Raw genomic sequence first — 52,628 nt, 5'->3', positions numbered from 1 at the left:
GCCGTCGCTGATCACCCGCCAGCGGGGGGACGGTTCCCTCGCGGCGGTTGCGGTTTCCCTGTGTTTTCTTGCCTGATCGAGGTGTCCATGAAAGCCATACGTGCCTACCAATACGGCAGTCCCGATGTCCTGCGCCTGGAAGAAGTTGCCGACCCTGTGGCCGGCGAAGGTGAAGTGCTGATCGATGTCGCCGGTGCTGGAGTCAACCCTATCGACTGGAAGATCCTGTCCGGTGCCATGCAGGCATTCATCCCGCTGCCACTGCCTTTCACCCCGGGGGTCGAGGTGGCCGGGCGGGTGCTTGCCACCGGCCGGGGTGCCAGCCGGTTCGAGGTCGGTGACCGGGTGTTCGGTTTCATCAACATCACGGGCGGCTATGCCGGCAAGGCGGTTGCCCGGGAATCCACGCTGGCGTTGCTGCCCCGTTCCCTCACTGCGTTGCAGGCCGGCGCCGTGCCCGCCACGGCGCTGACCGCCTGGCAGGCCCTGACCGAGCATGCCGGCGTGCAGCCCGGGCAGAAGGTGTTGATCCATGCCGCGGCGGGAGGTGTGGGCAGCATGGCGGTGCAGATCGCCAAGTACCTGGGGGCCGAGGTCATCGCCAGCGCTTCGGCGGACAACCATGCCTACCTCAAAGGGCTAGGGGCCGATCAGGTCATCGACTATCGCCGCCAGGATTTCACTCAATGGCGGCCCGCGGTCGATGTGGTCCTGGACCTGGTGGGGGAGCAAACCCAGGCGCTGTCGTTCGCCCTGTTGAAACGGCACGGGGTGCTGGTTTCCCCGGTGAGCCAGCCCGACATCACCCTGGCCAACGACTATGGCGTGACCCCGGTGAATTTCGCCACCCGTGGTGATGGTGGCCAGTTGGCGAGGATTGCCGAGCTGTTCGACCAGGGCCGCTTGCAGGTCGCTGTCCAAGCCTTCCCCCTGAGTGACGCCCCGCAGGCGCTGGAAAAAAGCAGGGGCCGCCATGGCCATGGCAGGCTGGTCCTCGACATGGCCCGCTGATCGCTTGGCGGGCTCCCAGAACAGCCGGCACCACCGGCAAGCCAGGGCGGCGGTCCAGGGTACGGGCCTGCCGCTTGCGGCATTGGCGAGGGCTAACCGGCGGGCCTGATGCCGAAGGGGCCGTTGCAGTCAGCCCTGCACTGTCCAGAGCATGGTCTGCACCTGGATGTGGGGGTGGCTTTGCAGAGGCTCCCACTCATCAATGAACGCGAACCCCTGGCGCAGATAGAAACTCGCGGCCCTGGCATTGGCGGGGGAGACGTCGAGGAACACCCGCTCATGGCCTTGTTCCCGTGCGCGCGACTTCACCGCCTCCACCAGCCGGGCCGCCACGCCGGAGCCACGGGCCGCGGGTGCGACCCACATGCCGATCAGGTTGTAGCGGTTTGCCTCACTGACTGCGGCGCCGATCATTCCCAGGGGCTGGCCATCCTCGATGGCCAGCCAGAATGCGCTGGCCGCGCCCGAGGCACGTTCCTGCCACTGCTGGTCACTGTACCGGGCGGCACTCTGGTAGCTGACCCCGAACGCGGTCGGGGCGTCCTGCAGCGCGGCGAGACGAACTTGCTTCAACAGCCTCCAGTCCTTGGTTTGCGTCGGTCGAATATCCATGGTGGTCTTCAGGTCGAGTGAGGCAGCAACCTCTCACAAGGCTGGCGCAGGAACAAGCGCGCCTTGCCCGGTGCTGCGCTTGCCGGCGGCCTACGCTTGCCATTTGCCAGCATCTTGTCGCTGATGAAACGCTGGCTATATGATCGCGCGTCATGCCATTGGCCACTTGCGTGGCCGGCGTTTTCTCATCGGTTCTACAGGGATGTTCCAGGGATGAAAATCAAGAGCAATACAGGTCTGCACAAGGAAGGCCGGCTGGCTGCGCGACTGGCCGGCTGGTTGCTGGCGCCGTGCATGCTGGCGGCTTCGATGCTGGCCCAGGCCGGTGCGCCGATCCCTCCCGGGGCAGTGCTGGCGGTGATGCAGAACGTCGAGGTGCCGGACCAGGATGAAGAGGTGGAGCTGGAAGACGGCGTTACCGCCACCTTCTGGTACGGCCAGGAGCTGGACTTCGACGGCAAGCACTACTACGCCACCTTTGTCTGGCACACCCGGGACCGCGCCGCCCGCGAGGGCGAGGATTTTGCCGCGCCGGAGGTTCAGGTACGGCTGGCCGATGCCACCTTCGAACTCACCAACCCGGGCCAGAAGCAGGCCTATTCCATCCGCAGCATCGAACGCAAGATCGGCTTCTTCGGCGGCGGCGAGAAGCCCGAGGAAGTGGACACCAAGCGCAAGGCCGTTGAGCACCGTACCGCTGACGGCCGCCTGCTGCTGGCGGTGCCCACGGCAACTTTCGACAATGGGGTGATCACCAGGGGCTACACCATGCTGGTGTTCAATCCGAACAAGAAACCCGAAGACGATGGCTGGGTCTGGTCCTATGTGGGCCAGGTGCGCACCGGCGAGGACAACTCCGCGGCCTGCGACGACGGCGCGGTCATGCCCTGCATCGGCAGCGACGGGGAGCTGAGCTTCGTCGCCGGCCAGGAGCCGCTGCCGCAGGTGCAGGTCAAGGTCAGCGGCACTACCTTCGAGGGCCCGGGAAAGGTCCGTTCGCTGGCGGCCGCAGACAACCTCACCTATGTCTACGACAGCAAGACCGAGCAGTACGTCAGCCGCTAGTTGCGGCAGCGACGGCCAGGTAGCGCAGCCTTGCCAAACCCACGATCCTCCAGGGAGGATCGTGGAGCGCTTTCACCCCGGTCCGGCACAGCCATCATCCAAGGAAACGGCGAATGAGTACGCGTATCGACATGCTGATGAACCCGGGGCCGGAGGTGCGCGCTGCGATCCTCGAGCCCTTGCGGGCCCACAACCGGGCCCAGGCGGGCGATCCCAAGCCCGAGGCCATCGCCCTGGTGGTTCGCGACGAGCACAGCGGTGAGATTCTCGGTGGCCTGCAGGCGGAGATTTTCTATCGCTGGATGTTCATCGAGCTGCTGGCGGTCCCCGAGCAGACACGGGGCCAGGGCACGGGCTCGCAATTGCTGAACATGGCCGAGGAGCTGGCCCGGGAAAAGGGCTGTATCGGCATCTGGCTCGATACCTTCGACTTTCAGGCGCCGCAGTTCTATCAGCGGCATGGCTTCAGCGAATTCGGCCGGTTGGAGGATTTCCCGCCGCAGCACCGGCGTTTCTTCCTGCACAAACGCCTGGTCTGAACCCCCGGGCCCTGGCTGGCGAACCCGCATGCAGCGCGTTCCCGCAGCCTGGGCTGCGGCTACTCAGGCGTGGGCATCGACGCCGATCCGCGCCAGCAGCCAGTCCTGATAGAGCGCGGGGCTGTCGGTGGTCTGGCCGCCGTTTTTGGCAACGACCGTCTTGCCGTCCAGGCGCCCGATTTCCATCAGGTATTGCAGGCCCTTGAGCACATGGGTGGCGTCGTCCTTGCCCAGGGACTGCACATCGGGCAGTTGGACGGAGTTGCTCTTGTCGTCGAATGTCGCCCAGGTGGGGTTGGCTCTGTATTGGGCTATCAGTTTGGCGTCCGAGATTTGCGATTCATGAAAACTGGCGTCGATCTTCGCCTGCATTTGTGGCGTCGCATTCTCTACCTGGATTTTCATGGACTTCAGCGTGCCATTCTCCAGCGCCCTGGTGATTCCCTTGAGGCCCATGGCTACGAGGGATGTCGAGTTTGAGATGCTTCCTGTCATGAGACTGCTCCTGGGTGGGTTCTGGCCAAGCAGAGCAAAACCCGGGCCATGAGCCCTGAACATGATGCGGCGCGGCGTTGGCAGCGGCGCCAGAAGCTATGGCGGGCAGAAGTTGGCCGTAGTGGGCAAGGGATTGCCATTGGACCGCCTGCTTTTGCCAGCCACTACTGCCCCGAGGCGGATATCGACCTGTGTCCGCCGCCCTGGAGGCCGTGAAGAAAAACTCGATCTGCATGGCCAATCGGCGCACAGTGGCCGCCTGTACTGTTGCCACTTCCGATTGCCCGCACATGACCCAGCCCCGAACCCCCACCGCACTCGCGGCCCTGATTGCCCGGCACACCCCGCACTCCGGCGACTTTCCCAGCGCCGTGCCCAACCTGACCTTGCACCGCCGTTCCACGCCGACCTCGGCCATTCCCTGCATCTACAGCCTGGGCCTGGGGGTGATTGCCCAGGGCGGCAAGCAGGTGCTGCTGCAAGAGGCGGTGATCAATTACCGGGCCGGGCAGGGCATGCTGACCAGCATCGACCAGCCGGTGGTGGCCCGGGTGACCCAGGGCTCGGCGGCCGAACCCTTCCTGGGCATGATGCTGACCCTGGACATGCACCAGATCCTGCAAACCGCCGCGCAGATGCAGCCGCCACCGCCTTCGCGGGCCAGCGATTATCGGACGGTGGTGGTGGATGAACTGGAGCCGGGGCTGGCCAGCGCTCTGGAGCGGCTGGTGGGCTTGCTCGACGAGCCGGCGCTGATTCCCCAGCTGGCGCCATTGATCCAGCAGGAAATCATCGTCCGGCTGTTGGCCGGGCCCTACAGCCTGGCGTTGCAGCAGCTGCTGGCGGTGGGTTCGCCGACCCAGCAGATCTTCAAGACCGTGGCCTGGCTCAAACAGAACTTCACCCAGCCGTTGCGCATCGATGATCTGGCGCAGCGCGCCCATATGAGCCCGTCCACCTTCCGCCAGCATTTTCGCGCCATCATCGGCGTCAGCCCGCTGCAGTTCCACAAGCAGTTGCGCCTGCAGGAAGCCCGGCAGTTGATGCTCAGCCAGAACATCGATGCCGGGCGCGCCGCGGGGCTGGTGGGCTATGAAAGTGCTTCGCAGTTCAGCCGGGAATACAGCCGGGTGTTCGGCGCGCCGCCGCAGCGGGATATCCGCAGGATGCGCGAGGCCGGGTAAGGGCCAGGTTGCAGTGCAGGGTTCAGCGAAATAGGCAAACAGGCTGTGGCGCGGCTCTGGGCGCCTAACCATTCGATCCGCCACGGATAGGCGTGTTTCTAGCTGTTTGTGTTGCAGCGAAACAGCCTTCGGGGTGAGCCGGCAGAATCCGCAAAACAGGCAAACTTGCCGTCAGAATAGGCAAGGTTTCGCCGCGAGCCATTTCTATACTGGTGCCCGACGACGCAGCAGCCCCAAGGCCTGCCGTGTCCCGGGCGCTTTCGGTAACGCCCGACTCCGCACTCCCGCACACGGGAGCGAGCGGTCCGCCTATCGATCCAGACGAGCCTGCCCAGGGCGGCTCAAGGAGTACGGTCATGAGCAACAGCATCGAACACGTCAGCTTCCCCAACTTCGGCTGGGACAACGCCGCGGACATCTATCTGCCGGCGGATTTCGACCCGGGCAAGCGCTACCCGGCCATCGTCAGCACCCATCCCATCGGCAGTTGCAAGGAGCAGACCTCCGGCAACATCTACGCCGCCGGGCTGGCCCGGGCCGGGTTTGTGGTCATCGCCTTCGACGCCAGCTTCCAGGGCGCCAGCGGCGGCCAGCCACGCTTTATCGAAGACCCGGCCACTCGCGTGTCGGACATCCGTTTCGCCATCGACTACCTGGTGACCCTGCCTTATGTCGACCCCGAGCGCATCGGTGCCATCGGTGTCTGCGGTGGCGGTGGCTACACCATCCAGGCGGCAATGACCGACTACCGGATCAAGGCCCTGGCCTCCATTACCGGGGTCAACTTCGGCCGCCTGATCCGCGAAGGTTTCAGCAACTTCGATCCGGTCAGCGCCTTGCACGCCATGGCGAAGCAGCGCACCGCCGAGGCCCGGGGCGAGGCGCGTCATGTGATCGACTACCTGCCAGCATCGGTAGCCGAGGCGCAGCAGAACGGCATCAGCGACATCGACGTACTGGAAGCCACCGAGTACTACAAGACCGCCCGAGGCCAGCAGCCAAACGGCGCCACCAGCGGTCTGTTTTCCTTCAATAGCGCGGCCTTTGGCTGGGATGCCTTCCTGCAGGCCGAGGTGCTGCTGACCCAGCCACTGATGGTGGTGGTCGGCGACAAGCCCGGCGGCTTCGGTGCCTACCGCGACGGCCTGGAAATCCATGGCCGCGCGGCCTCCCGGGACAAGCATCTGGTGGTCGCTGAGGGCGGGTCCCACTACGACCTGTACGACCGCGCCGAAACGGTGGCGCTGGCCATGGCGCAATTGGTGCCGTTCTTCCAGCAGCACCTGTAAGGGGTGAGGCAGCCGCCGCTGTCGCCTGGCCGGCGACGGCGGCTTTGTCGTGCCTGGGCGCCAAACCGCTCCCCCGGCAGGCCGCCGGTGAGCAGCAGGCTGGCGAAGCTCAGGGGGTAGGCATTGATGACTCATTGCAGGGCCGTGATGCCGGCATCCCGGTCCCGGGCGATGGATTCTAGGGCGACATTGACGATCGAGGTGTCGAGGATCACCACCCCATAGCTCCGGCAGGGGGCGATCAGTACCTGGCGTCGCAGGCGGTGCTCGAGGTCCATGGGGGCGTATTTCCTTTGCCGCAGTGCGGTGCGACTATACGAACCTTTTTGCACACAATGCTTCGGGCTGGATCGAAGTGTGCGGCGAAACCTTCGCCGAGCCGGTGCGGGGGGCATGCTCATCATCCTGTCCGATGGCAGCTCGCTGTCCGCCAGTGCCCTGGCCGAAGCGGCGGGGATGTCACCGCAGACCGCCAGTTCGCATCTGGCCAAGCTGCTGGAGAGCTTTTGCAAGCTGGGCTGGGAGCAGTTGCAGCGCCAGCCGGGTGTCCAGCCGCTGGCCTGAAGCCCTTGTGGCCAGCCAGCGAAAGCCCCTTCAAGCCATCACCCCAAGGAATGACGAATGAGCCGCCTGCCCCTGCAACACATCGACCTGAGCCAGGTGACGAGCACCGCTGAACTGCACCTGGTGCTGCGCGATGCCCTGGGTTTTCCCCATTGGTACGGCTGTAACTGGGACGCCTTCTGGGACGCCATTACCGGGCTGGTGGAAATGCCCGAACAGTTGCATATCAGCGGCTTGCCAGCATTGTCCCGGCGCCTGCCCCGGGACGCGCAACTGCTGCTGCAATGCCTGGAGCGGATGAAGGTCCAATACCCGACGCTGGCTGCGGACCTGCTGTTGGAGCCAGCCAAGCCTTAGTCCTGCCTATCGCCGGACGCGCAATTGAGCCACGACGCTGCCAGGCAAGGGTTTATTCTTTCCCGAGGCAGTGAACAGCCACCCATGGAGACGCCTGTGAGCATCAAAGACCATCCCGCGGATTACCAGGACCTCAAGCGCGCCGTCGGCTTGCTGGAGTCGCCTTCACTGACGGCGCGCCTGTCCGGGCTGCTGGGTTCGCCCATCGAAAGTGCGGTCAAGGCGCTGCCGGTGGTGGTGGCGAAAAAGATCAACGGCGCGGTGGTGGCGGCCCTGCACAGCTCCGCCGATGCGGCGCTGTGGAGCCTGGACAACGCGCCCAAAAAGCCGGCATCGACCTTGCTGCACAAGATGTACGCGGCCACTTCCGGCGCTGTGGGCGGGGCCTTCGGTTTTGCCGCGCTGTTTGTCGAGTTGCCCATTTCCACCACCATCATGATGCGCTCGGTGGCCGATGTGGCCCGCAGCGAAGGCTTCGATCTGGCGGATTTTGCCACCAAGCAGGCCTGCATCGAAGTGTTCGCCATGGGCGGCAACAGCCAGGCCGACGACGCCACGGAAACCGGCTACTACATCACCCGCAGCTTCACCACCCAGGCCATGCAGCAACTGTCCAAGGAGCTGGCGGCCATTGCCGCCAAGCGCGGTGCCGGGGCGGTGGGCAGCTTGTCGCCGGGGCAGGTGGGCAAGTGGCTGGCACTGCTGATCGAGAAAGTCGCCAGCCGTTACGGCGTGACCATCTCCAGCAAGTTCGCGGCCCAGGCGGTGCCGGTGATCGGCGCCTTTACCGGCGCCACCATCAATGCGCTGTTCACCGACTTCTACCAGGACATGGCCCGTGGGCACTTCACCGTCAAGCGCCTGGAGCACAAGTACGGTTTTGAGCAGATCAAGGACGAGTATGCGCAGATCCTGCGCAAGCAGCTGGCAGGCTAGGGCGGTATCCCCATGAGCGACTTTCCCGTTATCCGCACCCCGCGCCTGATCCTCAGGGAACTGTGCCCGGCCGATGTCCCGGCATTGTTCGCGATCCACAGCGACGCCGATGCCATGCAGTGGTTCGGCACCGACCCCATCACCGACTACCCGCAGGCCGAGCAACTGCTGGCGCAGTTCTCCAGTTGGCGGACCTTGCCAAACCCAGGGGTTCGCTGGTGCATCGAGCGCCAGTCCGAACCCGGCCTGTTGGGCACCTGCGGCCTGTTCAAATGGAACCGGCAGTGGCGCAGCTGCGCCGTCGGTTTCGAGCTGGGGCGTGCGGCGCAAGGGCAGGGGCTGATGACCGAGGCGCTGGAGGCCGTGGTTGGCTGGGGCTTCGAGCATATGGCGCTCAACCGTATCGAGGCCCAGGTGCATCCGCGAAACCTGGCGTCCCTCAGATTGCTGGAGCGGGCGGGCTTTGTCCGCGAAGGGCTTTCACGGCAGGCGGGATACTGGCTGGGGACTCATCATGATCTGGTGCAGTACGGGTTGTTGAGGGCCGACTGGCTCAGTCTGGCGCCGCTCGCCGCAGGTTCTGCGTAGCCCATAGCGCGAATATCAAGCGGGCGCTGGCAGCTCAGCTGTTGCCCGGCGTCGGCGCATCGCTGTCGTCGACGGGCTCCAGGTCGTGGTAGGAGGGGAAGACCTTCCGGTTACTGATCTTCAAGCCTGTCGGTTGCTCGAGCCCGTGGGTTTTACTGGAGTCCCAGGTGCGCCGTTCGCCGCAGTAGGTATGCACCACCTCCGAGTTGTCCCAGAACAGGCGCTCCAGCAGGGCTTCGTACTCGGCCAGCCACGAATCATCGAAGATGTAACTGCCTTTGGGGTAGGTGGCGAAGTGCATCATATGCCCGTAGTAGCAGTGCCCCCGGCTGTTTGGCAGCACGCTGAAAAGCGCCCGGGTGATCTGCGCCCCCGTCACTGGCAGGCTTTGCAGTACCGCACGATTGTGCGCTTCGGCAGCCGGCGAAGGGTCAAAGCAATGGATGTATCCATACAGGTTGCCGCTCATGGGGTCAGATGCCTGCGTTATGGGTTGATTGGCGGCATCCGTTGTTGCGGGCGAGCCGATCGATCGCTTGCACACCCGCACGCATCTTTTCCACGGCGCTGGCATTGGCCGAGTGGATGTGAATACGCGGCGGATGATAACCATTGAGGGCCACGGCCTCTTCGATCCACAGGATCACGTCGTAACCGGTGCCGCGCTGATCATCTCCGAGGTCGTGGTCGAGGCTGATGTCCTCGACGCCACCGGCCTTCAGCAGCGCGATCACTTCGTCCGGCCAGTAGGCGCGAACCCAGCCTTGCGGGGTTTGGCGTTCGTCGTCGAGGTAGATTTTCATGGGCCTGTTTACTCTTGCAGATGCAGTTCAAGCATCGGCGTCGTTCGCGATGACATGCAGCACAAGGCTTAGCGAGTCGTCGGTGAGCAGCGGTGGGTGATCCTGATGCCGCTTGTCGATGAAAAAAAGCGCACCCGGCGCTGTTTCAGCGGGCATGGAGAGGCAAGGGTAGAGTCGGTTTTTACTGGCCTCGGCATACTGGATATGAACCTCGCTGTGCTCAATCCAGATCCTGCTCGATTGACCGGAGCAACTCAGGAACAAGGTGCTGAAACTGGATTGCTCTTGCTCCAGCGGCATTGATTGAGAGTCGCCGTGCCGGCCTTTGCGAATGGCTCGTGCCATGGCATTGAATGCTTTGGGTGTGCCAAAGAAATGCAATTCCTGCCCGTTCAGTCTTGCCAGCACGTCGAGTTTCCTTTCGTATCGCGTCGGTCAACGCTGGGTCATTGCAACCTGCGCCGGAGCGCTGACAGGACCGCGTCAGCGTGGCAGAGTGGCCTGTCCAGAGGAATGGCGCCGGCTGTTTCAGGTGCCAAGGTGATCGTGCTGGGCACGCCCTGGTCGCAGAGCTGCTGTTGAGCTTGCAACAGGACTCGGCGGCTGCCTGTAAGCCAATGCTTGTTCTGCTCTGACAGCAGTGCAGCGACTTGCGGTGGGTGGTCTTTTACGGTGGATGTCTGGATGAATTTTCGCCCAGTTGTATACCCCGATATTGAGCAATAAGCCATTGCCGGGCTCAAGGTTGCATTGTTTCTCCGGCACTGGATTAGTCCGCCGCACTTGTGTAGAAACGCTCCTTCCTTCAACCCGGCACCCGTTGCCACCCCAGGTAGAACCCCATGCGGCCCAACGCCGAACTGCGATTGTTTGCACTGCCCCTGTGCGCTGGCCTGGTCTACGCCGTGATCAAGGGCCTGATCAAGGGCTGGAATGGCACGGAGCTGTTTTCCGGGTTTCTGTTTGGCAGTGTGATCGCCATGGTCCTGGGCATTCCCCTGTTGCTGTGGACTGAGCGGCGCTGCCCGCAGGCCAGGGCGCGCTACCTGTGGATCAGCCTGATCCTGAGCCTGGTGGCCACGGTGCTGGTGCGTACTTCATGGATGCAGCTGTTGCTGCTGCCGCTGGCGGGCGGGCTGGCCTTGGCTGGCTTGTACAGCCTGCTGAGCCGTGGGATTGATCAGCTGTCGGTGCCGCCCCATGGGCGAGGGCAGGGCTTGCGGCGGCTGCTGGCGGTGCCGCTGTCGGGGGCGCTGACCCTGGGGGGCGTTGCGGTAACGCTCTATCCCAAGGGTGCGGAAAGCCTGCCGGTATTCTTGCTGGGGGCCATGATCGGTGCCTGGATCAGCATGCTGGTCAGTTGGCCGGTGCTGTGGCTGGTGGAGCGCTTTCTCGCCACTGGCTGGCGCTATGTGATCGGCGGTGGCCTCAGTGGCGTGCTGATCTGGCTGCTGTCCGGCGCCCCGGGGCTGTTCGCCGGGTCCCTGAAGGGGGCTTCGGGGCTGGACTACTGGATCCCCTTGCTCAACCGTGGGATCTTTCCGTTCCTGCTGCTGGGGCTGCTGGGCGGTGGGCTGTTCACGGTGCTCCACGGCATCGGCCCGCGCCGCCGTCCGGCCGCTTACGACTGAATTAGATTGCCCAAAGGTCCTGCCTGATGAACCTCAGCCCCATCACCCACGTCGCCTTCGAGGATGAAATGCTCTGCCTGAGTTGGGCCGACGGCTTGCGGCTGCGCCAGCCCCTGAGCCGTTACAGCCGGCTGCGGGAGGCTACGCCCGAGCAGCGGGCGGATTTTGCCATCGCACATCGGGGCTGGTCCGTGTCCTGGCCGCACCTGGGCGAGCCGGTGCTCAGTCTCAACGCCATCGACTGGATCTGGGAATGCCTGTGCGATGAGTCCATGGCTCGCCTGAAGGCCCTGGACTGGCAACTGCAGCAACTGCCGGCGGACGACCAGGCCATCGTCGCGCTGTGGCGGCTGGAGGCGGACGGCTACAACGGCGGCTTCCTGCAGTTCTTCTGCAACTGGGGGCAGCAGACCTGCGAGCTGGCGCTCAGCACCCTGGCCGCGATCGGCGCGCGCAACACTCGGGCCCTGGTCAGCCGCCAGCGCCAGCTGATCGCGCACCTGGAAGGCCACCCGCAACTGGAGCAACTGTGGGACATTCCCGGGCTGCTGAGCGACGAGGAACATGAGCTGATCAGTGGCAAACTGGACGAGCAACTGTGGTCGGCGATGGAGGAGGTCCCGGCCTTGGCGGTGAAGCATTTTTACGTTGGCTGAGGGGCCTGGCGCCGTGTTCTAATGCCGCGCCTCGTCTCGGCAAATGGACTTCACCCCATGTCTGAACCCCGCATCCGCGCGCTCGCGCTGTGCATCTTCCATCACCAGGGCAAGATCCTGGTCAATCAGTTCTTTGATGCCGACAAGCAACAGATGCTGTTCCGCCCCCTGGGTGGCGGCATCGACTTTGGCGAGCACAGTGCCCAGGCAATCGTTCGGGAAATACAGGAAGAGCTGGGGCTGTCGATCAACAGCCTGCGCCTGATCGGCACCCTGGAAAGCCTGTTCACCTATGCCGGCAAGCCCGGCCATGAGTTCGTCCAGGTCTACGACGCCCGCTTCGACGACCCGAGTGTCTACCAGCGTGCCCAGCTCGATGCCCGGGAAAGCGATGGCGCGCCCTTCGTGGCCCGCTGGCAGGGCAGCGCCAGCTTCACCGAGCAGACGCCGCTGGTTCCCGCGGGCTTGGCGGACCTGCTCAAGCAGGCGGGCCTGCTTGGCTGACGGGCACTGATGCTGCTTGGTGCCCTGCCGGGCGGGGTGGCCCGGCAGGGCCGCCGGCTCAGAAGTCCCAGCGGGTGCTGAGCATGAAGTTGCGGGGTTCGCCGTAGGCCGCCGAGTTATAGAAACCGACGTTGGTGTAGTAGGACTTGTCGAAGATGTTGTTGACGTTGAGGGTCGCCGACAGGTTCTGGGTGATCTGGTAGCGGGTCATCAGGTCCACCAGCCAGTAGGCCTCCTGGGAAATGTCTTCGTTGATCTTGCGCGGTGCGTTGTAGACCGAATACCAGCCCTCGCTCTGCCAGCGCAGGCCGCCACCGACGGTCAGCTTGTCCAGGTCGCCCTTGAGCTTGTAGCTGGTGTAGAGGTTGACCTGGTCCTGCGGCTCGAAGGTGGAGATCTTGTCGCCCTCGTCATCACGCACGATCTTGTGGGTGTAGCCGGCCTGCACTTGCCAGCCCGGGCTCAGTTCGCCGGAAATCTCCAGTTCGTACCCCTTGGTCACGGCCTTGGCGCCCTTGAACGCGTAGTTGTCGGGGGTGGGCGACTGGTTGTTGTAGGCATCGTCCGGCACCGAGCGGTTGGTCTCGTGCACTTCGAAGTAGGCCAGGCTGCTGTTGAGGCGGCCTTCGAAGAACTCGCCCTTGAGCCCCAGCTCGTAGTTCTGGCCTTCGTCCGGGTTGAGCAGTTTGCTGTCCTTATCCTTGTTCCAGCTTTCCTGGGGCATGAAGATATCGGTGTAGCTGGCGTAGATCGAGAAGTGGTCATCGAGGTCGTAGACCGCGCCGACGTAGGGCACGAAGCGTCCGCTTTCCTTGTAGGACGGGGTCAGGCCGGTGAGGTGATAGTTGACCACGCGCCCGCCCAGAAACAGGTTCAGGTCGTCCATCAGGTTGAGGCGGGTGGTCATGTAGGTGCCGGTCTGGCGCACGGTGTCGTCGGTGCGCTGGGCCGGCAGCCCCCAGATGGGCCGCTCGATCTTGCCGTGCCAGTTGTAGAAGTCCACCACGTTACCCTTGCCCCCGGGGAAGTCCGGGGACCAGTAGCCCTTGCCGGTCCAGCGCGAGTTGGCGATGGATCCGCCCAACACCAGTTCATGCTCGCGGCCGAACAGATTGAAGGGGCCGCTCAGGTACAGGTCGGCGGAATCGCTGGTGGTGTCGCCGGTGTACTTCTGTGCGTTGACCTTGGCCGTGCCATCGGTCTGCGGCTCGTCGAACTGGATCGAGCCGAGTTCGGCGTGGTAGCTGTTGATCTTGTGGTCCAGTTGCAGCTTGGTGACCCAGCCATCCCCCAGGTCGTGTTCGAGCATGGCAAAAGCGGTGCGGGTGTATTGCTCCCAGCCGCTCCAGGTCGCGCCGTTGTTGTAGGAGCGCGACATGCTGTTGTGCCCGCCAGTGGCGTTGATCAACGGGAAGGTGCCGGACCAGCTGGAGCCCTTGGGGATGTTGTCCTGGTAGTCGCCGCCCACGGTCAGCAGGGTGTCGGGGGACAGGTCGAATTCGAGGATGCCGTAGTAGGTCGAGGTCTTGCGCGAATAGTGGTCGAGGAACGACTGCTTGTCCTGGTAGGCCGCCACTGCGCGGCCGCGAACATTGCCGGTTTCGGTCAGCGGCCCGCTGACGTCCAGTTCGCTGCGGTAGTTGTCCCAGGAGCCCATGCCCAGGGAGGCGTGGCCCTGGAACTGGGCGGTGGGCTTCTTGCGCACCAGGTTGATGGTGGCGCCCAGGGAGCCGGCGCCGGTCAGCAGGCCGGTGGCACCCTTGAGCACTTCCACCCGGTCGTAGATGGCCATGTCGCTGAGGGTGTTGCCAGCCGAATAGGCGACGTTGCGCACGGTGGAGGGGATACCGTCGTACTGGAAATTGTTGATCGAGAAACCGCGGGCGTAGTAGTTGGTGCGGTCGGTATCGTAGGCCGAGACGGTGATGCCCGGGGTGTGGCGCATCACGTCGTCGACATTGTTGAGGCCGAAATCTTCCATGTGCTGCCGGGTGACCACGGTGATCGACTGCGGGGTCTGCCGCGGGGTCAGCACCATGCGGGTCGCCGTGGCGATGGTGCCTGGGGTGTAGGAGCCGCTGCCTTCGGTGACGGTGCCCAACTGGTTGCTGACGATCTGGGTGGCCTCCAGCTCCACGGCCTGGCTGCTCTGGGGCAGGCGCGTCAGCAGCACCGCGTTGGCGCCGTTGCGTTCAAAACCCAGGCCGGTGCCGGCCAGCAGCTTGCCCAGTGCCTGTTCCGCGCTCATGCGCCCGCTGACCCCCGCCGACTCGATCCCCTGGGCCAGTGCCGCGGAGTAGGCGATCTGCAAACCGCTCTGGGTACTCAGTTGGTCCAGGGCATTGGTCAGGGACTGGCGGGCGATGGCAAAACTGTAGGTGGCGGTTGCCTGGTTGCCGGTAGCGGTGGTGGGCTCGACCGCCATCACGGGGTTGCAGGCCAGGCAGATGGCCAGCGCGAGGATGCTGCGGGCCGGGGTGAGTGTTGGAAGGTGCATGGAAGTCCCGTACGAAATAGGAATGATTTGCATAAGCAAACACCCTGACGGGTTGGCCTCGGCAAAGCCGTAAAACTTTTTTCAGCCCCCCCGGGCAGTGTTTCAGCGCAGTACCAGGATGCCGCCCGGCAGGCGGGTGAGCTCGGTGGCGGTGACTTTGCTCAGGGCCCGGACAATGGCCTGCGGGTCATCGAGCTGGTAGTTGCCGCTGACTTTCTGCTGCGCCGCGTCGGCGTTGAACAGCAGGATCGGTGCGCGATGGTAACGCCGCAGCTCTTGCAGAACCTGGGCCAGGGGCGCGTCCTGGAAGGACAGGCGGCCGTTGATCCAGGCCAGTTGCCGTTCGCTGCCCTCGGGGTTCAGGGGCAGCAACCGGTGGCCCTGCAACTGTTGCCAGTTGCCGGCTTGCAGCAGGCTCTGCTGGCCGTTTTCGTCGGCCAGGCGTACCCGGCCTTCGCGTACGGCCACGGTCACCCCGTCGGCCTGGCGGCTGACGCTGAAGCGGGTGCCGACCACGGTCACCGTGGCGCTGCCGGCCTCGATGGTCAGCGGCCGGGACGGGTCGTGGAAGGCCTCGACATAGAGCTCGCCGCGCAGCAGCTGGATGCGCCGCCGGGCGTTGCTGAAGTCGCTGCTGATGGCGCTGTCGCTGCCCAGCACGATGTGCGAACCATCGGCCAGGTCGAAGCGCTGGAGTTCGCCGACCGCGCTCAGGTGATCGGCCTGCAGGCGCAGTGGCAGGTCGCCGAACCAGCCGGCACCGAGCATCACCAGCACCGTGGCCGCGGCGGCCAGCCAGCGAGTGCGGTGGCGTTTTCTGCGCGGCGTGGCGGGGGCCGGCGCGGCCGGCAGGTCCAGGCCCAGCGCCAGCTGTTCCAGGGCCTGTTCGAAGGCGCTGGCCTGCCACAGGTCTTCCAGGGCGCGGTAGGCCTCGGCGTGCTGCGCATGGCTGTTGCGCCACTGTTCAAAGCGCTGGCGCAGCGGCAGGTTGTGGGTCATGGCCTCACGCTGGGTGAACCAGTAGCTCGCTTGCTCGCGAATGGCGTCGCCGGGAAGGGCGCTGAGGTGTTCAGTCATCGGGGTTCTGCCGGTCGGTGGCTTTGATGCAGGCATTGAGTGCATGGCGCAGGTCCTTTTCCACCGTGCTCAGGGAAACCTGCAAGCGCTGGGCAATCTGGCTTTGCGAAAGATCGTGCAGTTTATGCAAAACCAGGATTTGTTGCTGGCGCTTGGGCAGGGTGGCCAGTACCTGTTGCAGCAAGTGCAACTGCTGCTGGCCCTGGACATGGCTTTCCGGCCCGGGGGCAGCGGTGGGCACTTCGCTGAGCTGGCTGGCGTCGGTGGGCTGGTACTCGAAGCGGCGTTTGCTGCGCTGGCTGCGCAGGTGATCGAAGGCCAGGTACTGGGCGGTCTGATAGAGGAACGGCTGCAAGTGCTCGATGGGGCGGGCGTTGAGCGCCTTGGCCACCCGCAGGTAGGTCTCCTGGGCCAGGTCCTCGGCCAGGTTGGCGCACCCCACCACCCGCGCAAGCATGCGGATCAGCCCCCCGCGCTGTGCAATGAACAGCGCGCTGAGTTGTTGCTGGTCGTCTCCGGTTTCCATCGCCCACTGCTCCCACTACCTGATACGGCTCAGCGTGAATGGCTGGGCATTCTAATGAGAATTCTTATCATTACCAGCGAATTTCCACGGGAGCCTTGTCCTGGGCCTTGTGCAGGGCTTGCGGCACCAGGGAATGATTCGCGCGGCCCATGGTCGATTCAACATGGCCCCCGGTGACCCGTTCGCTCCCCCTCGACGCGCCATCGTGCCGGCCATGCTGCAACCGGTTGCGCCGCTCTGCCGCCAGGTACGTTCAGGGGCGGCGCTGGCAGGGGGTAAAGGTTTTTCGGGAAGGATCGATCATGCGCTGGATTGTCAGGACCCTGTGTTTTGCCTTGTTGTTGCCCGCAGCCCAGCTCTGGGCCGCCGACCCGCAGCCGGCGGTGCAGGCCGCTGCCCAGGACAAGGCCCAGGCGCTGGAGCAGAAAGCCGCGGACAAGGAAAGCCCGAAGGTCGAGCCCCAGGCCGCACCCATCACCAAGACCGAAGTGCAGGCCGTGGACCCGGCCGGCCAGGCCCCGGTGGACGACGCCATCACGTGCCTGTCGCGGACCATCTACTGGGAAGCCAAGGGCGGTGAAAGCGCCGATATGGAGGCCGTGGCCAATGTGGTTCTGAACCGCCTGGGCCATGAGGGTTTTCCCGGGACGGTGTGCGAAGTGGTCAAGCAGGGTTCGGAAAAAAGCCCCTGCCAGTTCTCCTGGTGGTGCGATGGTCGGCCCGACCAGGTGGAAGAAGAGGGCCGCTATACCATCGCCAAGGAAATTGCCCGCAAGGCGCTGAACCAGCAGCTCAAGGACCGTACCGGCGGCGCTCTGTTCTTTCACGACCGCAGTGTTTCGCCGGACTGGTCCCGGGCCTATATCAAGACCACCGAGATCGGCAGCTTCAGCTTCTACAAACCCAAGGACGTCGCGGCGCGCTAGTGGCGTGGGTTTGAGTCGTGGGTACGGGCCTGGTCGTCCTGGCGCAGCCAGCGTTTGCCGAGGGTGGTCAGCCGATGGCGGATGGGCTGGCTGAACATTTTTTGCGAGACCTGGTGCAGCAGGCTTACGCACAGCTCGCGATCCAGCGGGAAGCCGGCTTCCAGCCATGCCACAGCACAGTGCTCCCAGTGTTCGGAGCCGGACCCCAGGGCGCTCAGCAGCAACTGGCGCAGGCACAGCGGTTCACCCGGCGGGGGCTCTATCCTGAGCCCGGCGAGGGCGCCAGGCAGGTCGGCCGTGACCGATTCGTAGGGGCGTTCAAGCAACGGCAGGAGCCAGACGTAGCTGAAGTGCCGGGTCATGACAGGGGCATTCCTCTGGGTGCGGCGTGGCTTATTGCACTTGGTCGAACTGATCGGCGATTGCATACCAGTCGGCCTTCATGGCCACGCAGTAATGCTGTTGCCTGGGGGCTGCGAAGGGCGTGTCCAGGGTGGCAATGGCGATGGAAATCCACTGGCGATATTCGCCCTGGGTGTCCTGCCAGAACAACGAAGAGCCGCAGTGGCAGCAGAACTGGCGCAGCACGCCAGGGGATGATTCGTACACCTTGAGCGCCGATCTCTGGTCGCGGATTTCCAGATTCGCACGCGGCGTACTGGCGTAGGAAGCAAAGGCCGCGCCGTGGCCCTTCTGGCACTTGTGGCAATGGCAGTGGGTGACGGCTTTCAGCGCGCCGCACACCTGGTAAGTCACCGCGCCGCACAGGCAACTGCCTTGATGCTGGTTTTGCATGGTCAGGGTTTCCGAAGTTTCAGGGCCAGCATTGCCGCGAGTGGGTGAACCCTTTATAAAACGCCGGCTGCTGATCGCAGCAGCTGCCCAGGAACCCGACCCGCAAGGAGCGACATAGTGAGTCAATCGCCTCATCCCCTCAACACCTGCATAGGGCGCGTGCGCCTGCCGGGTCTCGCCGGCCTGTTGCTGGCGCTGGCCGGCTGCGGCGCCCTGACCGATGTGCGGTCCTTTTCCACGCCCTATTCCACGCCGCCGGGTGGCGAAACCGTGCGCCTGCGGGTGATCAGCGACGGCATGGTGCGCGGTGTGCCCAGGTCCGACTGCGTGGATTTCCGCCTGCCCGGTGCCGGGGTCGTGGTGGCTGCCCGGGACGGCTACGCCAACCGTAACGGTGAAAGCCTGGGCATGGCGGCGCCGCAGACTCCCGCAGTGCCCGGTACCCGGACCGAAGTGCTGGTGCCGGCCGGGCAGCCCATGGCGTTCCACTACCTGGGCAACCAGTGCTACAACCTGTTCAGCTTCGTGCCCAAGGCAGGCATCGACTACCAGCTGGAAGCCTCGGGGATGTACAAGTGCGCGGTGATGCTCAAGCAGGCGCCGCTTGGCTCGAAGGAATATGCTGCGGCCCCGTTGAAAGACAGCAAGCTGTGCCGGGTGACGGACAACCTGTAACGCCCCGGACCTGAACCCGGGCAGAGGAGAGAGGCACCATGCAGGCCTTGGAAAACCGCATTCCACCCCCCCTTGTCGCGGTCCTGTTCGCCGTGTTGATGGGGCTGCTTGCGCGCGGCTTGCCGGGCCTGGATCCGGGCTTGGGCACACGCCTGTTGCTGGCGCTGCCGCTGGTGATGGCCGGGCTGCTGTTTGTCCTGGCCGGAGGGCTTGCCTTTCGCCGGGCCAAGACCACGGTCAACCCGCTGAAGCCCGCCAGCGCCTCGGCCCTGGTCACCTCGGGGATCTACCAGTACACACGCAACCCGATGTATGTCGGCTTTGCCCTGTGGCTGCTGGCCTGGGGGCTGTACCTGGCCTCGCCCCTGGTGCTGCTCGGCGTGCTGGGGTTCGTCCTGTACATGAACCGCTTTCAGATCTACCCCGAAGAACGGGCACTCGGGCAGTTGTTCGGGGCTGATTTTGCGGCGTATCGCCAGCGTGTGCGGCGCTGGCTTTAGGCGGTACGGCTGTTCAAGCCGCCACTTGCGCCTGCAGTTGCAACTGGCCATCCACTTCGCGGGTCAGGCCGCTGGCGACGAACAGCGGTACCAGCAATTTGTGCAGTTGGGGGTCGACGAATTCCTTGACCGTTGCCAGGTCCAGATCGCCGCTCGCCGGCAGCTCGGCCTTGGTGAAGGACAGCCAGGCTTTCTTCAGGGCCTGCAGCACATCGCTGCCGGCGGTGGAGGCGAAGCGCCGGTTGGCCACCCGGCCGGCGAAGTTGAAGGTGTGCTGGTAGTCGTAGCCGCTCTCGTCACCCTGGCTGGCGACGCAGCGACCACAGGAGCAGGGGTCATCGGCGAAGGCCGCGCGCAGGTAACTGTTGAAATCGACGATGGGCTTGAGGGCCAGGCGCTTGTCGACTTCGAACAGGTCCCCGGTCATTTTTGCTTCACTGCTCAAGGTCATTTTCCTCACTGTCAGGCGGTGTATTTCTCAAGGGGCGCACCATACCAGCCGGATCGGCCCAGGGGTACTTTTCTGGCGTTGTCCGCGGCTTGAGAGAGGGGGAACATTTGCTAGGATCCATCGGCTTTTATGGCGGGGCGACGGGCAGCACCCGGCCCCTGTGTCTTGATCTCATCGAGGAACACCCATGTCGATCTACACCCTCACCGTTCCCTGTTTTGCCCAGATGCTGCGCGCCCTGGAGGGCTTTCTCGCCAAGGGCGAAGAGCAGGCCCGGGAGCGGGGGTTCGAACCCCAGGTGCTGTTGCAGTCGCGGCTGGCACCGGACATGTATGACCTGGCGGCCCAGGTGCGTTTTGCCTGCACCCAGGCCCGGGAAGCGGTACAGCGCCTGAGCGGGCAGCCTGTGACTGCATTGCAGGCGCCGGCCGGTATGGCCGAGGCCAGGGCACTGATCGAAGACACCCTGGCGTTCCTGGCGGCGGCGGACCGCGAGCTGATCGACAGCAGTGGCCAGCGGGCCATCGCCATCGAGCTGCACAACGGTATTGCCTTCGACATGAACGGCGAGGAGTTCGCGCGCAACTGGGCGACGCCGCAGTTCTATTTCCACCTGGTCACGGCCTACAACATCCTGCGGCACAACGGTGTGCCCCTGGGCAAGGCCGATTATGCCCAGCACATGTTCGCCTACCTGCGCCAACCGCAAGAAGCCTAGCCGCGCCAGCCGCAGACTCCCCGGCCAGCGTCAGGTCAACGGCCGATGGCCGCATCACCCGGCGCTCCAGGCCCTACAGCGCCGGCCGCGGCAACTGCACCCATTCCTGCACTGCCGGCCGTTGCCACTGGCGCCGGGCATAGTCCACCAGGTTCGCCGGCACCGGGTCACCGTTGAGGATCAGCCGGTTGAGCATCAGCGCCAGGTCGACATCGGCGATCGACCACTGGCCGCACAGGAAGTCGCGGCCATCCGCCAATAGCTCCTGCGCGGCCTCCACCAGGGTGTTAGCCGCCGCTTGGGCCTGGGGCGACAGCGGTTCGCCCTTGCAGCCGTAGAACACCACCAGGGTCGTGCGCTCCTGGCGGATCGGCAGCAGATCGCTGCGCAGCCAGGCCTGGACCTGGCGGGCCTTGGCACGCTGGCGCAGGTCCTGGGGATAGACCGGGTTGTGCGGGAACAGCTGTTCCAGGTATTCAGCGATGGCCGAGGATTCGGACAGGGCAAAATCCTCCAGCACCAGGGTCGGCACGCGCTGGGTCAGGGACAGGCGGGTGTAGGCCGGCTCGCGGTTCTGCGCGGCGTCCAGGTCCAAGGGCAGCAGGTCGAAGTCGATACCCTTTTCCCGCAGCACCACGAACACGGACAGGGCATAGGGGCTGGTGAACTGGGCATCGACGTACAGGCGCGGGCGGGAAGCGGTCACGGCGGTCTCTCCAAGGGGGGAGCGCCCACGCTAGGAGATCCTGGTCGATAAATAAAATGCAGGTTTTTTATCCGTGCATTCCTCGTAGGAATACTGGCGTTTCGGCCTCCGTGCGCGATGCAGCCGTGGCGATGCGGTTCTGGAGTCGCGGGCGGGCGTCGGAGGCGGACCGGGGCGTGCAGCAGTGGCTAGCGTCGGTTATCGAGTCGGCCCACGGTGGGCCCACCCGGGGTGCGGAAAAACCCGGCTTCAGCGTGTTGCAGTTGATCGACTGGCGTCAGCGGCGGGTGCGCCTGTGCCGCGCGAGTGGCCAGCATTGGCAGGCACATTGCCTTGATCGAGAAGGCAAAGTACTGGCCCAGGGCAGTCTGAAGTGTCGCCAAAATCACTTTATTTTCAGGTGGTTAGGTGACCGCAAAATGCGCCATGTGTTGATTACGCTGACTTCGTTTGCCCTGTTGAGCGGGGCTTCTGCGGCCCAGGCCCGGGAGCTGGCGGCCAATGACCGATATATCTGCAGCTGGGGGGCGGGCACTGCCGCCAGGGCCCAGGAATTGAAGTTGTCCGGGGTGTCGCTGTATGCGGCGCGGCAGAAGATCCAGACCTACAAGTTCAGCAAGGGCTGGATGCGCATGATGGCCCTGGGCATTACCGAGCAGACCTACGACAGCCCCTCGCGGATCAAGCCCGAGGCACTGCGCAAAAGCTTTAACGAGGATTGCCTGAGGTATAAGTTGGCTCGCCGCTGAGGGGGGCGCAGATCTGCACCGGGTCGCAGGCCTGTAGCTGGCCCGGGCCGCTCCGGGCAGGAGCCTGAAGGGCGCGCGGCCTCCTGCGGCAGTGTCTGATCTGCCTGTTTGATCATGAATGGAACTTGTGATCATCGCGATTAAAATGAGTTTGTCTCACCAAGTGCCGAGTGCCGACAATGGCTCCCATCAAACACAGGGGAGTTGCATGTCATGGCTTTGGCCCATTCTCTAGGATTTCCGCGCATTGGCCGCGACCGTGAACTGAAGAAAGCGCAAGAGGCGTTCTGGAAGGGCGAACTCGACGAAGCCGGCCTGCGCGCCGTGGGCCGTGATCTGCGCAAGACTCACTGGGAGCTGCAGAAAAACGCCGGTATCGACCTGCTGCCCGTGGGCGATTTCGCCTGGTACGACCAGGTTCTGACCCATTCCCTGATGTTCGGCGTGATCCCCCAGCGTTTCCGTCCGCAGCATGGCCCAGCCACGCTGCAGACCCTGTTCGGCATGGCGCGTGGCGTCAGCGACGGCTGCTGCGGCGGTGCCCACGCCCAGGAAATGACCAAGTGGTTCGACACCAACTACCACTACCTGGTGCCTGAATTCGGCGCCGACCAGCAATTCCAGCTGGGCTGGGAGCAGCTCTTCGAAGAGGTCGAGGAGGCCCGGGCCCTGGGGCACGCCGTCAAGCCGGTGCTGATCGGCCCGCTGACCTACCTGTGGCTGGGCAAGGCCAAGGGCGCCGAGTTCGACAAGCTGGAGCTGTTGGACCGCCTGCTGCCGCTGTACGGCCAGATCTTCCAGCGCCTGGCGGCCCAGGGTGTGGAGTGGGTGCAGATCGACGAGCCGATCCTGGTGCTGGACTTGCCCCAGGATTGGAAAAACGCGTTCGAACGTGCCTACAACCAGATCCAGCGCGAGCCGCTGAAAAAACTCCTGGCGACCTATTTCGGTGGCCTGGAAGAGAATCTCGGCCTGGCCGCGAACCTGCCGGTGGATGGCCTGCACATCGACCTGGTGCGTGCTCCCGAGCAGTACCCGACCATCCTCGATCGCCTGCCGGCCTACAAGGTGCTGTCACTGGGCCTGGTCAATGGCCGTAACGTCTGGCGCTGCGACCTGGAAAAAGCCCTGGCCACCCTGCAGCACGCCCATGAGCGCCTGGGTGAGCGCCTGTGGGTGGCGCCTTCCTGCTCGCTGTTGCACAGCCCAGTGGACCTGGGCCGTGAAGACCAGCTGGACGCCGAGCTCAAGAGCTGGCTGGCCTTCGCCGTGCAGAAATGCCAGGAAGTGGCGGTACTGGCCCAGGCGGTGAACCAGCCGCAGGCCCAGGCGGTGCTCAAGGCCCTGGAGCAGAGCCGCGCCGTACAGGCCAGCCGCGCGGCCTCGCCGCGCATCCACAAACCGGCGGTACAGGCTCGGGTGGCGGCCATCACCCCCAAGGACAGCCAGCGGCGCTCGGCCTTCACCCAGCGTATCGCCAAGCAGCGCGCCGGCCTCGACCTGCCGCTGTTCCCCACCACCACCATCGGTTCGTTTCCGCAGACCGCCTCGATCCGCCTGGCACGCCAGTCGTTCAAGCAGGGCAAGCTGAGCGTGGCCGAATACACCGAAGCCATGCACAGCGAAATCCGCCACGCGGTGCTGGTGCAGGAACGCCTGGGCCTGGACGTGCTGGTGCACGGCGAGGCCGAGCGCAACGACATGGTCGAGTATTTCGCCGAGCAGTTGGACGGCTATGTGTTCACTCGTTTCGGCTGGGTGCAGAGCTACGGTTCCCGGTGCGTCAAGCCGGCGGTGATCTTCGGTGACCTAAGCCGCCCCAAAGCCATGACCGTGGAGTGGATCCGCTACGCCCAGGGCCTGACCGACAAGGTGATGAAGGGCATGCTCACCGGCCCGGTGACCATGCTGATGTGGTCTTTTCCGCGCGAAGATGTGAGCCGCGAAGTGCAGGCCCGGCAACTGGCCCTGGCGATCCGCGACGAAGTGCTGGACCTGGAAGCCGCCGGCATCAGGGTCGTGCAGATCGACGAAGCCGCGTTCCGTGAAGGCTTGCCGCTGCGCCGGGCGCAGTGGCAGCACTACCTGGACTGGGCCACCGAAGTGTTCCGCCTGTGCGCCTCTGGCGTGCGTGATGAAACCCAGATCCACACCCATATGTGCTACAGCGAATTCAACGATGTGATCGAGTCCATCGCCGCCATGGATGCGGACGTCATCACCATCGAGACCTCGCGTTCGGACATGGAACTGCTGGACGCCTTCAAAGCCTTCGCCTACCCGAACGAGATCGGTCCGGGCGTCTATGACATCCACTCGCCACGGGTGCCGGATGCCTCGGAAATGGCCAACCTGCTGCGCAAGGCCGCCCAGCGCATTCCTGCCGAGCGCCTGTGGGTCAACCCGGACTGCGGCCTGAAGACCCGCGGCTGGCCGGAAACCGAAGCAGCCCTGGTGCACATGGTCACCGCTGCCCGTCAGTTGCGTAAAGAACTGGCCTGATCGGCCAACCCCGCCACCGGAGCACGTCGGCGTGCTCCGGTTTTCTGCTTCCAGCATGGCATCGGGGGCAAGTGGTGCGAGGGCGAGCAAGCAGGTAGCGGAGGGCGGCGCGGCGCATCTGATCCGTATTTTTCTTGCGCATCTGCGTCTGTTATCAGAACAGCCATGGTTTGAAAATGGCGCGCCCGGCCGGCTTTACGGCTGGAGACCGGGCCCGCTGCACCGCATACCTACTGTTCAGGAGGCCTGATGACTAAGATGGCGTTTTTCTTGTTTGGATTTTTAGCCTTGACCATCGCGCTCGGTGCGCTCGCGACTATCTCTCCGACCTGACCCCCGAGCCCTTTGCGGCTCTTGCTTCATATCCCCGCGCAATCAGTGGCAGCCCGGCAAGCGCTGCCACTGCCTTGTACTTATTTGGAACACTTTCGTGCCCCGACCACGCAGAGGATCACCGCCACGGTGACCCCGAGCATGCCCAGGCTGACGTGCTCGTGGAGCAGGCCGGCGGCCAGGGCCAGGCCGAAAAAGGGTTGCAGCAACTGCAACTGGCCGACTGCGGCGATCCCGCCCTGGGCCAGCCCGCGGTACCAGAAGACAAAACCGATCAGCATGCTGAACAGCGATACGTAGCCCAGGCTGACCCAGGCCGGCAGGCTGATGCCGCTAAAGGAGGCGGGCATGCTGAACAGGGTCAGTGCGGCCATCAGTGGCAGCGACAGCACCAGGGCCCAGGAGATCACCTGCCAGCCGCCCAGGGTGCGCGACAGCTTGGCGCCTTCGGCATAACCCAGGCCGCATACCAGCACGGCCAGGAGCATGAGCAGGTCACCCTCGGGCGAAGCCGTGAGGCCCTGGGACAGGGCATAGCCCACCACCAACAGGCTGCCGAGCACCGAGAACAGCCAGAACACAGGGCGCGGCCGCTCGCCGCCGCGCAGCACGCCGAACACCGCGGTGGCCAGGGGCAACAGGCCGAGGAACACGATGGAATGGGCCGAGGTCACGTACTGCAGGGCCAGGGCCGTGAGCAGCGGAAAGCCCAGCACCACGCCCAGGGCAACGATGGTCAGGGGCAGGAGCTGGGCGCGGCTCGGACGGCGCTGCTTGAACAGCAGCAGGATGCACAACGCCAGGAGCCCGGCGATGGTGGCCCGGGCCACGGTGAGGAATAGCGGGTCGAACTCCAGCACCGCGACCCGGGTGGCCGGCAGTGAGCCGCTGAAGATCAGCACGCCGATAAAGCCGTTGAGCCAGCCACTGGCGGTTTTTTCCAGGGCTGGGGATTGCAGGGTCGATGTCCGTTCCATTCGGGGAGTGCTCAAGAAGTGGGGGCCGCAGCGGCGGGGCTTGTGTCGAGCCCATCCTAGGATTGAAAATCAGCACAATCAAAAAATTGTCATGGATACAGCGCCTATGGCCCGTGCTCGCTACAAACAGCTGGTGGACACCTTTGCCGCCGATATCCGTACCGGCATCCTTGCCCCCGGCACCCGCCTGCCCACCCATCGCGAGCTGGCGGCGCGGGAAGGGCTGGCCCTGGTCACTGCATCGCGGGTCTACGCCGAGCTGGAAGCCATGGGCCTGGTCAGCGGTGAAACCGGGCGTGGGACCTATGTCCGGGAAACCGCCTTGCCGCCAGGGCAGGGCGTGGACCAGCCCGCCACGGCACCGGGCACCCTGGACCTGAACTTCAACTACCCGGCGTTGCCCGGCCAGGCCGAACTGCTGCGTAGCGCCTTGCGCCAGTTGGCGGCGACCGGCGACCTGGAAGCCTTGCTGCGCTACCAGCCCCACGCCGGGCGCAGTCATGAGCGGGCCACGGTAGCGCGCTACCTGGCGGGCCATGGGCTGGTGGTGGAGGGCGAGCAGGTGCTGCTGGTCAGCGGCGCCCAGCACGGCCTGTCGACCACCCTGATGGCGTTGCTCAGGCCCGGTGATGTGGTGGCGGTGGATGCCTTGACCTACCCCGGGTTCAAGGTGGTGGCCGAAGCCCACGGGCTGGAACTGCTGGCCATTCCCCTGAGCGAGCAGGGGCCGGACCTGGAGGCCTTCGAGCGCCTGTGCCAACGGCGGCGGGTGCGCGCGGTATACGCCATGCCGACCCTGCACAACCCCATGGGCTGGGTGCTGGACCTGGCCTGGCGCCAGCGCCTGGTGGCGATTGCCCGGGCCCACGGGCTGCTGATCATCGAAGACGCCGCCTACGCCTTCCTGGCCCAGGATCCTCCCGCGCCGCTGGCTGCCCTGGCACCAGAGATCACGGTCTACATCTCGGGGTTCTCGAAGAATGTGGCCACCGGCCTGCGGGTCGGTTATGTGGTGGCGCCGCCGGCCTGGGTGGCGCTGATCGAGCGTGCGATCCGCACCAGCACCTGGAACACCCCGGGGGTGATGACCGCCATGGCCTGTGCCTGGATCGAGGACGGCACGGTGGCGCGCCTGGAGCACCAGAAGCGCGAGGATGCCCAGGCCCGCCAGGCCCTGGCCCGGGAAGCCCTGGCCGGGCTGGCCTATGTCAGCCATCCGAACTCCTACTTCCTCTGGCTGCCCTTGCCCGAGGAAGTCCGGGCCGATCAGGTGGCCATGGCGCTGCTGCGGGAGAAGGTCTCGGTGTCCACCGCCGAGCCCTTTGTCGGCGCCGGCCCGGTGCCCCACGCCATTCGCCTGGCGTTGGGCTCGGTGGCCATGGCCGATCTGGGCGTGGCGCTAGCCAGGGTCCGGCAGGTGATCGGCCGCTACGCCTTCTGAAGCGGCAAGTGTCAAAGCTTGAACTGGGTCACCAGGGCATTGAGGTCCACCGCCAGGCGTGACAGCTCCTGGCTGGCGGCATTGCTCTGGTTGGCCCCGGCCGAGGTCTGGGTCGACAGGTCGCGGATATTGATCAGGTTGCGGTCCACCTCGCGGGCGACCTGGGCCTGTTCCTCGCTGGCGCTGGCGATCACCAGGTTGCGCTCGTTGATGGTGGTGATGGCCTGGGTGATCTGGTCCAGGGCCAGCCCCGAAGCGCGGGCGGCTTCCAGGGTCAGGTGGGCGCGCTCGTTGCTGTTGCGCATGGCACTGACCGCACCTTCGGTGCCTTCCTCGATGGTGTTGATCATGCTTTCGATTTCCTGGGTCGACTGCTGGGTGCGATGGGCCAGGGCCCGCACTTCGTCGGCGACCACGGCGAAGCCGCGTCCGGCGTCCCCGGCCCGCGCGGCCTCGATGGCGGCATTGAGCGCCAGCAGGTTGGTCTGTTCGGCAATCGAGCGGATCACTTCCAGCACCTGGCCGATATTGCGCACGTCCACCGCCAGGTTTTCCACCCGCTGGCAGGTCTGGGTCACGTCTTCGGCCAGTTGGCCGATGGAGTCGACGGTGTGCTGTACCTGCTCGCGGCCGTGATGGGCCGTGCGGTCGGTTTCCTGGGAGGCTTCGGAGGTGCTCACCGCATTGCGCGCCACTTCCTCCACGGCGACGGTCATTTCATTGACCGCGGTAGCCGCCTGTTCCACTTCGTTGCTTTGCTGGTGCAGGGTCTGGCTGGAATGCTCGGTGACCGCGTGCAGTTCCTCGGCGGCGGAGGCCAGCTGGTTGGACGAATCGGCGATCCGCTGCAGGGTGCCGCGCAGGCTGGCCTGCATGGTCTGCAGGGCGTGCAGCAGGCGCGCCGGTTCGTCCTTGCCGCTGACTGCGATGCTCTGGCCGAGATCACCGCGGGCGATGGTTTCCGCTACCTCCACGGCCTGGCCCAGGGGGCGCACGATGCTGCGGGTCAGGAACAGGGCCAGGACCACGGTCAGGGCCACCACGACCAGCATGATCAACAGGACCATGCCCATCGCACCTTTGAACACCTGGTTGCTTTGCGCCGCCGCGGCGATACCGCCCCGGGTGTTGACGTCGATGATGGTCAGCAATTCCTTGAGCATGGCGTCGGCATTGGCCAGGAACGGGCCGCCGTCGACGATGTCGATCGCCGCTTCCTTGTGGCCCTGGCGCATCAGGTCGGTGATCCGGTGCTGGTCCTTGAGGTACAGCGCTTCGGCTTCGACAAAACGCTCGTAGGCGGCGCGTTCGTCGTCGACGTTGATCAGTTTTTCATAGGCCTGCTGTTGCCGATCCTGCTGTTGCTCCAGTTCGTTGAGGCGCGATAGCAAGGCCTGCACGTCACCGCTGTCGCGCACCACCAGCATGCGCAGGGTCAGGGTTCGGATCTGGGTGCTGGTCAGGGCCAGGGCATTGGCGGCAACGATGGATGGCTGCCAGTTCTGGTCGACCTCAAGGGATTGCTGGTTCATGCGTTGCATTTCCAGCAGGGAGAAACCTCCCAGGGCCAGGGCCAGCAGGGCGATCAGGGCGAAGCTGAACCCTGCGCGGCGGGAAATGTTCATCGTTCTCAAGAGCATGACTGTGTTCCTTGTGGCGGCAAAAAGTACAACCGGCGAGGCGAGTCGCGGTTTGCATCGGTGCGGTGCGCGGTGGGGCCAGGCCCCACGGCACCGTCGGCTTTTTGCACACAAGGCAGGCGGCAGGCGCATCTGATCGGCGCCTTTGTCCAGTGCTTTCCAGGATCGACAGGTTGCACGGCCTGCCTGGAAAACCCGCCAATGATAGCACGGTGACATCTGTCGCGGGCGCCTGGCCCGCGGCTTTCACCGGCCTTCGGTCTGGAGAAAGCCCTGGATGGAGCGGGCGCTGGTGGCCGGGTCGACCTGCATGAAGCAGTGCTGGCCGTCGATCACCTGGGTGCTCAGGTGCCGGTTGATGGCCGCCCAGCGCTTGATCGAGCGAGCCACGTAGGGGTAGCTGTCGCGGCCGTGGATCACAAGGCTTGGGGTCTTCACCTGGCGCAGCGAGCGCCACAGGCGGCGGGGAAAGGAGCTGTAGATATCCACTTCGCGCTCGGGGGCGCATTTTAGGGCCACGCCTTGTTCGTCGTCCTTCAGGCCGTGTTCGACATAGGCGGCCAGGGCCGCGTCGCTCCAGCCCTTGAAGATGCCCCGGTTGGCCAGCGCGGCCTTGGCGGCGGCGCGGTCCGGCCAGCGCCGGCGGCGGGCGGCGGCCTTGCGCGCGAGGCTGTGGCGGCGGTTCAGGCCCAGGGCCGACAGCACGCCCAGGGAGCCGATCATGGAGGGGGTGAAGATCACCGGGTCCAGCATCACCGCCTTGCGAAACAGTTGCGGGCGTTCGGCGACGATCAGGCAGGTGAGCACCCCGCCAAAACTGTGGCCCAGCGCATAGCGCGGTACCTCGCCATAGGCATCGAGCCCGGCTTCGAAGGCCTCGGCTGCCAGTTCCGCGGTGCGGTTCCAGCCGAGGAACGGGCCGCCGTGGTCGGTATCGCCGTGGCCCTGGACGTCACTGAGCCACAGGTCGAAGGACTCGGCCAGCAGCGCCAGCATCGGCTGATAGGCCATGGAGCAGAAACCGTTGCCGTGCAGGAAGTGCAGCAGCGGCTTGCCCGAAGGCGCGGAGCGCAGGCCGCGCAGGGTGAAGCCTTCGGGACAGGGGTAGGACCAGGGAAGCAACTGCATGGGGCCTCGGGGCAAACGCTGAATACAGCCGGGCATTGTCGATGGCCCGGCCCTTGAGTCAAGGGCCGATCCTGACCGAGTCCAGCACTACCCGGTCTTGAGCTGGCGAAACGACAGGCTGATGCGCTCGCCGGCGTCCGGCGCCTTGGGGATCGCGTGCAGCCAGTGTTTCTGCAGTTCGTCCGACATGTGCAGCAGCGACCCGCTGGCCAGGCTGTAGTCGAAGGTGGCGCCGCTTTCCTTGTGGCGAAAGACCATGGCCCGGGCGTGGCCCAGGGAGACGATCACCACCCCGGTGCCTGTCACCAACTGTTCATTGGCGTCGGAATGAAAGCCCATGGAGGAGTGGCCGTCGGGGTAGCAGTTGAGCAGGCAGTTGTTGGGGCGAAAGCCCAGCAGTTGCTCGATGGGCCCGCACAGCTGCTCCAGCGCTTCGGGCATCGGCACGGCGGGGTAGGTGATCTGCGAGTAGTCGTAGGGCGCGCCGAAACTGGCGGTCTTGCGCGCACGCATGCGCTCGTCCCACAGCACGGAGTCCTTGAGGTGGTTGAACAGCCGATGCGGGTCGGCGATGAAGTCGGGGAAAAAGTCGATTTCGGGTGGAGTCATGGGAGTACTGCCTGTCGTGAAGGACAGCGCCTGCGGGGGGCAGGGCGTGATCCTTATCGGTCCTTGATGGGTGCCTGGAGTGTGCCGCCTGCCACCGACTGGATAAACTGTGCGGCCTTTTGCCCCAGGTCCGCCTGGGAAGCGCGGATCAGCAGGACCAGGGGCGCCAGGGACAGTGGCTCGATGTCCAGCCGTTGCTGGCTGGAATTGCGCAGTATCAGGGTCAGCTCGGTCCACTGGTCATCGTCGGCGGTCCGGCTGTCGCCATCGGAATCCACATTGCAGCCAGCGCCCCACAGGTGTTCGGCCACCCGGTAGAACGCCGGGCGTGGTCCGGGCTGTTGCAGAAGCAGGGCATGTGGCGAAGGCATGGCGTGGAGCTCGGGCGAGGTGGCGTTCCAGGTCGGTAACGGTATCTCGCCGCCGGCGTGCGGCGCAACTGCGAAGAGGGCAGGCGCCGAGCATCCGGCCGGCTTGCTCAGCCGCCGTTGGCGCTGAGGATGCTCGCCACCTGGCGTGGCTGGCAGTTGAGGTAGGGCGAGGTTTTCAACCAGCGCTGGTCCGGGTACCAGGAGAACATGAACTGGCCATCCTTGAGCTTGTCTATCACCTGGCGCGCCACTTGCGGGCGCACCGCGGGGCAGCCCTGGCTACGGCCGATGCGGCCCTGGCGCTGGCTCCACAAGGGGTTCACGTAGTCGGCGGCATGGATCACGATGTCGCGGTCCCGGGCCCGGTCGTTGAAGCCCGGTTCCAGGCCGTCCATGCGCAGCGAGTAGCCATGGCTGCCTTCGTAGCTTTCCTGGGTGCGGAACAGGCCCAGGCTGGATTGGTAGCTGCCCAGGCGATTGGAGAACTGGGTAGCGAAGTTTTCCCCGGATTTCTGCCCGTGGGCCACCAGGTCGCGCAGCACCAGTTTTTTGGTCCGCAGGTCGAAGATCCACAGGCGCCGTTCGGTGGAGGGCTGCGAGTAGTCGATCACCGCCAGGTGGCGGGCTTGTCGGGCGCCGCTGCCTACCGCGCATTGCATGGCGCTCAGGGCACTTTTCAGGGCCTGGGGATTGAGTTGCGGGGCGGCGTGGGCGAGGCTGGCGTACAGCGTGGGGCTGGCGACGGGCTGGACTTTGCTGGCGGCGAAGGACGAAATGGAAAAGGCGCCCAGGGCAATGGCCACCAGGCAGAACCGGCACGAGAAATTCAACATGTATAGAGCGTCCCCATGGTCACTTTGGCTCCTGACGTCCTGTCGTTCCCCCGGCAGTCTGGTCTATATGTTTAATGCCCAGGCCCGATTGTTTTCCGCATCTGCCGTAATGGTTGGCCGCCCGCTGGGCGCCCACGGATTGGAGTAAAGCAGTTGTTCAAAAAACCCGCATGTTACTTGACCCTGTGCCTGCTCGCTGCGCCATTGGTCGCGCTGGCCGATGAGCTGCCACAGCTGTCGGCGAGCCCGATGCAAACGGCGCTGACGCAACTGGCCGTGGCCTGCCCGGCCCTGGCGCCGCGGCTCAATACCCCGGCCCAGCAGCTGTTGCAGGGCTTCTACCAGCAACAGGGCGAACAGCAGGTGTGGTCCGTGGCGGGCCGCCTGGCCAGCTTGCAGGCGCAGTTGGCGCAACTGGTGGACGACGGGCTGGACCCGGGCCACTACCGCCTGCCGCAGGCGAGCCCGGCGGGAGATGGCCTGTGCAGCGATATCGATATCACCCATCAGTACCTGCAAGCCCTGCAGGACCTGCATTACGGTCGCCTGGCGCAAAGCCGCTTCGAGCCTATGTGGCGGGCCCAGCCGCTGCCGGACGATCGCCAGAGCGCGCTGCTGGCGATTGCCGTGCCGGGCATCGCCCACATCGCCACGGCCTTCGAGCAGGCGCGCCCCAGCCTCGCGCAATACCGCAACCTGCGCCAGGCCTATGCCCATGAGCGCCAGCAACCCTTGCCCCAGTGGCAGGCCGTGGCCGGCGGCCCGTTGCTGCGCCCGGACATGCAGGACAAGCGGGTGCCGGAGCTGGCCCTGCGCCTGTACCACGGCGGCTACCTGCAAAGCCCGGTGGTCAACCCGGACAACGCCTACAGCGGCGAGCTGGTCAGCGCGGTGAAGAACTTCCAGCTTGGCCATTCGCTGCAGGCCGACGGTGTGGTCGGCGCGGGCACCCTGAAAGAGATGAACATCAGCCCGGCCGAGCGCCGCGAACAGCTGCGCATCAACCTCGAACGCCTGCGCTGGCTGGCCCAGGATTACGAGCCGAACCTGGTGCTGGTGAACGTTGCCGCCGCCCAGCTGACCTTCTATCAGCATGACGCGGTGGTCTGGCAGACCCGCACCCAGGTCGGCCGCGCGGAGCGCCAGACGCCCTTGCTCAAATCCCAGGTCACCCGGCTGACCCTGAACCCCACCTGGACCGTGCCGCCGACCATCCTCAAGGAAGACAAGCTGCCGGAAATCCGCCGCGACCAGGGTTTCCTCAACCGCCAGAACCTGCAGGTGCTGGATGCCAACGGCCAGCCCCTGGCGGCCGAGGACATCGACTGGGACCGCCCCGGCAACATCCTCCTGCGCCAGGGCGCCGGCCCGCGCAACCCCTTGGGGCGCATCGCCATCCGCTTCCCCAACCCGTTCTCGGTGTACCTGCACGACACCCCGAGCCAGGCGCTGTTCAGCAAGGGGCCGCGGGCCTTCAGCTCCGGCTGCGTGCGGGTCGAGCAGGCCCTGCAACTGCGCGACTGGCTGCTCAGCCCGGCGGAGCGGTTGCGCACCAACGAGCTGTTGGCCACCGGCCTGACCCACGAGTTCCGCCTGGCCAAGCCGGTGCCGATCCTGCTCAGCTACTGGACGGTGCAGGCCGACAGCCACGGGCAACTGCTGTATGCCCCGGATATCTACGGGCGGGATATGCCCCTGGCACTGGCCCTTGGCTCGCGCTGATGGCGTGCGACCGCAAGGGCCAGGGGCAGGGCGGTGCGTCAGCTTCCTGGGTATGAGGGCTCGGGTTGACGCGAACAGGCGGCGAGGTCTTCCAGAAAGACCTCGAGGATCGGCGGCGGTGTGCTGCCGCGTCGGGTGATCACATCAAAGGGTGACATCAACCGCAGGCGCTCGGGCGCCAGTTGGCGCATGTCGCCGCAGGTGACCCACTGAGCGGCGAAATGGGTGGGCAGAAAGCCCAGGTAGGCGCCGGAGATGATCAGGATTGCCAGGGCCTCGATGTTGTCCACCGTGGCGGCGGCCTTGCTGACACCCAGGCATTGCAGATCGTGTTGCTGCATGTAGCCGCGCGCGACAACCCGGCTCGCGGCCACTTCCTCAAGCAGTTCGACGGTGTTGGCCTGGCTGGCGAACAACGGGTGGTAGCGGCCGCAGTACAGCCCCAGGGCCTCCTGGTACAAGGCGCTGTGCAACAGGCCCGGTACGTGGATCGGGAAGTGCCCGATGGCCAGGTGCAGGCGCCCGTCCAGCACCCGCTCTTCCAGCTCCGCTGGGGTGCCCACGTAGACATTCAGGTGCACGTCATGCCCCCTGGAGACAAAGCGCTGGGTGGCCCGCGGCAGCGGTGAGTCGGGGTCGCTGATGGTGGTATCGATGATCCCCAGGTTGAGCTGACCGCTGATGTGCTGCTTGAGCACATCGGCGTCCATGCAGAAGTTCTCCACCGCCGACAGCAGGCGCTGGGTCGCCTCATGAATCGCCACCCCCTGCTCGGTCAAGCGGAACCCGCCGCGTCCGCGCTGGCAGAGTTTGACCCCGAGCCGGGTCTCCAGATGAGTCATCTGTTCGCTGATGGTCGACTGGCCGGTATTGAGCGCCGCCTGCGCCGCGGAAAAACCGCCGCAACGGACGATGGTGGCAAATACCCTGAGCAGCTTGAGATCGACATCGTGCAGTTGAATCACTGGACACCTCCCGCCTGTGGACACATCGGCAATGCCGATATGAGTATCTGATGTTCAGCATTTTCTCCATATAAACCAGCGCTCATAGTCGATTCAACGGCGGCGGCCGCACCCGCCCGCCCCAGCGAATAACAAGAAATGGAGACGCTGAACATGTCGAAGCACGGTTATGAGTCCGGCCGCCTGAACCTGCCTTTCGTGGGCCATTGCACCTTTGCCAAATCCCCGGTGTGCACCGACTGGGACACCCTGGATGCCGATGTGGCGATTCTCGGGGTGCCCAACGACATGGGTACCCAATGGCGTTCCGGTGCGCGCTTCGGGCCGCGGGGGATCCGTGAGGCCTCGACCCTGTTTTCCTTCGGCCACGCCGGGGCCTACGACCACGAAGACGATGTGATGTACCTGACCGCGGAGGATGTGCGCATGGTGGACGTGGGCGATGCGGATATCGTTCACACCGACATGGCCACCAGCAATGCCAACACCGAGTTCGCCGTGGGCAAGATCCTGCAGGCCGGGGCCATGCCGGTGGTGCTCGGGGGCGATCACTCGGTGCACGCTCCGGTGATCAAGGCGTTCGAGGGGCGCGGGCCGATCCACATCATTCACTTCGATGCCCACCTGGATTTTGTCGATGAGCGTCACGGCGTGCGCTACGGCCACGGCAACCCACTGCGCCGGGCCTCGGAGATGCAGCACATTATCGGCATGACCCAGATGGGGATCCGCAACGTGTCCTCATCCAACCGCGACGACTACGAGGCGGCCCATGCCGCCGGGTCGAAGATCCTCTCGGTCCGCGAGGTCCGGCGCCTGGGCACTGAAGGCGTGCTGGCGCTGATCCCCGAGGGCATCGACTACTACATCACCATCGACATTGACGGTTTCGATCCCTCGATCGCCCCCGGCACCGGCACGCCTAGCCATGGCGGTTTCCTCTACTACGAAGTGCTGGAGATCATCCAGGCCCTGGCCAGGCGCAGCCAGGGGCGGATCGTCGGCATGGACCTGGTGGAGGTGGCGCCGGTCTACGACCCCTCGGGCATCACCTCGATTCTGGCGGCGCAGCTGCTGCTCAACAGCCTCGGTTTCATCTTCCATGAGCGCGCCCAGGCTCGCTCCCGGTAATGAGACACACCTGCCTCCGGCACCGACCTGGGGCGATCAGCGAAGCACAGTGACTCGACGCCCAGCGTCGGGCAGAGGGCATGAACATGGACACGATCGTCAAGCAGTACCTGCAACAGTTCGCAATCAGCGAGGCCACCCAGCGCTTTCTCGGCAAGGCGCAGAAGATGTTCATCGGTGGCGCCTGGGTCGATGCCAGCGACGGCCAGACCGCGCAGGTCCGCGAGCCGTCCACTGAGGCCCTGCTCACCCATATTCCCATGGGCACCGTGGAGGACCTGGAGCGTGCCGTGAGCGCGGCCCGCAAGCAGTTCGACGGCGGCGAATGGAGCCTGCTCAAGCCGCTGGAGCGCGAGGCGATGATTCACCGCCTGGCGCAACTGATTGCGGACAACGCTACGGAACTGGCGGAAATCGAATCGATCGACATGGGCAAATCGGTGGCCAGTGCCCGGGATGTCGATATCCAGGGTACGGTCGACACTTTGCGCTATTTCGCCGGCTGGGCCAGCAAGCTCCACGGACGCACCGTCGAGCCCTCGTTGCCGGGCAATTACCTGGCGTACACGCGCAAGGAGCCGGTGGGCGTGGTCGGGGTGATAGTGCCCTGGAACTTCCCGTTGCAGACCCTGGCCTGGAAGCTGGGCGCGGCCCTGGCCACCGGTTGCACGGTGGTGGTCAAGCCCGCCGAGCTGACGTCGCTCTCGGCCTTGCGCTTCGCCGAGCTGGTGGAAGAGGCGGGTATCCCCGCCGGGGTGATCAATATTGTCAGCGGGCGCGGCAGCGTGATCGGCGCGGCCATGGCCGCGCACCCGGGGATCGACAAACTGAGCTTCACCGGGTCGACCCCGGTGGGCCGTACCGTGGGGCGCGCGGCGCTGGACGACATGAAGCGCCTGACCCTGGAACTGGGGGGCAAGTCGGCGGTGCTCGTGCTGGCCGATGCCGACTTGCGCGCGGCCGCCGAGGCCGTGGCCAACGGTGTGTTCTTCAACTCGGGGCAGGTCTGCGACGCCGGTACCCGCGCTTATATCCACCACAGCATCTATGACGCGTTTCTCGATGAGCTGATCGCCTACACCCGGACCTTGAAGGTGGCCCCGGGGCTGGACCCGGACTGCTTTATCAGCCCCCTGGTATCGGCCCAGCAGAAACAGCGGGTCAGCGAGTACATCGAGATCGGCAAGGGCGAGGGCGCCCAGCTGGTCTACGGCGGCCAGCCGCTCGAGGGGCCGGGGTACTTTGTCGAACCGACCATTTTTGCCCATTGCCGCAATGACATGCGCATCGTCCAGGAAGAGATCTTCGGGCCTGTGCTGGTGACCGCGCCTTTCGACGATGACGAGCAGGCGCTGGCACTGGCCAATGACTCGCTCTATGGCCTGGCGGCGGCGATCTACTCCAACGACCTGGGCCGGGTTCACAGCCTGATTCCGCGTCTGCGGGCCGGCTCGGTGTACGTCAATGCCCACAGCACCATCGACCCCGCGATGCCTTTTGGTGGCTACAAGCTGTCGGGGTTCGGCAAAGACCTGGGGCCGGAGCAGCTCGACCACCTGATGGAAACCAAGGCGGTCTGGATCACCCTGCCTTGACAGGCGAGCCTGCCTTTACCGATTTCGGGCGTCCTTGGGGCGCCCGCACATCCCTCGTCAGAGCCTGCAGGAGGTGCCCAGGCATCGAGTACCGCACCAGTGCCCCGTCATGATATCGACCAACAATAAGAGCCCATCATGAACACTAATGCCCAGCCTGCCCCGAGTGTCTCCAGTGCCGACAACGGCTCCGTTGTCGAAGTCCATTCGATCGATTACATCCCGGAAAACGAGCGCACCGACAAGCTCTCCAGCCAGGGGCCGTTCTGGTTTCTGGGCAACTTCACCTTCTTCACCATGACCATCGGCTTTGTCGGGCCCAGCGTCGGCCTCACGGCGTTCTGGACCACGGTGACCGGCACCCTGGGCATCATGTTCGGCACCTTGTTCATGGCCTTCCATGGTTCCCAGGGGCCGCACTTGGGCTTGCCGCAGATGATTCAGTCCCGGGCGCAGTTCGGCTATCGCGGGGTGATCCTGGTGCTGCTGGCGACCCTGTTCGTGTTCGCCGGTTTCAACATCGTCAACCTGGTGCTGATGATGCAGGGGCTGCAGACGTTGTTCGGCTTCGATCCCCTGCTGGTGGCCCTGGCGGTGACCGTGCCGGGGGCGACCCTGGCGATTCTTGGCCACGACTGGATGCACCGCAGTTTCAAGTGGGCGCTGTACCTGTCGCTGCCCCTCTATGGCCTGGTGAGCCTGGCGGTACTGATGCACTGGGTGCCCGATGCCCAACCGCTGGCCGTGGCGGCAGGCGGCGTGGCTCCGCAGCCCCTGGGCTTCAACTGGTCCGGCGGCGTCGCCCAGTTCGCCGCCGCGGCCAGCTACAACATCGCCTATGCGCCTTATGTGTCCGACTACTCGCGCTACCTGCCCAAGCACACCCACAGCGGCAAACTGATCGCCGTGGTGTTCCTCGGGGCTTCGTTGTCCGGCGCCTGGATGATCGCCGTGGGCGGCTGGCTGGCCGACCACCTGCATTCCACCGATGTGCTGGTGGCACTGGGGCAGGTGGGCAACACCTTGTCACCGCTGGTGGGCACGGCGGTAGTGCTGGTGACCATCCTGGCGTTCCTGCCGGTGATCGCGATGAACATCTACAGCGCCAAGCTGACCACCCTGACCTGTGTCGATTCGATCATCAGCATCAAGCCGACGCGCAAGGCTCGGATTCTGGCGATTCTCTTCGTGATCCTGTTGCAACTGGGCGTGGCCCTGAGCATCCAGCGCTCGAACCAGGGGCTGTCGGTGCTGAGCATCTACCTGGTGGTGATGCTGTATTTCCTGGTGCCCTGGACTGCAGTCAACCTCACCGACTACTTCTTCGTGCGCAAGGGGCGCTACGCCATCACGCACTTCTTCATGCCCCGGGGCAACCTCTACGGCAGCTGGGGCCTGCGCGGGATCGTCGCCTACGCCATCGGCTTCGCGAGCATGATCCCCTTCTTCTACATCTACGACGGCGTGGAGCAGCGCGAGGTCTATGTCGGCCCGCTGGCCAGGGCCCTGGGCAGTATCGACGTTGCCTGGCTGGTGGGGCTGGTGGTGTCCGGGGTGGCCTACTACGGCCTGAGCCGTTCGCTGGACCTGGCGCACGAAGAGGCGGTGATTCTGCGCCTTGAGGACGCCGCGGGGGCGTGCGCCGAAGGGCTCGCGCAACCCCGCGAGGCGCTGCCGATTCTCAATCAATTGACGGTCGGGAGATGATCATGAGCAGGCAAACATTCGACTACATCATCATTGGTGCCGGATCGGCCGGCTGCGTGCTGGCCAACCGCTTGAGCGAGGACCCGGGCACCTCGGTGCTGGTCCTGGAGTTCGGTGGCAGCGACCGTAGCGTGCTGATCCAGATGCCCAGCGCCTTTTCCATGCCGATGAACACCAGCAAGTACAACTGGCGCTACCAGACCGAGCCTGAGCCCTACCTCGACGGCCGGCGTATCCATTGCCCGCGGGGCAAGGTACTGGGGGGCTCGTCCTCGATCAACGGCCTGGTCTACATCCGCGGCCACGCCCATGACTTCGATGAGTGGCAAGCCCTGGGGGCGCGGGACTGGGGCTATCGGCACTGCCTGCCGTATTTCAAGCGGGCGGAAGACTACGAGGCCGGCGGTGACAGCTACCGCGGGCAGGGCGGGCCGTTGCACACCAACAATGGCAACAACATGCACAACCCCCTGTACCGGGCCTGGATCGATGCCGGTGTCGAGGCGGGCTACATCAGGACCGAAGACTGCAACGGCTTCATGCAGGAGGGCTTCGGCGCCATGCACATGACGGTGAAGAACGGCGTGCGCTGCTCGACCGCCAATGCCTACCTGCGACCGGCCATGGGGCGCCCCAACCTGACGGTGCTGACTCAGGCGATGACGCGCCGAATCCTTTTCGAGGGCAAGCGCGCGGTGGGCGTCGCCTATGACCGTCAGGGGCAGGTCCATGAAGTGCGGTGCAACCGCGAGGTGCTGGTCGCCGCCGGCCCCATCGGTTCGCCGCACCTGCTGCAACGCTCCGGGGTCGGGCCGGCCGAGGTGTTGCGCAAAGCGTCGATCGAGCCTCGGCACGTGCTGCCGGGAGTGGGGGAAAACCTCCAGGATCACGCCGAGGTCTACATCCAGTTCGGCTGCAAGGAGCCGCTGACCCTCAACAGCAAGATGGACCCGCTGAGCAAGCTGCTGATCGGTCTGCGCTGGTTGCTGTTCAAGGACGGCCTGGGGGCCAGCAACCACTTCGAGGCCGGTGGCTTCATTCGTTCCGAGCAGGGCTTGGGTTGGCCGGATATCCAGTTTCACTTCCTGCCCGCGGCCATGCGCTATGACGGCAACAAACCCATCAAGGGGCATGGCTTCATGGTGCTCACGGGCCCCAACAAACCCAAGAGCCGCGGCCATGTGCGGGCCCGTTCCGGCGACCCGTACGAGCACCCGGAAATTCTCTTCAACTACCTGCAACGTGAGGAGGATCGCGAGGGTTTCCGCCGTTGTGTGCGCCTGACCCGGGAAATCATCGGCCAGCCGGCGATGGACCGTTACCGCGACGGCGAGATTGCGCCGGGGCCGCAGGTCAACACGGATGCACAGATCGACGAGTTCGTGCGGGCGAACCTGGAGAGCACCTATCACCCCTGCGGCACCTGTCGCATGGGCGAGGACGAGATGGCCGTGGTGGATTCCGAACTGTGTGTCCACGGTCTTGAAGGCCTGCGAGTGATCGACTCGTCGGTGTTTCCCAGCGAGCCCAACGGCAACCTCAATGCGCCGACGATCATGCTCGCTGAGCGTGCCGCCGACCTGGTGCGCGGGCGTAAGCTGCTGGTGGCTGACGAGGTTGCGGTGGGGTTGGCCCCGGATTGGGAAAGTCGCCAGCGTCCGGGGTCGCCGGTACGCAAGGTGAGGGTTGAATGACCGCGAGGAGGAAAACCCTGCGCCGGCTGCCGTCTAGAGAACACGACAGCCGGCGTTGGGTTTTACCTTACTGGGCGGGCGCCAGCCGGTCGTAGATCACATCCAGGGCCGGGCCCAGGTCGCCGTCGCCCTGGGCCACGGCCTTGATGCCCTGGGGTACCGGCAATGACGGATCGCCATGCATCCCGAACGGCGGCGGCAAGCCTGCCACCTTTGCCGGACGCTCATAGATCACCCGGCCTTCCTTGACGGTCTTGAGCACTTGGATCTCGCTCAGGGTCTCGGGTTTGACGGTCAGCGGGTTGGCCGAGAGCACCGCGAAATCCGCCAGCTTGCCCGGGGTGATGGAGCCTTTGCGGTCTTCTTCGAAATGCTGGTAGGCCGACCACAGGGTCATGGCCTTCAGCGCCTGCAAGGGCGTCACCCGCTGGTCCGGGCCGAGTACGTAGCCGCTGCGGGTGGTGCGGTTGACCGTGGCTGCCAGCACTCGCATGGAGTCCGGCAGGGCCACCGGTGCATCGTGGTGGGTGGTGAATTTCATCCCGGCCTGGAGCACCCACTGGGTCGGCGAGATGTTTTCCGCGCGTTCGGGCCCCAGCACCGACTGGCGATGCCAGTCGCCCCAGTAGTAGGTGTGCATGGGGAACAGGGAAGGGAAGATCTTCAGTTGCTTGAGTTCGGCCACCTGGTCCTTGCGCAGGGTCTGGCCGTGGATCATTACCGGCCGCACATCGACCCCGGGGTAGGCCTGTTCCGCGGCACGCATGGAACCGAGCAACTGGTCGATGGCGCGGTCGCCGTTGGTGTGGGAGAGGATCTGCCAGCGGTTGGCCAGGGCCTCTTTATAGATGGCCAGGGCGTCGGCGTCCTTGAGCACGCCGTAGCCGGCATAGCTGGCGTCCTGGCCCTGGGGCGGCTTGAAGTAGGGCTGGCTCAGCCAGGCCGTCTTGCCCTGGGGCGAGCCGTCCAGGGTCAGCTTGACCCCACCGATGCGAAAGTGCTGGTTGTACACCACCGGCTGGTTGCTCGGGTGATACCAGGGGGCGACCATCAGTTGCTTGACGCCGGGGGTGAGGATATCCGGGTAGGAGACGATGTCCGCCAGCAACTTGCCATCGCCCGCGGCCTTGATCGCGGTCTTGACCTGGTCCGGGGAAGAGCGGCCGTCCTGGATCGTGGTGTAGCCATAGCTGACATACAGCTTCTGCCCGGCGCTGAGCATGTCCACCGCCTGGTCGGCGGTGAGCTTGGGGAAGATCTTGATCAGGGCGTTGAAGAAGGCGTTTTCCTCCAGCACTCCGTTGGGCTCCTGGCTGCCGTCGACGCGGCGGATCACCCCGCCTTCCGGGTTGGGGGTCGACGCGTCGATCCCCGCCAGTTCCAGCGCCTTGCTGTTGAGCACCCCCAGGTGCGAGGACTGGTGGACGATGGCGATGGGCAGGTCGCGGGTCACGGCGTCCAGGTCGGCCTTGGTGGGGTGGCGCTGTTCCTGCAGCTGGGAATCGTCATAGCCAAAGCCGAACAGCACGCCGAACTGCTTGGGGATCGGCGACTGCTGCTCAAAGCTGCGCAGGGTTTTCTGGAGCCCGGGGATGCTGTTGTTGGTTCCATCCGGTGGCGGCAGCAGGTTGGCGCTGGCAGCCTGGAAACCCACCATCGACACATGGCCGTGGGGGTCGACGAAGCCCGGTAGCAGGGTCGCGCCCTTGAGGTCGAGCATCTGCGTGGCCGGGCCCTTGTTCTTGAGTACCTGTTGCCGGTCACCCACGGCGAGGATCTTGCCGTCCTTCACCGCCACTGCCTGGGCCTTGGGGTGCTGGTCATCGATGGTGATGATCGGGCCGTTGAACCAGATGGCGTCGGCCACCGGCGGCGTGGCCGCCAGGGCGCTGGCACTGGCGAGCTGGAGCGCTGCCACGAGCAGCGCGAAGGAGGTCTTTTGCATGTGCGTTCTTCCTTGAAGCGGGCAGGAGCGCACTAGCCTAGCCGCAAAGCGCCGCCGCGGGCGAGTGGCTTGAGGTATGGTGTGCGGCCTTTTAGCTGCGACTCAAGGCTTGTCATGCCATTCAACAAACGCCAGCAGGCGGCCACGGAGCGCCTGCTGGCCGCCACCCTGACCGAAGCCTGCGAAGCCGCCAAGGCCGAAATCGTCGGTTTTTCCTGGCTGACCCACGAAGTGGACTACGCCGCCTTTGCGGCGAGCCTGGTGGTGGTCTGGGTCTTCGACACCCAGGCCCACAAGGAGCAGGCCCTGGCGGCCGGGCAGGGCGCGCGGATGCTCGAACTGACGGCCCGGGCCCTGGAAGAGGCCGATGTTCACCTCGACGCCCTGGAAACCCGTGTGTTCTTCGACAGCGAAGAGCAATGCCGGCGGATCAATGGTGGCGATTGGGCGCAACGCCTGAAGCGCCTGCGCCCGGGCCGGGGTTGAGCCATGGCCAAGGAAATCGACAACCCCTGCATCGCCCTGTGCCAGCTCAGTGGCGACCTGTGCCTGAGTTGCGGGCGCAGCAAGGACGACATCCGCAAATGGAAGCGCATGAAGCGCCCGGAAAAAATGGCCGCCGTGCAGCGGGCCGGCATCCGGCTCAAGGCCTTGCAGAAAAAGAAGGGCTGATCAGGTATCGCTCTGGAATTGGCCGGCGCCCAGGCGCCGCACGCTCAGCCAGAAGTCTTCCCCAGGTTCGTACTCGGCCAGAGACAGGCGGTGCACCTGTCCCTGCTCGTCCTCCACCGTCAGGCTGGTCTCCCAGTCGAAATCCGGGTTCTGGGAAATGGTGTAGGACGGGTAAGGGCTGTTGATCTCGAAATGAATCGAGTAGACCTCCAGTGGCGGGCACGACAGCAGGCCTTGTGCGTACAGCTGCCAGACCTTGCGCATGCCGGGCACGCACAGGCGCTCGGCAAAGGCCAGGGCCTGGGGGATGTCGTCCCAGGCGGCCTGTACCCCTTGCTGCGCGGTCGCGAGCCGGCGCTGGGGCGGTTCGTTGCTGGGGTGCTGGACGTAGACCAGGCGGCTGCTGAACTGCAATTCGCATTGCAGCACGCCGGCAGTGGTTTCCCAGTGGCCCAGCAGCGATTCCTTGAGCAGGTCTATTTGCATCGCGTCTGAGGGCTCAGGCCGTTTGCCGGCGCATGGCCAGGATGGTGGTGCCGAAGAAGATAAAGGTGGAACCCACCACCCGGTTGACCCACTTGGACAGGGCCGGCCGGGTCAGCACGCCCTTGGCCCGGGAGGCCAGCACCGCGTAGACGCTGAGGGAGGTCAGGGACAGCGCCATGAAGATCAGGGTCAGGATGAAGAACTGCGGCAGCAGCGCGGCGTGCTGGTCGATGAACTGGGGGAACAGGGCGGTGAAGAAGATGGTCGCCTTGGGGTTGGTGGCGGCGGTCAGGAAGGCCGACTTGAACAGCTTCAGGCGCGGCGGCTTGCCGACCTGGGTGCTGTCTGCGCTGGCTTCACTCAGCAGTTGGCTCTTGCTGAACAGCTGCTTGGCACCCAGGTAGAACAGGTAGCCGGCACCGATGATCTTCACCGCGTTGAAGATCCATTCGGAACTGGCGATCAGTGCCCCGAGGCCGAGCATGGCCGCGGCAGACATGCAGAACAGCCCGCTGACATTGCCCAACGATGACCAGATAGTGGACTTGGCGCCGTAGGCCACGCTGTTGTGCAGCGCCACCAGGGTAGCGGGGCCGGGGCTGGCGATGGCGATGGCTGCCACCAGGGTGTAGGTCAGTATCGAGTGAGCATCCATGGTCCGGACTCGTCTTGCAGAAAAAGGGGGCTTGATTCTATCGGGGCCAGGGCGGGCTGTATGCCAGAAATTGACGGCTTTATCGAAGGGCGCGAGCGGCGCAGGCCAGCGCCTTCGAGGCGCATCGGTGCCCATTGTCAACCATTGCTGCAATCGATAGTTATCATCAAAAAGTGCAGGTTCCGTTTTTCCGGCAAAGGAGGAAGATAGCGCTTACACCGTGCTTGCTGCAGAAGGAAACACCCGATGAGAATCTCGACTCTAGTGACCCTTGTGGTGCTTTTGATCGCGGGAACCGGGGCTTCTGCGGCCACCCTCGCCACTGAAGACACCTCCTGCCACTTCCTGCCCATGGCCGACAGCAGCACCGACCTGCAGCACGCGCAGTCGGTAGGCGTGCTGTACAGCGAAAACACCATCAGCACCCTGCAATACCTGGAGCACTACCATGCGGTAGCGCTCAACGGGGCGAAGAATGCCGGCCTTGATCCGCGCATCAGCCAAGCCTTCGTCAACAGCTCGGACCCGAAACGGGCAATCGACTGGCTGATGGCTTCGCTGCAGAAGCATTTCGGTTCGGTGACCGTCTATGACAGCCTTGACGCGGTGGTCCAGGCCCACCCCGATGTGGTGGTGATGCTCGATACCTACAACCAGCTGGTGACCAAGCGCAACAGCAAGGTCGAGGCGCGCTTCATCGCCAAGTTCTATGACGCCAACCTGCAGTACATCGGCCAGGCAGCCGGGATCCAGGCCAAGGAACTGCCGTCGGTCTGGGTACGGGGCAAGGCGGCGCCGGAGATCGCTGCGCAGATCAACCAGCAGACCGAGTTGCAGGTCGATGCCCTGAAGCAGTTCGACGCATCGCTCAAGGCCCTGGTGAGCCAGGGCGACGCGGGGCAGATGGCGGCCAACAAATGAGTTGCAGGCAGGCCTGATGAAAAAAAGCCCCGAATGTTCGGGGCTTTTGCTTTGTGCCTGGCCGGGGGCAGCCTGTGGCGCGGTGCCTAGGCCGAGGCCAGAACCCCCGCGACCAGCAGCGCTATGCCCAGGTACCAGCCCCAGAGAAAGGGCCGGGCTTGCGGGTCTTTCCTGGCGTAGACGTACACATAGAAGGGAATGAACAGGCTGAGGATGGCATTGCCCAAAGAATTCTTCAGGGCCACGCAGAAAATCGCGAACTGCATCGCCACCGTAAGTGCCAGCCCTGACAGGATCAGGAACATAACCATTGAATCGTCTCGCTATCGAATGAAGGTCGGTCACCCCCTCTGGTGCGTCGCGGCCCGGATGCGGGCAGCGGCGCGCCAGAGGGAGCGGTGTGACGGGTTATCGACACGGCGGTGCAAAGCAATAGGCAAGGGTGCCGTCATCGACCCTTCATTCACTTGCGAGCGTTCACTGCTGGTGCCAGGCCGGGTTTCAGGCGCCGCTGCCCAGGGACGCCATGTCGATCACGAAGCGGTAGCGCACATCGGCCCGTTCCATGCGTTCGAAGGCCTGGTTGATGTCCTGCATGGCGATCATTTCGCAGTCCGGGAGGATGTTCTTGCGCGCGCAGAAGTCGAGCATTTCCTGGGTCTGGGCGATGCCGCCGATGGGTGAACCGGCCAGCCGGCGCCGGCCCAGGAGCATGGGCAGGGTCAGTTGTTCGTCGATCGGCCCGACCTGGCCGACGATCACCAGGGTGCAGTCGATGTCCAGCAGGGGCATGTAGGGCGAGACGTCGTGGCGCACCGGAATGGTGTCGATGATCAGGTCGAAGCTCGACTGGGCGCGGGCCATGGCCTGCGGGTCGCTGGACACCAGCAGTGCATCGGCGCCCAGGGCCAGGGCGTCGGCGCGCTTGTCGGCGCTGCGGCTCAGGACCGTGACCTTGGCTCCCATGCCCACCGCCAGCTTGACCGCCATGTGCCCCAGGCCACCGAGGCCGATGACCCCGACCCGGCTGCCGGGCCCGACATTCCAGGTGCGCAGCGGCGAATAGGTGGTGATGCCGGCGCATAGCAGCGGCGCGGCCTTGGCCAGGTCCAGGCCCTCGGGCACCCGCAGGACGAATTCTTCGCGCACCACCAGGTGCTTGGAGTAGCCGCCGTAGGTCACCTCGCGGGTGATGCGGTCCAGGCCGTTGTAGGTCTGGGTATTGTGCTCGCGGCACATCTGTTCTTCGCCCTTGCGGCACTGGTCGCACACCTGGCAGGAGTCCACCATGCAGCCGACGGCGACGCTGTCGCCGACCTTGTACCGCTTGACCTCGGGGCCGACGGCGGTGACCCGGCCGACGATCTCGTGGCCCGGGACCATGGGGTAGCGGCTGGCGCCCCAGTCGTTGCGCGCCTGGTGCAGGTCGGAGTGGCAGACCCCGCAATATAGGATTTCCATCGCCACATCGTTGGCGCGCAGGGCGCGACGCTGGAAGGTGAAAGGTGCCAGGGGAACCCCGGCGGACTGCGCTGCGTAACCGAAGGTTTGCATGATCAGCGTTCCTGTGTGAGGGAGAGCGAATGATCCGAAGGCAGGGCTACAAGCATAGAAGCCCCGGGCGCACCGTGAGGACGGCCGACCGATGGTTGTGCGGGCCAACCGGCCGCGCACCGCGCAGGCCGGGGTGAGTGAGTGTCGCTCCTTCGTTGTCCTGGGGGCCCGGTTGCAGCTTCAGGGCGTGGCAGCCACGCCCAGGCACTGGGCTCAGGGCGCGCCGAACATCGCGGTCCAGTAAATGCCGGCATCGCTTTTCGGGTCCACCGCGTAGGCCGCGCCCAGCTCGCTGTAGGCCGGGTTCATCAGGTTGGCGCAATGCCCGGGGCTGGCCAGCCAGCCGTCCACCACCTTGCGCACCGTGTCCTGGCCGGCGGCGATATTCTCGCCCACCTGCTGGCCGGCATAGCCTGCCAGTTCCGCGCGGTCACCCGGGGTTCGGCCGTCATGGTCCTTGTGGTCGAAGTAGTTCTGGTTGGCCATGGCCCGGCTGTGTTCCTCGGCGGTGGTACCCAGGGTGGCGTTCCAGGCCAGGGGCGCGGTGGCGGCAAAACCTTGGCCACCACATTGCCGGGGCTGGCCGCGGGCACTGTTGATCTGCGCGAGCAGTTGCTGGCCCTCGGCCTGCCAGTCCCCCAGGCGCGCGGACAGCAGCGGTCGCGCGAGCACGATGCGCCACTGGTTGGCCTGGCGATTGACACCGATATCGACGAACTGCGGGTCCAGCACCACCTGGCAGAAGCTCTCGCGTACCGCCTGCATCGCCGCCTGGGCATCCCGGGGGCCGGACAGACTGATGGCCTGCACGTTGACCATGGGGTAGGCCGCCCGGGCCAGGGCCTGCTGCAGGTCACCGACGTTGTCCACCGGCAGGATCAGCCGTGGGTCGCCGGTCAGCGGCGGCAGCTCCGAGGAGGCCTGGTTGGCGCAGCGTTGCGGCTGGCTGCGGTAGGCGTTGATCGATTCGATCAGTTGCGACTGGTCGTCGGCGACGGCGCCGGTGGCCGCCAGCAAGCCCAGGGCCAGGGCTGCGGCGGGCAAGAACAGTGAGCGCATGGGCATGCAAGTCTCCCGGGAAATGGACAGCGCCCATGATGCACCCGGCGCCGGGGCATTTCATCCGCCGGTGGATGAAATCGGTGTTAGCCGCTGCGCCTCAATGGAAGTCGTAGTACAGCGCCCATTCGCCGCTGGCGGGGTGTTTCCAGAACATCAGGCTGCCGCCGTGCACCACGTTGAGTCCGATCTTGGCGTCGGAGGAAATCTGCATCACGAATTCGAAGCCGTCCCCGACATCGACTCCCGACTGGCAGAACGAGGGGTAGCCCCCGAGCTTGTGCTGGTAGCAATGGTTCACCAGGTCGTAGTAGCACTCGATCTGCCCGGAGTTTTCCAGTTCGAGGATTTCCCGCTCCAGGTCCTCTGGCACGCCACCGCCGTCCCACAGCGGAAAGTCCGCGGGCACGGCTTCGGGCTTGAGCGGGAAGGGTTTGAGAAAGGCCCCGGGGGCAGTCAGGTCCTTGCGCACCAGCACATCCTCGGCACGGTACTCGCGAATCAGCCAGCGCTCGCCCATGGGTTCCAGGGGCTCGGGAAAGGGGTTGGCGACGAACACCGTGAGCACCCGCACGCCTTCCAGCAGCGGGCTGTGGAAGGGCAGCGCCGGCAGATAGAGCTGGGCGAACGGCAGCAGGGTTTCCCCGGCGCTGTTGCGCGGCAACTCTTCATCCTCGCGAAACAGAAAGACCCGGCCCAGCCAGCTTTCCTCGTCGCTGCCGGAGGGGCGAAAACCGCCGGGAATCAATTGCAGCGCCGGCTTGGCCAGGCGGCGCTGGATTTCCTGAATGTCCATGGTCAGGGCAGGTGTCCTGTTCGAAAGAAAGGGAGCGGCAATGTATCAAAAGTCCTCTTGCCTGGGGACCGTGGTGGGCTCAGCGCAATTGCCTCGGAGTGGCGTTGAGCAACTTGCGCATCAGCCGGCGCAGGGCCGTGGCGTCCTGGTATCCCACCTGTTCGGCCACGTGCTCCACCGAATATTTGCTGCTTTGCAACAGAGCCCTCGCCCGGTTCAGTTGCACATTCTGGATCAGGCGCAAGCTGCTGTGGCCGGTGACCTTGCGTATCTGGCGACCCAGGGTCCGTTCGGACATGCTGAACTGTGCGGCCAGTTCGCCGACGCTGGGCAGGTTTGGCAAGCCGGCTTCGATATGGGCGGTAAGCCGGCTGATCAGGGTGTTGCCCTGGGCCATCATTGCCGGTACCCGAAACGGCGCCTGCAATTGCCGCCGATCAATCAGCAGCGTCTGCCCCACCGCGTCTGCCAAGCTCGTGCCGAAACGGCTGCGCAGCAGATGCAGCATCAAATCCGATTGGCCAAATGCTGCTCCGGCGGTGGTTAGCGGAGGGTCGACCACAACCATCTGGTCCGGATCCACCTCGGTGTCGACGGCCCACTCTTGCAGCAGCGGCGCCAACCACCAGGAGGTCGTAACCCGGCGCCCGGGCAGGAGCCCGGCGGCCTGCAACAGGAAAACGGCGGAACAGGATGCCGCCACTTCGCCTCCGAGTTCCAGATGATCGCGCAGTGCATCCAGCAACGGGGCAATGTCTGCTTGCAGCAGGCGCTGGGCGATGGCCTCGGGGGTGTCGATGCCCAGCCCCGGCACTATCCAGCAGGACCGATCATCGTCCCTGGCATCCAGGGCCTCGACCTCGAGCAGCAGGCCCTGGCCCAGGGCTACCTGGCCAGCCTGCAAGGCACAAACCCGCCAGCGCGGAGCCCCGAGCCCCAGGCGTGGGGCCAGCAGCGCGGCGCTGGAAAGCATGTCCAGGGTCAGGGCGACGCTGGAGGCAAAGGAACCGGGTAGGAGCAAGACGGTGAAATCGTTCATTGGCGGATTATGCATGAAAGATGTCGAATCGGTCGCTGTTGGCCAGGGATGAGCACAGGCTCAATAGCCGCTCCTTTTCTGTGTAAGTGGTGATGCCGATGCCTAATATTCTGATCAAGATCCCCCAGGGCGCTTTCGATGCCCGGCAGCGTGCCAAGGTCTTGCAAGAGGTTACCCAAGTGGCCCTGACGGTGGAGCAAATAGGTGATGACCCCCGTCAGCGGGCGTTGTGCTGGGTACTGCTGGAAGAGCTGGCGCCGGGCTTCTGGAGTTGTGGAGGTGCCGACTCCAGTGCCCAGGCGGTTCCTTGCATGGTCCGGGTCAAGGTCCCGGCGGGCGTGCTCGATGCTGCCCAGCGCCAGGCCTATGTTGAGGGATTGCATCAGGCGCTGGCCGGCTGTCTGGCAGAGGACGATCCGCGAATGCTGATGACCTCGATCCTGCTGGATGACGTGGCTGATGGCACCTGGGGGGCCAACGGTTCGTTGTGGCAACTGGCGGATTTTGCCCGAGCGGCGGGCTATCGGCACCTGTCCCACCTGCATGGGCGATAGTTCCGACCGCCTTCCCAGGCCCTCGGCTCAGGCGTCTCTACCGTGAGCCGCTGCCGCGAGCTGGCTGGTATCGACTCGCACGAAGACCGAATCGCCAATGGCGGTCAGCACATCGCCGGCATATACCTCGCAGATCACCTGGCTCTTGCGGCCTACTTCACCCTCGACCCTGGCGCGCAGGGTCAGGGGCACGCCCATGGGGGTGGGCTTGATGAACTTGATGCCCAGGTTGCCGGTGACGCAGTCGATGCGTGGCAGGCTGCCGGGCTCGCGCTGTTCGTTGCGGTAGTGGTAGGCCATGGCGGTCCAGTTGGAGTGGCAGTCCACCAGCATGGCGATCAGGCCGCCGTAGACCAGGTCCGGCCAGCCGCAGTACTTGGCGTCGGGCAGGTGCTCGGCCACCACGTGCACACCGTCCTCGTGCCAGTGGCTCTTGATGTGCAGGCCGTGATGGTTGCTGCTGCCGCAGCCGAAGCACACGCCTTCGGGGGCGGTGGTGTCTTGCAGTGAGGTCGGGTGCATGGTTGTTCCTTGTTGTTCTTGGGGGCGCGGCGCCGGGTGCTTTCCCGGCGTTGCAGCGCAGCATCCTATCCAATTTGCCTGAACGATCGAAGGACGGATTGCAGCTAGCTGGGGTAGTGCATGGTCAGCACGGCCCAGCGCAGGTTCTCGACCCCGGGTACTTCGCCAATATCGCGGGAGGCGTGTTCGACCCAGCCGGTGTATTCCACGACCGCCTCCAGATGCTTTGTCCATTTATCCTCTGTGAAGCCGACGCCGAAGATGATCACGCTGCCGCTGGCGACCTTTTCTTCCTTGGCCTTCAGGCGTGTCATGTACCAGTAGTCGTCCGATGCCGAGATGAACAACTTGCCTTGGTTGGCGTTGGCAAAGGGCGCCTTGAGTTCGATGAAGTGGAAGCGCTGCTTGTCTGCGTCGCGGATCCACAGGTCACATTGCTTATGGTGAATGTCCATGTCGGACCAGCGCTGGTCCAGGGCGACCTTGTATTCCACGCCCACGTCGCCGAGCCAGCCGTCGCGTGGCCCGGCCAACCCCCGGTGCTGGATCAGCCAGAAATAGAATTCGAACTTCAGCCAGCCCTCGAAACCATTGCCGAGCACGCTGAGGGCCGAGGGAAGGTGCGGGCGCTCCTGTTCCCAGGACTTCAGGAACGCGCGGAACTCTGTTGCAACACTGTCGATACCTTGCATGGCCGTCCTTTGCAGTAAATGGGTGAAGGTGGTGTTGTGGCGCGGTGCCATCATGCATCAAGGTCGCCTCTTGGCGAAGGCGCATTTGCCGCTGTGAATGAGGGGCGGCCAGCGTCGTTGTGACGCATTGATTGCGGCAGGTGTCGTACAGCGTCGAGGTTTTCCCGGGCGGGCGGCTCGTGGCTCCGGCCAAGACAGGCTGATGCCGTAATGATATTCTTGCGCTGAATCGGTTCATCGTTTGTGCAGAAATACCTTACCCGTGCTTAGCTTCAAGTGGCCTGTTCGGGTCCCTTGCAAGGCTGTGGGAGTGTCTGCACGACCCCGCCGAATGTAATGTCAGGCAGTGTTCGTTTACCTCTTTGGTTGAACCCGACCCCTAATTTCCTGTTGGCCCCCGCAGTTGCGGGCGTCATTCTTGTTCGTCCGGCAGTTTGCGGCGCGCAAGGTCGGGCAGGGGGAAACTGCCTGTTGGTTGCGTCCCGTGACGTGCCCTGAGAAACACTGTCACTCAAGTAGCTGAAGCCAAGAACGACAAGAAGTCAGCGCCGGAGCGATATAAAACTGAGGTCGAGCCTGTCTCGTCGGCCTTGTGTGCCCACCCTCCAGTTCTTTTGAATGTGTTGGTCCAGGACCTGCGAAATGACTGTTTCGCAATCACCGGAGTACGCAGGATCGAGGATGGGGCGGCGGATGGCGTTCTATCGTAGGTACTCAGAATGTTTAAGAAAGTGAACACGGCCCTGATCGGGCTGGCGATGTCGATAGGCCTCACGACCGCGCACGCGGCTGAGCCGAAGAAAGTGGATGTGCTGCTGATCGGTGGCGGCATCATGAGTTCGACCCTCGGGGTCTGGCTCAATGAGCTGCAGCCGGATTGGTCGATGGAGATGGTCGAGCGCCTGGACGGCGTCGCAGAAGAAAGCTCCAACGGCTGGAACAACGCCGGTACCGGCCACTCCGCTTTGGCCGAGCTGAACTACACGCCGGAAAGCAAGGACGGCAAGATCGAGATCGCCAAGGCCATCGAGATCAACGAAGCGTTCCAGATTTCCCGGCAGTTCTGGTCCTGGCAGGTCAAGAACGGCGTCCTGAAGAACCCGCGTTCGTTCATCAACTCCACCCCGCACATGAGCTTTGTCTGGGGCGATGACAACATCAAGTTCCTCAAGGCCCGCTACGAGGCCCTGCAGGCCAGCCCGCTGTTCAGCGGCATGCAGTACTCCGAAGA

The 52,628-nt window shown here is 64.8% G+C and carries 60 protein-coding genes and 1 pseudogene (2 of these 61 cut by a window edge); 30 read left to right on the top strand and 31 right to left on the bottom strand.

The genetic code is table 11. The features are described 5' to 3' along the window. Positions 1-11, top strand: partial view of a DoxX family protein gene (locus tag ACUXVH_RS25315; RefSeq protein ID WP_011060672.1) — the 3' portion only. 430 nt of this gene lie to the left of the window's left edge; 11 of the gene's 441 nt are visible here — the last part of the coding sequence; the start codon falls outside the window, past its left edge; its stop codon occupies positions 9-11. Positions 12-87: 76 nt separating this feature from the next. Then, the gene (locus ACUXVH_RS25310; protein ID WP_169893653.1) at positions 88-1,011 is read left to right on the top strand and encodes an NADP-dependent oxidoreductase; all 924 of its coding nucleotides are present in this window, start codon (positions 88-90) and stop codon (positions 1,009-1,011) included. Between the two features lie 129 nt (positions 1,012-1,140). Here the strand turns inward: ACUXVH_RS25310 and ACUXVH_RS25305 are convergent, their stop codons facing one another. Next, the gene (locus ACUXVH_RS25305; RefSeq protein WP_073698931.1) at positions 1,141-1,623 is read right to left on the bottom strand and encodes a GNAT family N-acetyltransferase; all 483 of its coding nucleotides are present in this window, start codon (positions 1,621-1,623) and stop codon (positions 1,141-1,143) included. Between the two features lie 213 nt (positions 1,624-1,836). On the opposite strand from ACUXVH_RS25305, the gene ACUXVH_RS25300 reads away from it, so the two are divergent. Further along, positions 1,837-2,688 (top strand): hypothetical protein, encoded by an 852-nt coding sequence (locus ACUXVH_RS25300; protein ID WP_041774174.1) that lies wholly within the window; start codon positions 1,837-1,839, stop codon positions 2,686-2,688. Between the two features lie 113 nt (positions 2,689-2,801). Continuing rightward, on the top strand, positions 2,802-3,227 hold the full coding sequence (locus ACUXVH_RS25295) for a GNAT family N-acetyltransferase (RefSeq protein ID WP_011060675.1): 426 nt from the start codon (positions 2,802-2,804) through the stop codon (positions 3,225-3,227). Between the two features lie 63 nt (positions 3,228-3,290). Here ACUXVH_RS25295 and ACUXVH_RS25290 read toward each other — a convergent pair whose 3' ends face one another. After that, positions 3,291-3,722 (bottom strand): hypothetical protein, encoded by a 432-nt coding sequence (locus ACUXVH_RS25290; protein WP_015635144.1) that lies wholly within the window; start codon positions 3,720-3,722, stop codon positions 3,291-3,293. Positions 3,723-3,955: 233 nt separating this feature from the next. On the opposite strand from ACUXVH_RS25290, the gene ACUXVH_RS25285 reads away from it, so the two are divergent. Together ACUXVH_RS25285 and ACUXVH_RS25280 are read left to right on the top strand one after the other, a co-directional pair. Further along, on the top strand, positions 3,956-4,906 hold the full coding sequence (locus tag ACUXVH_RS25285) for an AraC family transcriptional regulator (RefSeq protein ID WP_051003314.1): 951 nt from the start codon (positions 3,956-3,958) through the stop codon (positions 4,904-4,906). 356 nt (positions 4,907-5,262) lie between these two features. Then, on the top strand, positions 5,263-6,195 hold the full coding sequence (locus ACUXVH_RS25280; protein ID WP_065363703.1) for an alpha/beta hydrolase: 933 nt from the start codon (positions 5,263-5,265) through the stop codon (positions 6,193-6,195). Positions 6,196-6,326: 131 nt separating this feature from the next. On the opposite strand, the gene ACUXVH_RS25275 is transcribed toward ACUXVH_RS25280, so the two are convergent. After that, a complete protein-coding gene (locus ACUXVH_RS25275; protein ID WP_019095005.1) occupies positions 6,327-6,473 on the bottom strand; it encodes a hypothetical protein in 147 nt (48 codons plus the stop codon). Positions 6,474-6,588: 115 nt separating this feature from the next. Between ACUXVH_RS25275 and ACUXVH_RS25270 the strand changes: the two genes are divergently transcribed. The 4 genes from ACUXVH_RS25270 to ACUXVH_RS25255 all read left to right on the top strand — a co-directional run bounded on the left by ACUXVH_RS25270 (position 6,589) and on the right by ACUXVH_RS25255 (position 8,640). Further along, positions 6,589-6,759, top strand: coding sequence for a winged helix-turn-helix transcriptional regulator (locus tag ACUXVH_RS25270; protein ID WP_019095004.1), 171 nt, complete (start codon positions 6,589-6,591; stop codon positions 6,757-6,759). A 57-nt stretch (positions 6,760-6,816) separates the two neighbouring features. Further along, the gene (locus ACUXVH_RS25265; RefSeq protein WP_015635147.1) at positions 6,817-7,116 is read left to right on the top strand and encodes a barstar family protein; all 300 of its coding nucleotides are present in this window, start codon (positions 6,817-6,819) and stop codon (positions 7,114-7,116) included. Between the two features lie 84 nt (positions 7,117-7,200). Then, complete coding sequence (locus ACUXVH_RS25260) at positions 7,201-8,052, top strand: EcsC family protein (protein ID WP_065363705.1); 852 nt, start codon at positions 7,201-7,203, stop codon at positions 8,050-8,052. A gap of 12 nt (positions 8,053-8,064) precedes the next feature. Beyond that, positions 8,065-8,640 (top strand): GNAT family N-acetyltransferase, encoded by a 576-nt coding sequence (locus ACUXVH_RS25255; RefSeq protein WP_065363706.1) that lies wholly within the window; start codon positions 8,065-8,067, stop codon positions 8,638-8,640. 34 nt (positions 8,641-8,674) lie between these two features. On the opposite strand, the gene ACUXVH_RS25250 is transcribed toward ACUXVH_RS25255, so the two are convergent. From ACUXVH_RS25250 to ACUXVH_RS25240, 3 genes are read right to left on the bottom strand one after another with little or no spacing between them, the layout of a single operon-like run. Beyond that, on the bottom strand, positions 8,675-9,109 hold the full coding sequence (locus ACUXVH_RS25250) for a hypothetical protein (RefSeq protein ID WP_053157744.1): 435 nt from the start codon (positions 9,107-9,109) through the stop codon (positions 8,675-8,677). A gap of 4 nt (positions 9,110-9,113) precedes the next feature. Next, positions 9,114-9,443: a cyclic-phosphate processing receiver domain-containing protein gene (locus tag ACUXVH_RS25245; RefSeq protein ID WP_065363707.1), complete on the bottom strand. Its 330-nt coding sequence runs from the start codon at positions 9,441-9,443 to the stop codon at positions 9,114-9,116. Between the two features lie 27 nt (positions 9,444-9,470). Continuing rightward, positions 9,471-9,851 carry a hypothetical protein gene (locus ACUXVH_RS25240; RefSeq protein ID WP_065363708.1) on the bottom strand — a complete coding sequence of 127 codons (381 nt, stop codon included), beginning with the start codon at positions 9,849-9,851 and terminating at the stop codon, positions 9,471-9,473. A 434-nt stretch (positions 9,852-10,285) separates the two neighbouring features. Here ACUXVH_RS25240 and ACUXVH_RS25235 point away from each other — a divergent pair, with 434 nt between their 5' ends. Genes ACUXVH_RS25235 through ACUXVH_RS25225 form a run of 3 tightly spaced genes read left to right on the top strand, consistent with a single transcriptional unit; the run spans position 10,286 to position 12,234 of the window. After that, positions 10,286-11,074, top strand: a complete 789-nt coding sequence (locus ACUXVH_RS25235; RefSeq protein ID WP_015635152.1) for a hypothetical protein — start codon at positions 10,286-10,288, stop codon at positions 11,072-11,074. Positions 11,075-11,100: 26 nt separating this feature from the next. After that, positions 11,101-11,730, top strand: coding sequence for a DMP19 family protein (locus ACUXVH_RS25230; protein ID WP_065363709.1), 630 nt, complete (start codon positions 11,101-11,103; stop codon positions 11,728-11,730). A 57-nt stretch (positions 11,731-11,787) separates the two neighbouring features. Next, entirely contained in the window at positions 11,788-12,234 is a 447-nt protein-coding gene (locus tag ACUXVH_RS25225; protein ID WP_169893659.1) for an NUDIX hydrolase, read from the top strand. A gap of 58 nt (positions 12,235-12,292) precedes the next feature. Here ACUXVH_RS25225 and ACUXVH_RS25220 read toward each other — a convergent pair whose 3' ends face one another. From ACUXVH_RS25220 to ACUXVH_RS25210, 3 genes are all read right to left on the bottom strand, one after another. Continuing rightward, positions 12,293-14,764 carry a TonB-dependent siderophore receptor gene (locus ACUXVH_RS25220; protein ID WP_065363710.1) on the bottom strand — a complete coding sequence of 824 codons (2,472 nt, stop codon included), beginning with the start codon at positions 14,762-14,764 and terminating at the stop codon, positions 12,293-12,295. A 69-nt stretch (positions 14,765-14,833) separates the two neighbouring features. Beyond that, positions 14,834-15,808, bottom strand: a complete 975-nt coding sequence (locus ACUXVH_RS25215) for a FecR family protein (RefSeq protein WP_065363711.1) — start codon at positions 15,806-15,808, stop codon at positions 14,834-14,836. Further along, a complete protein-coding gene (locus ACUXVH_RS25210; RefSeq protein ID WP_011060692.1) occupies positions 15,801-16,334 on the bottom strand; it encodes an RNA polymerase sigma factor in 534 nt (177 codons plus the stop codon). The genes ACUXVH_RS25215 and ACUXVH_RS25210 overlap by 8 nt, the downstream gene beginning before the upstream one ends. 302 nt (positions 16,335-16,636) lie before the next feature. On the opposite strand from ACUXVH_RS25210, the gene ACUXVH_RS25205 reads away from it, so the two are divergent. Continuing rightward, complete coding sequence (locus ACUXVH_RS25205) at positions 16,637-17,260, top strand: cell wall hydrolase (RefSeq protein ID WP_065363712.1); 624 nt, start codon at positions 16,637-16,639, stop codon at positions 17,258-17,260. Here ACUXVH_RS25205 and ACUXVH_RS25200 read toward each other — a convergent pair. Then, on the bottom strand, positions 17,257-17,622 hold the full coding sequence (locus ACUXVH_RS25200) for a hypothetical protein (protein ID WP_445496197.1): 366 nt from the start codon (positions 17,620-17,622) through the stop codon (positions 17,257-17,259). The genes ACUXVH_RS25205 and ACUXVH_RS25200 overlap by 4 nt on opposite strands. Positions 17,623-17,653: 31 nt before the next feature. Continuing rightward, the gene (locus tag ACUXVH_RS25195; RefSeq protein WP_065363714.1) at positions 17,654-18,055 is read right to left on the bottom strand and encodes a GFA family protein; all 402 of its coding nucleotides are present in this window, start codon (positions 18,053-18,055) and stop codon (positions 17,654-17,656) included. A 117-nt stretch (positions 18,056-18,172) separates the two neighbouring features. Here ACUXVH_RS25195 and ACUXVH_RS25190 point away from each other — a divergent pair, with 117 nt between their 5' ends. After that, positions 18,173-18,730: a hypothetical protein gene (locus tag ACUXVH_RS25190; protein ID WP_065363715.1), complete on the top strand. Its 558-nt coding sequence runs from the start codon at positions 18,173-18,175 to the stop codon at positions 18,728-18,730. A 38-nt stretch (positions 18,731-18,768) separates the two neighbouring features. Beyond that, positions 18,769-19,230: a methyltransferase family protein gene (locus ACUXVH_RS25185; protein ID WP_011060697.1), complete on the top strand. Its 462-nt coding sequence runs from the start codon at positions 18,769-18,771 to the stop codon at positions 19,228-19,230. A gap of 13 nt (positions 19,231-19,243) precedes the next feature. Here the strand turns inward: ACUXVH_RS25185 and ACUXVH_RS25180 are convergent, their stop codons facing one another. Beyond that, positions 19,244-19,681, bottom strand: a complete 438-nt coding sequence (locus ACUXVH_RS25180; protein WP_065363716.1) for a hypothetical protein — start codon at positions 19,679-19,681, stop codon at positions 19,244-19,246. A 187-nt stretch (positions 19,682-19,868) separates the two neighbouring features. Here ACUXVH_RS25180 and ACUXVH_RS25175 point away from each other — a divergent pair, with 187 nt between their 5' ends. Continuing rightward, entirely contained in the window at positions 19,869-20,399 is a 531-nt protein-coding gene (locus ACUXVH_RS25175; RefSeq protein WP_015635162.1) for a DUF1993 domain-containing protein, read from the top strand. A gap of 73 nt (positions 20,400-20,472) precedes the next feature. Here ACUXVH_RS25175 and yfcF read toward each other — a convergent pair whose 3' ends face one another. Next, entirely contained in the window at positions 20,473-21,105 is a 633-nt protein-coding gene (yfcF, locus tag ACUXVH_RS25170; protein ID WP_065363717.1) for a glutathione transferase, read from the bottom strand. 419 nt (positions 21,106-21,524) lie between these two features. Here yfcF and ACUXVH_RS25165 point away from each other — a divergent pair, with 419 nt between their 5' ends. Both ACUXVH_RS25165 and metE read left to right on the top strand, forming a co-directional pair. After that, positions 21,525-21,854 (top strand): hypothetical protein, encoded by a 330-nt coding sequence (locus ACUXVH_RS25165; protein WP_065364708.1) that lies wholly within the window; start codon positions 21,525-21,527, stop codon positions 21,852-21,854. A 213-nt stretch (positions 21,855-22,067) separates the two neighbouring features. Continuing rightward, entirely contained in the window at positions 22,068-24,356 is a 2,289-nt protein-coding gene (metE, locus tag ACUXVH_RS25160; RefSeq protein ID WP_065363718.1) for a 5-methyltetrahydropteroyltriglutamate--homocysteine S-methyltransferase, read from the top strand. 413 nt (positions 24,357-24,769) lie between these two features. On the opposite strand, the gene ACUXVH_RS25155 is transcribed toward metE, so the two are convergent. After that, complete coding sequence (locus tag ACUXVH_RS25155; RefSeq protein WP_015635166.1) at positions 24,770-25,666, bottom strand: DMT family transporter; 897 nt, start codon at positions 25,664-25,666, stop codon at positions 24,770-24,772. Positions 25,667-25,772: 106 nt separating this feature from the next. On the opposite strand from ACUXVH_RS25155, the gene ACUXVH_RS25150 reads away from it, so the two are divergent. Then, positions 25,773-27,107, top strand: a complete 1,335-nt coding sequence (locus tag ACUXVH_RS25150) for an aminotransferase-like domain-containing protein (protein WP_041752169.1) — start codon at positions 25,773-25,775, stop codon at positions 27,105-27,107. Positions 27,108-27,118: 11 nt separating this feature from the next. On the opposite strand, the gene ACUXVH_RS25145 is transcribed toward ACUXVH_RS25150, so the two are convergent. The 6 genes and pseudogenes from ACUXVH_RS25145 to ACUXVH_RS25120 form a co-directional block, all read right to left on the bottom strand. Beyond that, on the bottom strand, positions 27,119-27,982 hold the full coding sequence (locus ACUXVH_RS25145) for a methyl-accepting chemotaxis protein (protein ID WP_370059491.1): 864 nt from the start codon (positions 27,980-27,982) through the stop codon (positions 27,119-27,121). Then, positions 27,977-28,732, bottom strand: a pseudogene (locus ACUXVH_RS25140) (MCP four helix bundle domain-containing protein); the annotation flags it as partial. The gene ACUXVH_RS25145 and the pseudogene ACUXVH_RS25140, both read right to left, overlap by 6 nt. A gap of 261 nt (positions 28,733-28,993) precedes the next feature. After that, positions 28,994-29,875: an alpha/beta fold hydrolase gene (locus ACUXVH_RS25135; protein ID WP_041774176.1), complete on the bottom strand. Its 882-nt coding sequence runs from the start codon at positions 29,873-29,875 to the stop codon at positions 28,994-28,996. 87 nt (positions 29,876-29,962) lie between these two features. Then, positions 29,963-30,484 carry an alpha-ketoglutarate-dependent dioxygenase AlkB family protein gene (locus ACUXVH_RS25130; protein WP_011060707.1) on the bottom strand — a complete coding sequence of 174 codons (522 nt, stop codon included), beginning with the start codon at positions 30,482-30,484 and terminating at the stop codon, positions 29,963-29,965. A gap of 53 nt (positions 30,485-30,537) precedes the next feature. Further along, positions 30,538-30,855 (bottom strand): hypothetical protein, encoded by a 318-nt coding sequence (locus ACUXVH_RS25125; RefSeq protein WP_053157779.1) that lies wholly within the window; start codon positions 30,853-30,855, stop codon positions 30,538-30,540. Between the two features lie 107 nt (positions 30,856-30,962). Then, positions 30,963-31,688: a murein L,D-transpeptidase catalytic domain family protein gene (locus ACUXVH_RS25120; protein ID WP_053157782.1), complete on the bottom strand. Its 726-nt coding sequence runs from the start codon at positions 31,686-31,688 to the stop codon at positions 30,963-30,965. Between the two features lie 153 nt (positions 31,689-31,841). Here ACUXVH_RS25120 and ACUXVH_RS25115 point away from each other — a divergent pair, with 153 nt between their 5' ends. Further along, positions 31,842-33,410: a L,D-transpeptidase family protein gene (locus tag ACUXVH_RS25115; RefSeq protein ID WP_065363720.1), complete on the top strand. Its 1,569-nt coding sequence runs from the start codon at positions 31,842-31,844 to the stop codon at positions 33,408-33,410. Between the two features lie 38 nt (positions 33,411-33,448). Here the strand turns inward: ACUXVH_RS25115 and ACUXVH_RS25110 are convergent, their stop codons facing one another. Next, positions 33,449-34,375 (bottom strand): LysR family transcriptional regulator, encoded by a 927-nt coding sequence (locus ACUXVH_RS25110; protein WP_065363721.1) that lies wholly within the window; start codon positions 34,373-34,375, stop codon positions 33,449-33,451. 153 nt (positions 34,376-34,528) lie between these two features. Here ACUXVH_RS25110 and speB point away from each other — a divergent pair, with 153 nt between their 5' ends. The 4 genes from speB (at position 34,529) to betA (ending at position 40,502) form a co-directional block, all read left to right on the top strand. Next, a complete protein-coding gene (gene speB, locus ACUXVH_RS25105) occupies positions 34,529-35,506 on the top strand; it encodes an agmatinase (protein ID WP_065363722.1) in 978 nt (325 codons plus the stop codon). A gap of 86 nt (positions 35,507-35,592) precedes the next feature. Next, positions 35,593-37,101, top strand: coding sequence for an aldehyde dehydrogenase family protein (locus ACUXVH_RS25100; protein WP_065363723.1), 1,509 nt, complete (start codon positions 35,593-35,595; stop codon positions 37,099-37,101). Between the two features lie 138 nt (positions 37,102-37,239). Further along, a complete protein-coding gene (locus ACUXVH_RS25095) occupies positions 37,240-38,808 on the top strand; it encodes a purine-cytosine permease family protein (protein ID WP_065363724.1) in 1,569 nt (522 codons plus the stop codon). Positions 38,809-38,810: 2 nt separating this feature from the next. Then, the gene (gene betA, locus ACUXVH_RS25090; RefSeq protein WP_065364709.1) at positions 38,811-40,502 is read left to right on the top strand and encodes a choline dehydrogenase; all 1,692 of its coding nucleotides are present in this window, start codon (positions 38,811-38,813) and stop codon (positions 40,500-40,502) included. A gap of 67 nt (positions 40,503-40,569) precedes the next feature. Here betA and ACUXVH_RS25085 read toward each other — a convergent pair whose 3' ends face one another. Next, positions 40,570-42,447, bottom strand: coding sequence for an amidohydrolase (locus ACUXVH_RS25085; RefSeq protein ID WP_065363725.1), 1,878 nt, complete (start codon positions 42,445-42,447; stop codon positions 40,570-40,572). 114 nt (positions 42,448-42,561) lie between these two features. On the opposite strand from ACUXVH_RS25085, the gene ACUXVH_RS25080 reads away from it, so the two are divergent. Both ACUXVH_RS25080 and ACUXVH_RS25075 read left to right on the top strand, forming a co-directional pair. Continuing rightward, positions 42,562-42,933, top strand: coding sequence for a hypothetical protein (locus ACUXVH_RS25080; RefSeq protein WP_015635176.1), 372 nt, complete (start codon positions 42,562-42,564; stop codon positions 42,931-42,933). 3 nt (positions 42,934-42,936) lie between these two features. Then, on the top strand, positions 42,937-43,119 hold the full coding sequence (locus ACUXVH_RS25075; RefSeq protein ID WP_011060713.1) for a DUF1289 domain-containing protein: 183 nt from the start codon (positions 42,937-42,939) through the stop codon (positions 43,117-43,119). Here ACUXVH_RS25075 and ACUXVH_RS25070 read toward each other — a convergent pair whose 3' ends face one another. Together ACUXVH_RS25070 and ACUXVH_RS25065 are read right to left on the bottom strand one after the other, a co-directional pair. Continuing rightward, positions 43,120-43,605 carry a hypothetical protein gene (locus ACUXVH_RS25070; protein ID WP_065363726.1) on the bottom strand — a complete coding sequence of 162 codons (486 nt, stop codon included), beginning with the start codon at positions 43,603-43,605 and terminating at the stop codon, positions 43,120-43,122. Positions 43,606-43,618: 13 nt separating this feature from the next. Continuing rightward, on the bottom strand, positions 43,619-44,260 hold the full coding sequence (locus tag ACUXVH_RS25065; RefSeq protein WP_065363727.1) for a LysE family translocator: 642 nt from the start codon (positions 44,258-44,260) through the stop codon (positions 43,619-43,621). A gap of 246 nt (positions 44,261-44,506) precedes the next feature. Here ACUXVH_RS25065 and ACUXVH_RS25060 point away from each other — a divergent pair, with 246 nt between their 5' ends. Further along, entirely contained in the window at positions 44,507-45,181 is a 675-nt protein-coding gene (locus ACUXVH_RS25060) for an ATPase (protein WP_065363728.1), read from the top strand. Positions 45,182-45,267: 86 nt separating this feature from the next. Here the strand turns inward: ACUXVH_RS25060 and ACUXVH_RS25055 are convergent, their stop codons facing one another. The 5 genes from ACUXVH_RS25055 to ACUXVH_RS25035 form a co-directional block, all read right to left on the bottom strand. Further along, positions 45,268-45,486: a hypothetical protein gene (locus tag ACUXVH_RS25055; RefSeq protein WP_019094443.1), complete on the bottom strand. Its 219-nt coding sequence runs from the start codon at positions 45,484-45,486 to the stop codon at positions 45,268-45,270. Positions 45,487-45,682: 196 nt separating this feature from the next. Continuing rightward, positions 45,683-46,735 carry an NAD(P)-dependent alcohol dehydrogenase gene (locus ACUXVH_RS25050; protein ID WP_065363729.1) on the bottom strand — a complete coding sequence of 351 codons (1,053 nt, stop codon included), beginning with the start codon at positions 46,733-46,735 and terminating at the stop codon, positions 45,683-45,685. A gap of 213 nt (positions 46,736-46,948) precedes the next feature. Continuing rightward, the gene (locus ACUXVH_RS25045; RefSeq protein ID WP_176707119.1) at positions 46,949-47,794 is read right to left on the bottom strand and encodes a CAP domain-containing protein; all 846 of its coding nucleotides are present in this window, start codon (positions 47,792-47,794) and stop codon (positions 46,949-46,951) included. Positions 47,795-47,894: 100 nt separating this feature from the next. Next, positions 47,895-48,590 (bottom strand): hypothetical protein, encoded by a 696-nt coding sequence (locus ACUXVH_RS25040; protein ID WP_065363731.1) that lies wholly within the window; start codon positions 48,588-48,590, stop codon positions 47,895-47,897. Between the two features lie 79 nt (positions 48,591-48,669). Beyond that, on the bottom strand, positions 48,670-49,629 hold the full coding sequence (locus ACUXVH_RS25035; protein WP_065363732.1) for a GlxA family transcriptional regulator: 960 nt from the start codon (positions 49,627-49,629) through the stop codon (positions 48,670-48,672). 98 nt (positions 49,630-49,727) lie between these two features. Here ACUXVH_RS25035 and ACUXVH_RS25030 point away from each other — a divergent pair, with 98 nt between their 5' ends. Continuing rightward, positions 49,728-50,183 carry a tautomerase family protein gene (locus tag ACUXVH_RS25030; RefSeq protein WP_445496184.1) on the top strand — a complete coding sequence of 152 codons (456 nt, stop codon included), beginning with the start codon at positions 49,728-49,730 and terminating at the stop codon, positions 50,181-50,183. A 27-nt stretch (positions 50,184-50,210) separates the two neighbouring features. On the opposite strand, the gene ACUXVH_RS25025 is transcribed toward ACUXVH_RS25030, so the two are convergent. Both ACUXVH_RS25025 and ACUXVH_RS25020 read right to left on the bottom strand, forming a co-directional pair. Further along, on the bottom strand, positions 50,211-50,705 hold the full coding sequence (locus ACUXVH_RS25025) for a PaaI family thioesterase (protein WP_011060723.1): 495 nt from the start codon (positions 50,703-50,705) through the stop codon (positions 50,211-50,213). Positions 50,706-50,809: 104 nt separating this feature from the next. Further along, complete coding sequence (locus tag ACUXVH_RS25020) at positions 50,810-51,451, bottom strand: hypothetical protein (RefSeq protein ID WP_065363734.1); 642 nt, start codon at positions 51,449-51,451, stop codon at positions 50,810-50,812. Positions 51,452-52,116: 665 nt separating this feature from the next. Between ACUXVH_RS25020 and mqo the strand changes: the two genes are divergently transcribed. After that, a protein-coding gene (mqo, locus tag ACUXVH_RS25015; RefSeq protein ID WP_065363735.1) for a malate dehydrogenase (quinone) crosses the window boundary here: on the top strand, positions 52,117-52,628 show its 5' portion. Its footprint extends 1,126 nt past the window's final position; only the first 512 of its 1,638 coding nucleotides appear in the window; its start codon is at positions 52,117-52,119; the stop codon falls past the right edge of the window.

This window comes from Pseudomonas sp. 8(2025) (assembly GCF_052665325.1).
The sequence above is the reverse complement of the archived record's forward strand: the minus strand, read 5'-3'. Positions and strand labels throughout refer to the sequence as shown.

What these genes read in the sequence shown, in the direction of transcription:
- ACUXVH_RS25085 (WP_065363725.1), bottom strand. Translation starts at nt 42,447, where the DNA reads ATGCAAAAGACCTCCTTCGCGCTGCTCGTGGCAGCGCTCCAGCTCGCC.
- ACUXVH_RS25135 (WP_041774176.1), bottom strand. Translation starts at nt 29,875, where the DNA reads ATGCAGTTGCTTCCCTGGTCCTACCCCTGTCCCGAAGGCTTCACCCTG.
- ACUXVH_RS25305 (WP_073698931.1), bottom strand. Translation starts at nt 1,623, where the DNA reads ATGGATATTCGACCGACGCAAACCAAGGACTGGAGGCTGTTGAAGCAA.
- ACUXVH_RS25195 (WP_065363714.1), bottom strand. Translation starts at nt 18,055, where the DNA reads ATGCAAAACCAGCATCAAGGCAGTTGCCTGTGCGGCGCGGTGACTTAC.
- ACUXVH_RS25250 (WP_053157744.1), bottom strand. Translation starts at nt 9,109, where the DNA reads ATGAGCGGCAACCTGTATGGATACATCCATTGCTTTGACCCTTCGCCG.
- ACUXVH_RS25070 (WP_065363726.1), bottom strand. Translation starts at nt 43,605, where the DNA reads ATGCAAATAGACCTGCTCAAGGAATCGCTGCTGGGCCACTGGGAAACC.
- ACUXVH_RS25220 (WP_065363710.1), bottom strand. Translation starts at nt 14,764, where the DNA reads ATGCAAATCATTCCTATTTCGTACGGGACTTCCATGCACCTTCCAACA.
- ACUXVH_RS25055 (WP_019094443.1), bottom strand. Translation starts at nt 45,486, where the DNA reads ATGTTCCTGATCCTGTCAGGGCTGGCACTTACGGTGGCGATGCAGTTC.
- ACUXVH_RS25060 (WP_065363728.1), top strand. Translation starts at nt 44,507, where the DNA reads ATGAGAATCTCGACTCTAGTGACCCTTGTGGTGCTTTTGATCGCGGGA.
- ACUXVH_RS25275 (WP_019095005.1), bottom strand. Translation starts at nt 6,473, where the DNA reads ATGGACCTCGAGCACCGCCTGCGACGCCAGGTACTGATCGCCCCCTGC.
- ACUXVH_RS25155 (WP_015635166.1), bottom strand. Translation starts at nt 25,666, where the DNA reads ATGGAACGGACATCGACCCTGCAATCCCCAGCCCTGGAAAAAACCGCC.
- ACUXVH_RS25020 (WP_065363734.1), bottom strand. Translation starts at nt 51,451, where the DNA reads ATGATGGCACCGCGCCACAACACCACCTTCACCCATTTACTGCAAAGG.
- ACUXVH_RS25145 (WP_370059491.1), bottom strand. Translation starts at nt 27,982, where the DNA reads ATGCAGGCCAGCCTGCGCGGCACCCTGCAGCGGATCGCCGATTCGTCC.
- ACUXVH_RS25185 (WP_011060697.1), top strand. Translation starts at nt 18,769, where the DNA reads ATGCAGGCCTTGGAAAACCGCATTCCACCCCCCCTTGTCGCGGTCCTG.
- ACUXVH_RS25120 (WP_053157782.1), bottom strand. Translation starts at nt 31,688, where the DNA reads ATGTTGAATTTCTCGTGCCGGTTCTGCCTGGTGGCCATTGCCCTGGGC.
- ACUXVH_RS25040 (WP_065363731.1), bottom strand. Translation starts at nt 48,590, where the DNA reads ATGGACATTCAGGAAATCCAGCGCCGCCTGGCCAAGCCGGCGCTGCAA.
- ACUXVH_RS25255 (WP_065363706.1), top strand. Translation starts at nt 8,065, where the DNA reads ATGAGCGACTTTCCCGTTATCCGCACCCCGCGCCTGATCCTCAGGGAA.
- ACUXVH_RS25280 (WP_065363703.1), top strand. Translation starts at nt 5,263, where the DNA reads ATGAGCAACAGCATCGAACACGTCAGCTTCCCCAACTTCGGCTGGGAC.
- ACUXVH_RS25300 (WP_041774174.1), top strand. Translation starts at nt 1,837, where the DNA reads ATGAAAATCAAGAGCAATACAGGTCTGCACAAGGAAGGCCGGCTGGCT.
- ACUXVH_RS25230 (WP_065363709.1), top strand. Translation starts at nt 11,101, where the DNA reads ATGAACCTCAGCCCCATCACCCACGTCGCCTTCGAGGATGAAATGCTC.
- betA (WP_065364709.1), top strand. Translation starts at nt 38,811, where the DNA reads ATGAGCAGGCAAACATTCGACTACATCATCATTGGTGCCGGATCGGCC.
- ACUXVH_RS25130 (WP_011060707.1), bottom strand. Translation starts at nt 30,484, where the DNA reads ATGACTCCACCCGAAATCGACTTTTTCCCCGACTTCATCGCCGACCCG.
- ACUXVH_RS25225 (WP_169893659.1), top strand. Translation starts at nt 11,788, where the DNA reads ATGTCTGAACCCCGCATCCGCGCGCTCGCGCTGTGCATCTTCCATCAC.
- ACUXVH_RS25100 (WP_065363723.1), top strand. Translation starts at nt 35,593, where the DNA reads ATGGACACGATCGTCAAGCAGTACCTGCAACAGTTCGCAATCAGCGAG.
- ACUXVH_RS25295 (WP_011060675.1), top strand. Translation starts at nt 2,802, where the DNA reads ATGAGTACGCGTATCGACATGCTGATGAACCCGGGGCCGGAGGTGCGC.
- ACUXVH_RS25180 (WP_065363716.1), bottom strand. Translation starts at nt 19,681, where the DNA reads ATGACCTTGAGCAGTGAAGCAAAAATGACCGGGGACCTGTTCGAAGTC.
- ACUXVH_RS25260 (WP_065363705.1), top strand. Translation starts at nt 7,201, where the DNA reads ATGGAGACGCCTGTGAGCATCAAAGACCATCCCGCGGATTACCAGGAC.
- ACUXVH_RS25270 (WP_019095004.1), top strand. Translation starts at nt 6,589, where the DNA reads ATGCTCATCATCCTGTCCGATGGCAGCTCGCTGTCCGCCAGTGCCCTG.
- ACUXVH_RS25215 (WP_065363711.1), bottom strand. Translation starts at nt 15,808, where the DNA reads ATGACTGAACACCTCAGCGCCCTTCCCGGCGACGCCATTCGCGAGCAA.
- ACUXVH_RS25080 (WP_015635176.1), top strand. Translation starts at nt 42,562, where the DNA reads ATGCCATTCAACAAACGCCAGCAGGCGGCCACGGAGCGCCTGCTGGCC.
- ACUXVH_RS25285 (WP_051003314.1), top strand. Translation starts at nt 3,956, where the DNA reads ATGGCCAATCGGCGCACAGTGGCCGCCTGTACTGTTGCCACTTCCGAT.
- ACUXVH_RS25200 (WP_445496197.1), bottom strand. Translation starts at nt 17,622, where the DNA reads ATGACCCGGCACTTCAGCTACGTCTGGCTCCTGCCGTTGCTTGAACGC.
- ACUXVH_RS25030 (WP_445496184.1), top strand. Translation starts at nt 49,728, where the DNA reads ATGCCTAATATTCTGATCAAGATCCCCCAGGGCGCTTTCGATGCCCGG.
- ACUXVH_RS25065 (WP_065363727.1), bottom strand. Translation starts at nt 44,260, where the DNA reads ATGGATGCTCACTCGATACTGACCTACACCCTGGTGGCAGCCATCGCC.
- ACUXVH_RS25095 (WP_065363724.1), top strand. Translation starts at nt 37,240, where the DNA reads ATGAACACTAATGCCCAGCCTGCCCCGAGTGTCTCCAGTGCCGACAAC.
- ACUXVH_RS25025 (WP_011060723.1), bottom strand. Translation starts at nt 50,705, where the DNA reads ATGCACCCGACCTCACTGCAAGACACCACCGCCCCCGAAGGCGTGTGC.
- ACUXVH_RS25290 (WP_015635144.1), bottom strand. Translation starts at nt 3,722, where the DNA reads ATGACAGGAAGCATCTCAAACTCGACATCCCTCGTAGCCATGGGCCTC.
- ACUXVH_RS25175 (WP_015635162.1), top strand. Translation starts at nt 19,869, where the DNA reads ATGTCGATCTACACCCTCACCGTTCCCTGTTTTGCCCAGATGCTGCGC.
- ACUXVH_RS25310 (WP_169893653.1), top strand. Translation starts at nt 88, where the DNA reads ATGAAAGCCATACGTGCCTACCAATACGGCAGTCCCGATGTCCTGCGC.
- ACUXVH_RS25045 (WP_176707119.1), bottom strand. Translation starts at nt 47,794, where the DNA reads ATGCGCTCACTGTTCTTGCCCGCCGCAGCCCTGGCCCTGGGCTTGCTG.
- ACUXVH_RS25125 (WP_053157779.1), bottom strand. Translation starts at nt 30,855, where the DNA reads ATGCCTTCGCCACATGCCCTGCTTCTGCAACAGCCCGGACCACGCCCG.
- ACUXVH_RS25205 (WP_065363712.1), top strand. Translation starts at nt 16,637, where the DNA reads ATGCGCTGGATTGTCAGGACCCTGTGTTTTGCCTTGTTGTTGCCCGCA.
- metE (WP_065363718.1), top strand. Translation starts at nt 22,068, where the DNA reads ATGGCTTTGGCCCATTCTCTAGGATTTCCGCGCATTGGCCGCGACCGT.
- ACUXVH_RS25075 (WP_011060713.1), top strand. Translation starts at nt 42,937, where the DNA reads ATGGCCAAGGAAATCGACAACCCCTGCATCGCCCTGTGCCAGCTCAGT.
- ACUXVH_RS25245 (WP_065363707.1), bottom strand. Translation starts at nt 9,443, where the DNA reads ATGAAAATCTACCTCGACGACGAACGCCAAACCCCGCAAGGCTGGGTT.
- ACUXVH_RS25235 (WP_015635152.1), top strand. Translation starts at nt 10,286, where the DNA reads ATGCGGCCCAACGCCGAACTGCGATTGTTTGCACTGCCCCTGTGCGCT.
- ACUXVH_RS25210 (WP_011060692.1), bottom strand. Translation starts at nt 16,334, where the DNA reads ATGGAAACCGGAGACGACCAGCAACAACTCAGCGCGCTGTTCATTGCA.
- ACUXVH_RS25265 (WP_015635147.1), top strand. Translation starts at nt 6,817, where the DNA reads ATGAGCCGCCTGCCCCTGCAACACATCGACCTGAGCCAGGTGACGAGC.
- ACUXVH_RS25035 (WP_065363732.1), bottom strand. Translation starts at nt 49,629, where the DNA reads ATGAACGATTTCACCGTCTTGCTCCTACCCGGTTCCTTTGCCTCCAGC.
- ACUXVH_RS25150 (WP_041752169.1), top strand. Translation starts at nt 25,773, where the DNA reads ATGGCCCGTGCTCGCTACAAACAGCTGGTGGACACCTTTGCCGCCGAT.
- ACUXVH_RS25050 (WP_065363729.1), bottom strand. Translation starts at nt 46,735, where the DNA reads ATGCAAACCTTCGGTTACGCAGCGCAGTCCGCCGGGGTTCCCCTGGCA.
- ACUXVH_RS25165 (WP_065364708.1), top strand. Translation starts at nt 21,525, where the DNA reads ATGCGCCATGTGTTGATTACGCTGACTTCGTTTGCCCTGTTGAGCGGG.
- speB (WP_065363722.1), top strand. Translation starts at nt 34,529, where the DNA reads ATGTCGAAGCACGGTTATGAGTCCGGCCGCCTGAACCTGCCTTTCGTG.